42 protein-coding genes, 2 tRNA genes and 1 riboswitch (1 of these 45 running past the window's edge) are annotated in these 57338 nt (G+C 73.6%); of the genes, 30 read left to right on the top strand and 14 right to left on the bottom strand.

The features are described from left to right. From ACQ5SO_RS07820 to infC, 3 genes are all read right to left on the bottom strand, one after another. A protein-coding gene (locus ACQ5SO_RS07820; RefSeq protein WP_430941023.1) for a MarR family winged helix-turn-helix transcriptional regulator crosses the window boundary here: on the bottom strand, positions 1–63 show its beginning. The gene continues 450 nt to the left of window position 1, outside the view; the window shows 63 of its 513 coding nt (coding positions 1–63); it begins with the start codon at positions 61–63; its stop codon lies off the left edge, out of view. A gap of 22 nt (positions 64–85) precedes the next feature. Continuing rightward, on the bottom strand, positions 86–1339 hold the full coding sequence (locus ACQ5SO_RS07815; RefSeq protein WP_430941022.1) for a cytochrome P450: 1254 nt from the start codon (positions 1337–1339) through the stop codon (positions 86–88). A gap of 226 nt (positions 1340–1565) precedes the next feature. Then, positions 1566–2147, bottom strand: coding sequence for a translation initiation factor IF-3 (gene infC / locus ACQ5SO_RS07810; protein WP_430941021.1), 582 nt, complete (start codon positions 2145–2147; stop codon positions 1566–1568). A gap of 237 nt (positions 2148–2384) precedes the next feature. Here infC and recJ point away from each other — a divergent pair, with 237 nt between their 5' ends. The 3 genes from recJ to ACQ5SO_RS07795 all read left to right on the top strand — a co-directional run bounded on the left by recJ (position 2385) and on the right by ACQ5SO_RS07795 (position 5183). Next, on the top strand, positions 2385–4160 hold the full coding sequence (gene recJ, locus ACQ5SO_RS07805) for a single-stranded-DNA-specific exonuclease RecJ (RefSeq protein ID WP_430941020.1): 1776 nt from the start codon (positions 2385–2387) through the stop codon (positions 4158–4160). A gap of 158 nt (positions 4161–4318) precedes the next feature. Next, positions 4319–4394 (top strand) — tRNA-Glu (locus ACQ5SO_RS07800). 243 nt (positions 4395–4637) lie between these two features. Next, positions 4638–5183 (top strand): carboxymuconolactone decarboxylase family protein, encoded by a 546-nt coding sequence (locus ACQ5SO_RS07795; RefSeq protein WP_430941019.1) that lies wholly within the window; start codon positions 4638–4640, stop codon positions 5181–5183. Between the two features lie 80 nt (positions 5184–5263). On the opposite strand, the gene putA is transcribed toward ACQ5SO_RS07795, so the two are convergent. After that, a complete protein-coding gene (putA, locus tag ACQ5SO_RS07790) occupies positions 5264–8731 on the bottom strand; it encodes a bifunctional proline dehydrogenase/L-glutamate gamma-semialdehyde dehydrogenase PutA (RefSeq protein WP_430941018.1) in 3468 nt (1155 codons plus the stop codon). 112 nt (positions 8732–8843) lie between these two features. On the opposite strand from putA, the gene ACQ5SO_RS07785 reads away from it, so the two are divergent. Continuing rightward, on the top strand, positions 8844–9332 hold the full coding sequence (locus ACQ5SO_RS07785; protein WP_430941017.1) for an Lrp/AsnC family transcriptional regulator: 489 nt from the start codon (positions 8844–8846) through the stop codon (positions 9330–9332). Positions 9333–9364: 32 nt separating this feature from the next. Here ACQ5SO_RS07785 and ACQ5SO_RS07780 read toward each other — a convergent pair whose 3' ends face one another. Further along, positions 9365–10252, bottom strand: coding sequence for an alpha/beta fold hydrolase (locus ACQ5SO_RS07780; protein ID WP_430941056.1), 888 nt, complete (start codon positions 10250–10252; stop codon positions 9365–9367). A 678-nt stretch (positions 10253–10930) separates the two neighbouring features. Here ACQ5SO_RS07780 and ACQ5SO_RS07775 point away from each other — a divergent pair. Together ACQ5SO_RS07775 and ACQ5SO_RS07770 are read left to right on the top strand one after the other, a co-directional pair. After that, the gene (locus tag ACQ5SO_RS07775) at positions 10931–11806 is read left to right on the top strand and encodes a dioxygenase (protein WP_430941016.1); all 876 of its coding nucleotides are present in this window, start codon (positions 10931–10933) and stop codon (positions 11804–11806) included. Positions 11807–11999: 193 nt separating this feature from the next. After that, positions 12000–12899: a LysR family transcriptional regulator gene (locus ACQ5SO_RS07770; protein WP_430941015.1), complete on the top strand. Its 900-nt coding sequence runs from the start codon at positions 12000–12002 to the stop codon at positions 12897–12899. A gap of 231 nt (positions 12900–13130) precedes the next feature. Here the strand turns inward: ACQ5SO_RS07770 and ACQ5SO_RS07765 are convergent, their stop codons facing one another. Beyond that, positions 13131–14279 (bottom strand): muconate/chloromuconate family cycloisomerase, encoded by a 1149-nt coding sequence (locus ACQ5SO_RS07765; RefSeq protein ID WP_430941014.1) that lies wholly within the window; start codon positions 14277–14279, stop codon positions 13131–13133. A 791-nt stretch (positions 14280–15070) separates the two neighbouring features. Further along, positions 15071–15196: riboswitch (guanidine-I (ykkC/yxkD leader) on the top strand. 92 nt (positions 15197–15288) lie between these two features. Here ACQ5SO_RS07765 and ACQ5SO_RS07760 point away from each other — a divergent pair. From ACQ5SO_RS07760 to ACQ5SO_RS07750, 3 genes are all read left to right on the top strand, one after another. Beyond that, positions 15289–16350: a putative urea ABC transporter substrate-binding protein gene (locus ACQ5SO_RS07760; RefSeq protein ID WP_430941013.1), complete on the top strand. Its 1062-nt coding sequence runs from the start codon at positions 15289–15291 to the stop codon at positions 16348–16350. Between the two features lie 222 nt (positions 16351–16572). Then, on the top strand, positions 16573–17385 hold the full coding sequence (locus tag ACQ5SO_RS07755; RefSeq protein ID WP_430941012.1) for an ABC transporter permease: 813 nt from the start codon (positions 16573–16575) through the stop codon (positions 17383–17385). After that, positions 17382–18155: an ATP-binding cassette domain-containing protein gene (locus ACQ5SO_RS07750; RefSeq protein ID WP_430941011.1), complete on the top strand. Its 774-nt coding sequence runs from the start codon at positions 17382–17384 to the stop codon at positions 18153–18155. The genes ACQ5SO_RS07755 and ACQ5SO_RS07750 overlap by 4 nt, the downstream gene beginning before the upstream one ends. Before the next feature lie 4 nt (positions 18156–18159). Here the strand turns inward: ACQ5SO_RS07750 and ACQ5SO_RS07745 are convergent, their stop codons facing one another. Further along, positions 18160–18501, bottom strand: coding sequence for a DUF6678 family protein (locus ACQ5SO_RS07745; protein WP_430941010.1), 342 nt, complete (start codon positions 18499–18501; stop codon positions 18160–18162). 62 nt (positions 18502–18563) lie between these two features. Between ACQ5SO_RS07745 and ACQ5SO_RS07740 the strand changes: the two genes are divergently transcribed. The 3 genes from ACQ5SO_RS07740 to ACQ5SO_RS07730 all read left to right on the top strand — a co-directional run bounded on the left by ACQ5SO_RS07740 (position 18564) and on the right by ACQ5SO_RS07730 (position 20674). After that, the gene (locus ACQ5SO_RS07740) at positions 18564–19820 is read left to right on the top strand and encodes an agmatinase family protein (RefSeq protein ID WP_430941009.1); all 1257 of its coding nucleotides are present in this window, start codon (positions 18564–18566) and stop codon (positions 19818–19820) included. A gap of 195 nt (positions 19821–20015) precedes the next feature. Further along, positions 20016–20507: a hypothetical protein gene (locus ACQ5SO_RS07735; RefSeq protein WP_430941008.1), complete on the top strand. Its 492-nt coding sequence runs from the start codon at positions 20016–20018 to the stop codon at positions 20505–20507. Continuing rightward, positions 20504–20674, top strand: a complete 171-nt coding sequence (locus tag ACQ5SO_RS07730; RefSeq protein ID WP_430941007.1) for a peptidase M23 — start codon at positions 20504–20506, stop codon at positions 20672–20674. Before ACQ5SO_RS07735 ends, ACQ5SO_RS07730 begins: the two co-directional genes overlap by 4 nt. Positions 20675–20811: 137 nt before the next feature. Here the strand turns inward: ACQ5SO_RS07730 and katG are convergent, their stop codons facing one another. Further along, on the bottom strand, positions 20812–23016 hold the full coding sequence (katG, locus tag ACQ5SO_RS07725; protein ID WP_430941055.1) for a catalase/peroxidase HPI: 2205 nt from the start codon (positions 23014–23016) through the stop codon (positions 20812–20814). Between the two features lie 146 nt (positions 23017–23162). Between katG and ACQ5SO_RS07720 the strand changes: the two genes are divergently transcribed. The 6 genes from ACQ5SO_RS07720 to ACQ5SO_RS07695 all read left to right on the top strand — a co-directional run bounded on the left by ACQ5SO_RS07720 (position 23163) and on the right by ACQ5SO_RS07695 (position 34126). Continuing rightward, complete coding sequence (locus tag ACQ5SO_RS07720; RefSeq protein WP_430941054.1) at positions 23163–24101, top strand: LysR substrate-binding domain-containing protein; 939 nt, start codon at positions 23163–23165, stop codon at positions 24099–24101. Positions 24102–24183: 82 nt separating this feature from the next. Further along, positions 24184–26670 carry a hypothetical protein gene (locus ACQ5SO_RS07715; RefSeq protein WP_430941006.1) on the top strand — a complete coding sequence of 829 codons (2487 nt, stop codon included), beginning with the start codon at positions 24184–24186 and terminating at the stop codon, positions 26668–26670. After that, positions 26667–28148, top strand: a complete 1482-nt coding sequence (locus ACQ5SO_RS07710) for a hypothetical protein (protein ID WP_430941005.1) — start codon at positions 26667–26669, stop codon at positions 28146–28148. Before ACQ5SO_RS07715 ends, ACQ5SO_RS07710 begins: the two co-directional genes overlap by 4 nt. A gap of 1236 nt (positions 28149–29384) precedes the next feature. After that, complete coding sequence (locus ACQ5SO_RS07705) at positions 29385–31082, top strand: Hsp70 family protein (protein ID WP_430941004.1); 1698 nt, start codon at positions 29385–29387, stop codon at positions 31080–31082. Continuing rightward, positions 31069–32376, top strand: a complete 1308-nt coding sequence (locus tag ACQ5SO_RS07700) for a hypothetical protein (protein WP_430941003.1) — start codon at positions 31069–31071, stop codon at positions 32374–32376. Before ACQ5SO_RS07705 ends, ACQ5SO_RS07700 begins: the two co-directional genes overlap by 14 nt. Before the next feature lie 7 nt (positions 32377–32383). Next, complete coding sequence (locus ACQ5SO_RS07695) at positions 32384–34126, top strand: hypothetical protein (protein ID WP_430941002.1); 1743 nt, start codon at positions 32384–32386, stop codon at positions 34124–34126. Here ACQ5SO_RS07695 and ACQ5SO_RS07690 read toward each other — a convergent pair. Further along, the gene (locus ACQ5SO_RS07690) at positions 34045–35481 is read right to left on the bottom strand and encodes a PLP-dependent aminotransferase family protein (protein ID WP_430941001.1); all 1437 of its coding nucleotides are present in this window, start codon (positions 35479–35481) and stop codon (positions 34045–34047) included. The genes ACQ5SO_RS07695 and ACQ5SO_RS07690 overlap by 82 nt on opposite strands. 67 nt (positions 35482–35548) lie before the next feature. On the opposite strand from ACQ5SO_RS07690, the gene ACQ5SO_RS07685 reads away from it, so the two are divergent. Continuing rightward, positions 35549–36229, top strand: coding sequence for a pyridoxamine 5'-phosphate oxidase family protein (locus ACQ5SO_RS07685; protein ID WP_430941000.1), 681 nt, complete (start codon positions 35549–35551; stop codon positions 36227–36229). A 54-nt stretch (positions 36230–36283) separates the two neighbouring features. Here ACQ5SO_RS07685 and ACQ5SO_RS07680 read toward each other — a convergent pair whose 3' ends face one another. The 4 genes from ACQ5SO_RS07680 to ACQ5SO_RS07665 form a co-directional block, all read right to left on the bottom strand. Then, positions 36284–36976: an HTTM domain-containing protein gene (locus tag ACQ5SO_RS07680; protein WP_430940999.1), complete on the bottom strand. Its 693-nt coding sequence runs from the start codon at positions 36974–36976 to the stop codon at positions 36284–36286. Beyond that, the gene (locus ACQ5SO_RS07675) at positions 36973–37413 is read right to left on the bottom strand and encodes a hypothetical protein (RefSeq protein ID WP_430940998.1); all 441 of its coding nucleotides are present in this window, start codon (positions 37411–37413) and stop codon (positions 36973–36975) included. Before ACQ5SO_RS07675 ends, ACQ5SO_RS07680 begins: the two co-directional genes overlap by 4 nt. A gap of 96 nt (positions 37414–37509) precedes the next feature. Continuing rightward, complete coding sequence (locus ACQ5SO_RS07670; protein ID WP_430940997.1) at positions 37510–39702, bottom strand: hypothetical protein; 2193 nt, start codon at positions 39700–39702, stop codon at positions 37510–37512. A 159-nt stretch (positions 39703–39861) separates the two neighbouring features. Beyond that, the gene (locus ACQ5SO_RS07665) at positions 39862–43149 is read right to left on the bottom strand and encodes an integrin alpha (protein WP_430940996.1); all 3288 of its coding nucleotides are present in this window, start codon (positions 43147–43149) and stop codon (positions 39862–39864) included. 360 nt (positions 43150–43509) lie between these two features. Between ACQ5SO_RS07665 and ACQ5SO_RS07660 the strand changes: the two genes are divergently transcribed. The 11 genes from ACQ5SO_RS07660 to ACQ5SO_RS07610 all read left to right on the top strand — a co-directional run bounded on the left by ACQ5SO_RS07660 (position 43510) and on the right by ACQ5SO_RS07610 (position 57056). Further along, positions 43510–44430: a LysR family transcriptional regulator gene (locus tag ACQ5SO_RS07660; RefSeq protein WP_430940995.1), complete on the top strand. Its 921-nt coding sequence runs from the start codon at positions 43510–43512 to the stop codon at positions 44428–44430. A gap of 347 nt (positions 44431–44777) precedes the next feature. Continuing rightward, complete coding sequence (locus tag ACQ5SO_RS07655) at positions 44778–45800, top strand: isopenicillin N synthase family dioxygenase (protein ID WP_430940994.1); 1023 nt, start codon at positions 44778–44780, stop codon at positions 45798–45800. Next, positions 45793–46581, top strand: a complete 789-nt coding sequence (locus ACQ5SO_RS07650; protein WP_430940993.1) for an alpha/beta fold hydrolase — start codon at positions 45793–45795, stop codon at positions 46579–46581. The genes ACQ5SO_RS07655 and ACQ5SO_RS07650 overlap by 8 nt, the downstream gene beginning before the upstream one ends. Beyond that, positions 46578–47552, top strand: a complete 975-nt coding sequence (locus ACQ5SO_RS07645; RefSeq protein WP_430940992.1) for an ABC transporter substrate-binding protein — start codon at positions 46578–46580, stop codon at positions 47550–47552. The genes ACQ5SO_RS07650 and ACQ5SO_RS07645 overlap by 4 nt, the downstream gene beginning before the upstream one ends. Before the next feature lie 53 nt (positions 47553–47605). After that, a complete protein-coding gene (locus ACQ5SO_RS07640) occupies positions 47606–48391 on the top strand; it encodes an ABC transporter ATP-binding protein (protein ID WP_430940991.1) in 786 nt (261 codons plus the stop codon). 10 nt (positions 48392–48401) lie between these two features. Further along, positions 48402–49166, top strand: coding sequence for an ABC transporter permease (locus ACQ5SO_RS07635; RefSeq protein WP_430940990.1), 765 nt, complete (start codon positions 48402–48404; stop codon positions 49164–49166). A gap of 2 nt (positions 49167–49168) precedes the next feature. Then, complete coding sequence (locus ACQ5SO_RS07630; protein WP_430940989.1) at positions 49169–49675, top strand: nucleoside deaminase; 507 nt, start codon at positions 49169–49171, stop codon at positions 49673–49675. After that, positions 49672–50373 (top strand): FAD binding domain-containing protein, encoded by a 702-nt coding sequence (locus tag ACQ5SO_RS07625; protein ID WP_430940988.1) that lies wholly within the window; start codon positions 49672–49674, stop codon positions 50371–50373. Before ACQ5SO_RS07630 ends, ACQ5SO_RS07625 begins: the two co-directional genes overlap by 4 nt. Further along, positions 50370–52574 carry a xanthine dehydrogenase family protein molybdopterin-binding subunit gene (locus ACQ5SO_RS07620; RefSeq protein WP_430940987.1) on the top strand — a complete coding sequence of 735 codons (2205 nt, stop codon included), beginning with the start codon at positions 50370–50372 and terminating at the stop codon, positions 52572–52574. Before ACQ5SO_RS07625 ends, ACQ5SO_RS07620 begins: the two co-directional genes overlap by 4 nt. Continuing rightward, positions 52571–53032 (top strand): (2Fe-2S)-binding protein, encoded by a 462-nt coding sequence (locus ACQ5SO_RS07615; protein WP_430940986.1) that lies wholly within the window; start codon positions 52571–52573, stop codon positions 53030–53032. The genes ACQ5SO_RS07620 and ACQ5SO_RS07615 overlap by 4 nt, the downstream gene beginning before the upstream one ends. A gap of 244 nt (positions 53033–53276) precedes the next feature. Continuing rightward, on the top strand, positions 53277–57056 hold the full coding sequence (locus ACQ5SO_RS07610; RefSeq protein WP_430940985.1) for a choice-of-anchor Q domain-containing protein: 3780 nt from the start codon (positions 53277–53279) through the stop codon (positions 57054–57056). A gap of 205 nt (positions 57057–57261) precedes the next feature. Here ACQ5SO_RS07610 and ACQ5SO_RS07605 read toward each other — a convergent pair. Continuing rightward, positions 57262–57338: transfer RNA gene (locus tag ACQ5SO_RS07605), tRNA-Met, on the bottom strand.

Genomic DNA, 57338 nt, shown 5'->3' with positions numbered 1-57338 from the left:
CAGGGTCGGGCGGTCTTTCCTGGGCAGGACGGCGCGGGAGGGGCGCGGGATCGGTTCGGACATGGCGGCGACGGCGCCCCTTTCCTCAGCGCGGGACCAGGCGCAGCGGCAGGCGGTCGAGCGCGCGCATGGCGTTGTTGGGCCGCCAGACCGCTTCGCCATCCGGCTCGATCCGGTCCACGCGGGCGAGGAGCGCCGAGAGCACGGCCTCCAGCTCGGCCCGCGCCACGGTCTGCCCGACGCAGCCATGGATGCCGACGCCGAAGGCGAGATGCCCGACCGGGCGGCGATCCACGCGGAAGGCCATCGGGTCCTCCCATTTCTCCGGGTCGGTGTTGGCGGCGCCGAGGACGCAGAGGATCTTGGTCCCCTCGCGCACCGGGATGCCGGCGATCTCGGTGTCCTGCCCGGCGGTGCGGCAGAAGGTGTGGACGGGCGAGGTGAGGCGCAGCGCCTCCTCGATCGCCGGGCGGACCAGCGACGGGTCCGCCTTCAGCGCCGCCCACTGGTCGGGGTTCTGCGCGAAGCACCACAGCGCGTTGCCGATGCCGGTGACGGTGGTGTCGACCCCGGCCGAGAGGAAGGAGCGGACCAGCAGCCCGGCCTCTTCATGGGTGATCTCGCCCGCGTCGGCGGCGGAATAGACCGCGTCGCCCATGCCCCCCGGCGTCAGCCGCTCGCGCGAGCAGGAGGCGGCGATCCAGGGCGCGATCTCGGGCAGCAGCCCCCCCGCCCGGCGGCGCAGGGCGTTGTCGGGGCCGATGGAGTTGAACACCATGGCGCCGTAGTCGATCAGCTTGCGCCGGTCCGGGTCGGTCATGCCGACGGCGCGGGGGAAGACCTCGGTCGGGAAGGCCTCGGCGAATTCGGTCACCGCCTCGATCCGGCCCTGCCCCAGCGCCGCCTCGACCAGCGCGTCGGCGCTGGCGCGGAAATCGGCGGCGAGCGCCCTCGCCACCAGCGGCGACATCGCCTTCGCCATGACGCGGCGGGCGCGGGTGTGCTCGGGCGGGTCGACCTCGAGGATGATCGAGGGCGGACGCCAGGGTTTGCTGAGCTTGAAATCGTCGAGCCCGACGCCGCGGGAGCTGAGGAACCGGGCGTGGTCCGAGAACACCTCGCGGGTCTGCTCGAACCGCCCGACGGCGAGGGCGCCGTAGCGCGACAGGCGCACCACCGGGCCCTTGTCGCGCAGGGCGGCGTAATAGGCGAAGGGGTCGCGCAGCAGGTCCTCGTCATAGGGGTCCACGTCCCAGTCCGGCAGCTCCGGGTGGGCGGCGGCGGGGATGTGCCCGGCGATGAGCTCTTCGGCGGCGGCGGCGTCTGTGTCGACGGTCATGCGCTTCCTCCCTCGGCATGGACCGGGGCGGGCCGTCTTGCGCGGCGCGCGCCCCTGCGCGGGGGCCTCCCTGCCCGTCGCGCGCGGTTGAAGTTTCAACCGACGGACAGCCTGCGGGATTCGCGTTGAAACTTCAACTGAATTGCAGGGCGGGGGGGCGGGCACGCGAAAGGGCCGCTCCCCGGCGGGGGAGCGGCCCTTGGATCTGCGCGGCGGCGCCGATGGATCAGGACGCGCGGGGCGCGATCACCATGATCATCTGGCGGCCTTCCATCTTGGGCATGGATTCGACCTTGCCCAGCTCGGTCGTGTCGCCGGCGATGCGGTTGAGCAGGTCGCGCCCGAGCTCCTGGTGCGCCATCTCGCGCCCGCGGAACCGCAGGGTGACCTTGACCTTGTCGCCGTCCTCGAGGAACCGGGTCACGTTCTTCATCTTCACACCATAGTCGTGACTATCGATGTTCGGACGGAACTTGACCTCCTTGATCTCGATGACCTTCTGCTTCTTCTTCGCCTCGGCCGCCTTCTTTTGCTGTTCATACTTGAACTTGCCGAAGTCCATGATCTTGCACACGGGCGGCTTTGCGGTCGGCGAAATCTCCACCAGGTCGAGCCCGACGGATTCGGCCAGGCGCATGGCGTCGCCGGGGGTGACGACCCCACGGTTTTCGCCTTCGTGGTCGATCAGACGGATTTCGGTCGCGCGGATGCGGTCATTGACGCGCGGGCCGGTGTCTCGGACGGGCGGAGCGTGATGCGGGCGTCTGGCGATGGCTTTCTGGTCCTCTGCAACTGACGGGAAACTCACCGCATCGAAGAACAGGCGTGTGATGCGGGAAGGCGGGCCGCCGCGGACAGCCGGATGGCCGGGCGACGGACCCTCTGTAAGAATACTCCGCGGCGCGTCAAGTTCAAGCGTGATGCGCGTCGCTGAGTCGCGCCCCGTTCCCGCCCGGCGGCGGCGCGGCGACGGCGCGGGGCCGGACGCTTATGGGGACGACGCGGCCATTTCCAACCGCCCCCCGGCTGGGGTATCAGGTCGGCCATGCTCCAGACAGCCCAGAACGCCTTCCTGAACGTAGACCGCTCCGTCACCGGCCGCCGCTGGGTCGGCCCGGACCCGGAGATCGAACGCCGCGGCCTCGCCATCGCGCAGGCGACGGGGCTGCCCGAGATCCTGGGCCGCATCCTCGCCGCCCGCGGCGTGGCGGCGGAGGAGGCCGCGGCCTACCTGGAACCCACGCTGCGGGACCTGATGCCCGACCCCTCGGTGCTGCGCGACATGGACAAGGCGGCCGAGACGCTGGCCGCGGCGGTGACGGGGCGGCGGCGCGTGGCGCTGTTCTCGGATTACGACGTGGACGGGGCGGCCTCGGCCGCGATCATGATCCGCTGGCTGCGCGCGCAGGGGATCGACCCGGCGCTGCACATCCCCGACCGGATCGACGAGGGCTACGGCCCCAACATCCCGGCGATGGAGGCGCTGGCCAGGCGCGCCGACCTGATCATCTGCCTCGATTGCGGGACGCTCAGCCACGAGCCGATCGCGGCCGCCGTCGCCGCGGGGGCCGAGGTGATGGTGATCGATCACCATCTTGGCGGCGAGACCCTGCCCCCGGCGAGCGCGGTGGTGAACCCCAACCGGCAGGATGAAAGCGGGACGCTGAGCCAGCTCTGCGCCGCGGCGATGGCGTTCCTGCTGCTGGTGGCGGCGAACCGGGTTCTGCGGGCGAAGGGGGGCAAGGCGCCCGACCTGATGCCGCTGCTGGAATTCGCGGCGCTGGCCACGGTGGCGGACGTGGCGCCGCTGACCGGGCTCAACCGCGCCATCGTGCGCACCGGGCTGAAGGTGATGGCGCGGCGCGGCACGCCGGGGCTGGCGGCGCTGTCGGACGCGGCGCGGCTGACCTCGCCGCCCGCCGCCTTCCATCTCGGCTTCCTCCTCGGCCCGCGGATCAATGCCGGGGGGCGCGTGGGCCAGGCCGATCTCGGCGCGCGGCTCCTGTCCACCGACGACGCGCGCGAGGCGGCGGAGATCGCCGCCCTCCTCGACGGCTACAATGACGAGCGGCGGCGGATCGAGGCGGAGGTCCTCGCCGCCGCCACCGCGCAGGCCGAGGAACGGGGCGCCGACGGCCCGCTGGTCTGGGCCGCGGGGGAAGGCTGGCACCCGGGCGTGGTGGGCATCGTCGCCTCCCGCCTCAAGGAGGCGTTCCACCGCCCCGCCGTGGTCATCGGCATCGACGCGGCGGGCGAGGGCAAGGGCTCGGGCCGCTCGGTCGAAGGCGTGGACCTCGGCACCGACATCGCCGCGCTGGCGCGCGAGGGGCTGCTGCTCAAGGGCGGCGGGCACAAGATGGCCGCGGGGCTGACCGTGGCGGCCGAGAAGCTGGAGGAGGCGATGGCGGCCCTCTCCGAGCGGCTCGGCAAGCAGGGCGCCGGCAAGGGCGGCCCGCGGGACCTGCGGATCGACGGCGCCGTCGGCCCCGGCGGCGCGACGCTGGACCTGGTGGCGCAGGTCGACCAGGCCGGGCCCTGGGGCGCCGCGGCCCCGGCCCCGCGCTTCGCGATTCCCGCCGCCCACGTGGTCCACACGCGGCGGATGGGCGAGGCGCATATCGGCGTGACGCTCTCCGACGCCGCCCGCGGGGGCGCGCGGCTCGACGCCGCCTGCTTCCGCGCCTTCGAAGGCCCCTTGGGCGATTTCCTGCAGTCCCGCGCCGGCGCGCCGGTGCATGTCGCCGGGCGGCTCGAGATCGACGACTGGGGCGGGCGGCGGCGCGCGCGCCTGCGGATCGAGGACGCCGCCGCGCCCGCTTGAGGGGCCTTGAATTCGGGTCCCCGCGGGACGCGGAAGGCCTCCGCGCGGCGGGGTTCGGCGCCGCCCTGCGGGCCGCTGAAAAAAGTTGGAAAAAACTGCGCCGCCCCCTCTTGCGCCCCCGAGCGCGGGTCTGTAGAAGCCCTCTCACCGCACAGCGAGCGCCCATCGTCTAGCGGTCTAGGACGTCGCCCTTTCACGGCGAAAACACGGGTTCGAGTCCCGTTGGGCGTACCACTGTACGGCGGTTGAAAGACCGCAGAACGCCTCCCGCGCACCGCGCGGGAGGCGTTCTTCGTTTTGCGCCCCCCCCGCCGCAAGCGCCCGCAAGGGGAGCAGGGCGGGCCGGATGCGGGCGGCGGAGCGCAGCTCCGGGCCCGCGATGGGCCGGCCTGCGCCCCGCCGCCGCGGCGCCGCTTGCGCCGGGGCGCGGCGCTTGCTCTTCTGCGCGCTCCCGTCACGAGCCAGAGGCCCCAGCCCATGACCGACGCATCCCCCTGCCCGCCGATCCAGGACGCCGACTGGCCCGAAGCCGCCGCCGAGCTGCAGGGCGGCTTCGCCACGGCCCTCAACGTCTACCGCACCATGGCGCATCACCCGGACCTGCTGCGGGCCTGGGCGCCGCTGCGCGACCACGTGGTGAAGAAATCCGCCCTCGGGCCCGACCGGTCCGAGGTGGTGATCCTGCGCGCCGCCTACCGGATGGGCTCGCCCTATGAATGGGGGCACCATGTCCACCGCGCGCGGCTGCTCGGCTGGGACGACGCGCGCATCGCGGCGCTGAAGGGGATGCCCGAGGGCGAGGACGGGCTGATCGCCCGCGCGGTCGACGCGCTCTTCGACCACAAGCGCCTGTCGCTGGAACAGGAGGCCGAGCTGGCCGAGGCCATCGGGCGCGAAGCGGTGATCGACCTGATCGCCACGGTCGGCTTCTACTCGGTGCTCGGGTACCTGCTGATGACCTACGAGACGCCGATCGACGATGACGTGGCCGAGGGGCTGGCCAAGGCGCCGCTGCCGCTCTGAACCCGCCGCCCGCCGCCAAAAACGCAGAACGCCCCGCCGGGAGGACCGGCGGGGCGTTTCGCATGGCAAGGCGCCGGGGGTCAGGCCGCCTCGGCGCCCTCGGCCACGTCGGCGGCGCCCGCCGCGGCCAGCAGCTGCGCGTTGCCGCCCGAGGCGGTGGTGTCCACGCACAGGTGCCGCTCCTGCATCACGTGGCCCAGGTCCGGCGCCGCGCATATCAGCGGCAGGATCGGGCCGGAGCGCGCCGCGAGCGCCGCCGCGTAGCCCCGCGCCGCCTCCGCATCGCCCCACCACAGCACGCCCGAGAGGCCGGTCAGCGCCCGCAGGGCCGCCGCATCCACGCCCCCCGGCGCCACGGCCGCCGCGCCGCCGAGGGCGCGCACGGCCTGCGCCTGCGCCTCCGCCGCCGCGCGGCCGGGCCCGAGGCACAGGACCGGCGCCCGCGGGACCATCCGCAGCCGGTTCGATTCGCCCGTCGGCCCCGGCATCTCGCGCGCCGGAACCGGGCGGCCCTGCCCCGCCGCGGCGTCCAGCGCCGCCTGCACCGCAGCCGCGTCCGCCGGCGCCTCCCAGGACGCCGAGACCACGCGCGCCTCGGGGCGGCGGAAGCGCGCGAGGTAGTTCGGCCCGCCCGCCTTCGGCCCGGTGCCGGAGAGACCCTCGCCGCCGAAGGGCTGCGATTCGACGACCGCGCCGACCTGGTTGCGGTTGACGTAGACATTCCCGGCCTCGACCCGGTCCGCCACCTGCTGCACCCGCGCGTCGATGCGGCTGTGCAGCCCGAAGGTCAGCCCGTAGCCGGCGCCATTCACCGCGTCGATCACCGCGTCCACCTCGCCCGCCTTGAAGGCGGCGATGTGCAGGACCGGGCCGAACACCTCGCGCCCGATGTCTTCAATGCCGTTCACCCGGATCAGCGCCGGGCCGGTGAAGCTGCCCTGCGCGGGCGCCTCCAGCCGCCGGATCAGCCGCCCCTCGGCCTCGGCCGCGGCGACATGCGCCTCGATCCCCTCGCGCGCCGCCTGGTCGATCACCGGGCCCACATCCGTGGAGAGCTTCCATGGGTCCCCGACGCTGAGCGCATCCATGGCGCCGAGGATCATCTCGGTCAGCGGCTTCGCGACGTCCTCCTGCACGTAGAGGCAGCGCAGGGCCGAGCAGCGCTGGCCCGCCGACTGGAAGGCCGAGGCGATGATGTCCCGCACCGCCTGTTCGGGCAGCGCGGTGCTGTCGACGATCATGGCGTTGAGGCCCCCCGTCTCGGCGATCAGCGGCGCGCCGGGGGCGAGGTGTTCGGCCATCGCCGCCTGGATGCGCCTGGCGGTCTCGGTCGAGCCGGTGAAGGCCACGCCGTCCACGCGCGCGTCCGAGGTCAGCGCGGCGCCGACCGCGCCGCCGCCCGGCAGCAGCTGGAGGGCATGGCGCGGCACCCCGGCCTCGTGCAGCAGGCGCACGGCCATGGCGGCCACCAGCGGCGTCTGCGGGGCGGGTTTGGCCAGCACCGCGTTGCCGGTGGCGAGCGCCGCGGCCACCTGCCCGGTGAAGATCGCCAGCGGGAAGTTCCAGGGGCTGATGCAGGTGAAGACCCCGCGCGGCGGCGTCGCGTCGGCGCCGTTCGCATAGAAGCGCAGGAAGTCCACCGCCTCGCGCAGCTCGGCCACGGCGTCCATCAGCGTCTTCCCGGCCTCGTCCGCCAGCGCGGCGAAGAGGGGGCCGTACTGGGCCTCGTAGAGGTCGGCGGCGGCGCGCAGGACCGCGGCGCGCGCCTCGGGCGGGGCGGTCCAGGGGCGGGCGGCGGCGAGGGCCGCGGCGGCGGCCTCGGGGCCCGCCTCCTCGACCTCGGCCACCACGTGCCCGTCGATGGGGCTGAGGACCGGGCGCAGCGGGCCGGGCGCGGCCTCGGCGGCGAGGATCGGCCCGGCGGAGGGGATCTCGGCCGCCCGCGCCGCGTCGATGCGGGCCAGCGTGGGGGCGTCCGACAGGTCGAACCCGGCCGAGTTGCGCCGCGAAGGCCCGAACAGCTCCGGCCCCGTCGGGATCAGCGGATGCGCGTCGGCCATGCCTTCAAGGGCGGCGAAGGGACAGGCGGCGATGGTCTCGGGCGCGACGCCCTCGTCCACGATCTGGTTCACGAAGCTGGAATTGGCGCCGTTCTCCAGCAGGCGGCGGACGAGATAGGCCAGCAGCTCGCGATGCGCCCCCACCGGGGCGTAGATGCGGCAGGCGGCCTTGCGGCGCTGGACGATGATGTCATGCAGCCGCTCGCCCATCCCGTGCAGGCGCTGGAACTCGTAGCCCTCGACGCCCCCGGCCATGCGCAGCACGGCGGCGACGGTATGGGCGTTGTGGGTGGCGAACTGGGGGTAGATCCGGCCGCGCCGGTCCAGCAGGCGGCGGGCGCAGGCGATATAGCTGACATCCGTGGCCTGCTTGCGGGTGAAGACGGGGAAATCCTCCAGGCCCTCGACCTGGGCGCGCTTGATCTCGGTGTCCCAGTAGGCGCCCTTCACCAGCCGCACGGCGATGCGGCGGTCGAGCTTGTCCGCCAGCGCGTGCAGCCAGTCGATCACCGGCAGGGCGCGGCGCCCGTAGGCCTGCACGACGACGCCGAAACCGTCCCACCCCTCCAGCGCGGGATCGGACAGCACGCCCTCGATCACCTTGAGCGACAGGACCAGCCGGTCCGCCTCCTCGGCGTCCACCGACAGCCCCATGCCTGCCTCGGCCGCCTGGCGGGCGAGGGCGCCGAGCGCGGGGACGAGGGCCGCCAGCGCCGCCTCCTCCTGCGCCACCTCGTAGCGGGGAAACAGGGCCGAGAGCTTGACCGAGATGCCCGGGTTGCGGCGCGGGTCATCCCCCTTGCAGCGCTTGGCGATGGCGGCGATGGCGCGCTGGTAGGCGTCCATGTAGCGCGCGGCGTCGGCATGGGTCATCGCCGCCTCGCCCAGCATGTCGAAGGAGTGGGTGTAGCCCTGCCCCTCACGCGTGCGGCCGCGGTCCATGGCGGCCTCGATGCTCTCGCCGAGGACGAACTGGCGGCCCATCTCCTTCATCGCGCGCTGCACGGCGGCGCGGATGACAGGCTCCCCGAGGCGCTTCACGGCGCCGCGCAGACGCCCCGCGATCCCCTGCCCGCCCTCGTCCAGCACGCGCCCCGTCAGCATCAGCGCCCAGGTCGACCCGTTGACCAGCGGCGAGGCGGAATGCCCGAGATGGCGGCCCCAGTCCGAGGGGGCGATCTTGTCCTCGATCAGCTCATCCACCGTCTCGGCGTCCGGGACGCGCAGCAGCGCCTCCGCGAGGCACATCAGCGCGATCCCCTCATCGGTCGAGAGGCCGTATTCGGCGAGGAACACCTCCATCAGCCCCGGTTTCGCCGAAGAGCGAATGTCCCGCACCAGCCCGGCGCCGTCGGCCGAGATGGCGGCGCGCTCGGCCGCGGGCAAGGCGGCGACGCGGGCGAGATCGGCCAGCAGCGGCCCCTCGGGGGCGCGCTTGCCGGCCTCGATGGCGGCGAACAGGCGGGAGATATGGGCGGCGGTGCTCATGGCGGGGCGCTTTCGGGGCTGGTGAATTGCGGCTCGGCCCATGGTACAGCAGGCCGGGCGGACGATCAGACCATTCCCGCCCGATCCGCAGTCCGACCGGAGCGATTTGAGCATGGATGATGGACGATATGACGAGAACGGCCTCGACCGTGCGGACCGCGCGATCCTGCGGGAGCTGGCGGCGGACGGGCGGATCTCGATGACCGAGCTTGCCCGGCGCGCGGGGCTGAGCAAGACGCCGGTGCTGGCGCGGGTGAAGCGGCTGGAGAAGGCGGGCTTCATCCAGGGCTACGGCGCGCGGCTGAACTGGGCGAAGATGGGCCGCGGCCGGGTGACCTTCGTGGAGGTGCGCCTGTCGGACACGCGCGAGCCTGCGCTGAAGGCGTTCCGCGACGCGGCGATGGCGGCCCCGGCGATCGTGGAATGCCACATGATCGCCGGGGCCTTCGATTACCTGCTGAAGGTCCGCACCCGCGATATCGACGAATACCGGCGGGTCATGGGAGAGGTGGTCTCGGCCATGCCCCACGTGTCCAGCACCTCGACCCACGTGGTGATGGAGCAGGTGAAGGACGAGATCGGGCCCGGCGGGCCGGAGTGAGGCGGGCCTGAGCGAGGCCCGCCCGCCTCCCCTCAGCCCATGCGGGCGAGGGCGTCCAGGAAGAAAGGCCGGAACCCCTCGGGGTGCTCGGACATCGGGAAGTGGCCGACTTCGTCCATGACCGCGATGGTCGCGCCGTCGATGGCGTCCGCGGTGCGCTGCGCGTCCTCGGGCGTGCAGGTCAGGTCATAGGCGCCGACGATGATGTGGACGGGGGTTTTCGACGTGTCGATGGCCCCGAGGCGCCCGATCAGGCTGTCATCCCGCGTGTAAAAGCTCAGGTCGCCGCGGAACACGCCGGGGCCGGATTGCATGAACATCCACTGCGTCGCCCAGCGGTCGGCGCCCGGCGCGTGGGGGGTGATGTTGGCCGAGACGAGGGCGGCGCCCATCTCGCCCCCATGCGCATCGGGGCGGTGGAACCAGTCGATATCGTACCAGGCGGGCTGGAAATCCGACGCCTCGATGGCGATGAAGCCCGAGAATTTCTCCGGGTGCAGGGCGGCGAGCTGCAGCGCGATGCGCCCGCCCATGGACACCCCCGCGAGGATCGGCTTCTCGAGGCCCAGCGCGTCGACCATGGCGAGGACCGTCTCGATATAGGCCTCGGTGGTGAGAAGGTATTCTTCCGTCTCCCAGCCCTCGGGCGGCAGGGATTTGCCGTGCCAGGGCATGTCGAAGGCGATCAGGCGGTGGCTGTCGGTGATCTCCGCGTCGTTCATCTGCGCGCGCCACTGGCCGGTATGGGCGCCGGCGGTGTGCAGGCAGAGGACCGGGCGGCCCTGCCCGGCCTCCTCGAAATAGACCCGGTGCGGACGGCCCGAGAGGGTGAGGTGCACGTAGCGCCCCGTGATCGGCTCGATCCCCTGCGGCGCGGGCGCCGGGGCGGCGGCGGGGGCCGGTTCGCGGCCCAGCGCCATGAATTCCTTGAAGAAGCGCAGGTTCTTGACCAGCGCCAGGATGTCGCCGTCGATCGACCCGCGGCCGATCTTCACCAGCCCGAAGATGTCGTGGAAGCCCGGCGCGGGGGCGGCCTGCCAGAACGCTTCCAGCGCCGCGGCATCCGTTGAAAAGGCGAAGCGCCACGGCGTCTTGCGGCTCGGGCCCGGGGTCGCGTCGACGAGGCGGCCCTTCTCGAAGGTCAGGTAGAATTCGTCCCCGTCCACCCGCAGCAGCACGGTGTCCGAGAACAGGCGCCCGAGGCGCACGAGGTGGGGCGTTGCGTCGAGGCGCCACCGCATGGCGTCGAGCTTGGCGATCATCGGGTCTCCTTTCCCGCGTCCCGCGGGGCCGTTCCGGCGCGGTCCGCCGCGCGGAGGCGCAGGGTGCAGCGGCGGCGGCGCGGTTCCAATACCTTTCGCGGTATGGGCCGATACCGCCCGGCGGGCGGCGCCCGGCCCCGGCCCCAGTCCCGCCCGTCCGCCGCCCCGCCCTGCCGCCCGGAGTATGGAGCGATACCGCGCCGGGCATTGGCCCCGCCCCGCCGCGCCGATCAATATGCCGCCGAGGCCGCGCCGCCGACCACCGCCGCGCCGCCGACCACCGCCAGGGAAGCAACCGGGGCCGCCGCACGGACCCCGCGGGAGGAGGACCGCCCCATGCGCAACGTCACCATCGACAACGTCACCGACATCGTGCTCGCCTCGATGGGCAGGCACGGCGAACAGACCCCGCGCCAGCAGGAGGTGATGGCCAGCCTCGTCAAGCACCTGCACGCCTTCTGCAAGGACGTGAAGCTGCAGCATTCCGAGTTCCTCTACGCCTGCGACTATCTCGGCCGCGCGGGCGCGCTGTGCAGCGACAAGCGGCAGGAATTCATCCTGCTGGGCGACATCCTCGGGGTCGAGGTGCTGGTCGACATGCTCACCCGCCCCGTGCGCGACGGCGAATCCGAGAGCACCGTCCTCGGGCCGTTCTACCGCGAGAACCCGCCGGTCCTTCCCAACGGCGCCTCCTGCGTGCTGAAGGATTTCGAGGGGCAGGAGACGGTGCTGGTCGAGGGCGTGATCCGCGACACCGACGGGAACCCGATCGAGGGCGTCCTCGTGGACATCTGGGAGGACGCGCCGAACGGCCTCTATGAAAACCACGACCCCGAGCAGCCCGACTACAACCTGCGCGGCCGCTACATGACCGATGCCGAAGGGCGCTACGCCTTCCGCGCGCTGCGCCCCGCGCCCTACCCGATCCCCGAGGACGAGACCGCGGGCGAGCTGATCCACGCCATGGGCCACCACCCGATGCGCCCCGGGCACATCCATTTCCTGCTGGAGAAGGAGGGCTTCGGGACGCTGGTCAGCCAGGTCTTCGACTCGGAGTCGGATTACATCGACAACGACTCGGTCTTCGCGGTGAAGGAGAGCCTGATCGCCAGGTTCGAGAAAGCGGCCCCCGAGCACGGGACCGACCTGCACGTGACCTTCGACTTCGTGCTGGCCCCCGCGGCGGCGGCGGAGACGCTCGCCGCCGAGTGAGGCCTCGGGGCCGCGCGCGCCGCTCCCGTGCGTCGCGCGGCCTCCACGCGGCGCGGCCCGCCTGCACGGCCCCGCCCGCGCCCCCGTCGCCCCCGGCGCCGGGGGCTTTTTCGTCTTGCCCCGGTGGGCGGGCGGCGGTTCGATGACGCCCCGCCCGCCCCTTCAGCGCGCGCCCTTCGCAAGGACCCGGCCCATGAACGTCAAGCAGCTGCGCTATTTCGTGGCGGTGGCCGAGGAGCTGCATTTCGGCCGCGCCGCCGGGCGGCTCGGCATGGCGCAGCCGCCGCTCTCGCGCCAGATCAAGCAGTTCGAGGAGGAGCTCGGCGCGGTCCTGTTCAACCGCGGCCGCAACGCGGTGACCCTGACCCAGGCGGGCGAGCGGCTGCTGGTGCGCGCCCGGGCCATCCTGGCGCAGATCGAGGATGCGCGGCGCGAGATCCGGCGCATCGGCGAGGGGGCCGAGGGGCGGCTTCGGATCGGCTTCGTCGGCTCGGCCACCTACGGGATCCTGCCGACGATCATCAAGAGCTTCCGCGCCGGGCATCCGGACGTGGAGCTGAGCCTTTCGCCGATGAACAATGCGCGCCTGCAGCGGGCGCTGGTGGCGCGCGAGATCGACGTGGCCTTCGCGCGCCCGGCGCTGGAGGACGCCGAGTTCTCCACCCGGCGGCTGCAGGACGAGCCGCTGGTGCTGGCGGCGCCGGACACGCTCGATCTCGGGCCCTCGGCGGATCTCTCGGCGCTCGCGGACCAGACCTTCCTGCTCTACCCCGAATATCCGCGGCCGTCCTACGCCGATTTCGTGATCGACGCCTGCGCCGAGCACGGGGTGGAGATCGCGAAGCGGGCCTTCACCATGGACCTGCAGACGGCGCTGAGCCTGGTGGCGATCGGCGAGGGGGTGTGCATCGTGCCGCGCTCGGTCGGCTCGGCGCAGCGGCACGGGATCCGGTTCCACCCCATCGCCCAGAAGCTGCGCCAGACGGCGCTGTCGGTGAACAGCCGCCTCGATGAGCAGGGCGTCCACGTGAAGGCGTTCCTGACCATCGCCCAGCAGGTGGCGCGGCGGGTGCTGAAGACGGCGCACGGCTGAGCGGAACGGCGCCTGAGCGGGTCGGCGGAGCGCAGCAAAGGAAGGCGCGCGCCCGGCGGCGGCGCAGCCGTCGCCTCCGCCCGCGCGTGCGGGGGGCTTGTCCCCTCGCCGAGCGGGCGGATCGCCGGTTGAGGGCGGGGGCGGACGGCCGTCCTCGGGGGGCGTGACGCCCCCGCTCGTCCGCCCGGCCGCGCGGGGCGCGGCGGCGCTTGCGGCGGGCCTGGGCGCCCCTCAGGCCCCCGCGGCGCGGGTCATGCCCCCGGTCCGGTCGCGGCGGAAACGGTTCACCGCCTCCATGTCGAGGGCCACGCCGATCCCGTCCCCCTCGGGCAGGTGCACGGCGAAATCGCGGTAGACCAGCGGCGTTTGCAGGATCTCCTCGCGCATCAAGAGCGGGCCGAACAGCTCGCAGCCCCAGGCCAGCCCGGGCTGCGCGGAGAACAGGTGCAGCGCAGCCGCCGTGCCCACCCCGGCCTCGAGCATCGTGCCGCCGTAAAGGCCCAGCCCCGCGGCCCGGCCCATGGCGCAGACCGCGGCCGCGGGGGCGAGGCCGCCCGACTGCGCGATCTTCACCGCCAGCACATCCGCCGCCCCCGCGGCGCAGACGGCCATCGCGTCGGCAGGCCCCTGCAGCGCCTCGTCCGCCATCACCGCGATCTCGTAGCCCGCGGTCAGCGCGGCCATGCCGTCGCGGTCCCCGGCGGCGATGGGCTGCTCCACGAGGTCGCAGCCGATCTCCTGCAGCCCGCGCAGGCCCCAGCGGGCGTCGTGGCGCGACCAGGCCTGGTTGACGTCGACGCGGATCGAGGCCCGCCCCTCCACCGCCCGGGCGATGGCCGCGACATGGGCCACGTCCTCGCGCACCGGGCGCTTGCCGATCTTGAGCTTGAAGATGTCGTGGCGCCGGGTCTCCAGCATCTCCAGCGCCTCTTCCGCATCCGTCTCGGAGCGGCCCGAGGCGAGGGTCCAGGCGCAGGGGATGGCGCGGCGCATCGCGCCCCCGAACAGGCGGTGCAGCGGGGTTCCGAGCCGCCGCGCCAGCCCGTCCCAGAGCGCGGTCTCCACCGCGCAGCGGGCGATGGGATTGCCGCGCACCACCTTGCCCATCAGCGCCGCGGCGCCCGCGACCTCGTCCGCCGGGCGCCCGACAAGCGCCGGCGCGATATAGGCGTCGACGGCGGTCTTGATGCTCTCGGGGCTTTCGGCCCCGTAGGACATGCCGCCGATCGATGTCCCCTCGCCCAGCCCCTCCGAGCCGTCCGAGAACAGGACCCGCACCAGCACGATGGACTGCACGGTCATCGTGGTCATCGACAGCACGTGGCCGCGGATCGTGGGGAGGTCGACGAGGATGGTCTCGATGCGGTCGATGCTGGTCACGTGGGGCGCGCCTTCAGGCAGGGGATAGGGATCGGGCGCCAGAATGCCCGGGCGGGCGCGGGCGGGGCAAATACCCGGGCGATCTCATCCGATACCCGCGGGCGACGCCGGGGGCGCGACGCGGGCGAGGCGGCGCAAGCGGTCTGCAGCGGATCTGAAGAATTCAAGAATACCGGAAGACCTGCACAGCGTATTCACCAAACTCCTCTTGAGAATCCGCAGAGCTTCTCGCAGAATTCAGCGGCGAGCACGCCGAGGGACTTGGACGTCACTCCCCCCTGCATCGGCGGCCAGCCCCCCTGCTCGCGCGCCGTCGCCCGACCGCCCCGTCGGGCGCGGCGCCCGGCGACGGAGCGGTCGGCACGCCACGGCCCGCCGCCCCGACCGCCCGCGGCCAGGTCCCGCCCGCCCCCCGGGACCGGACCTGGCCGCGGGCCCTTGCCGCGACGGGCGGCCCAGCGCGCCGCCCGAACCGACCGCGCCCCGCGCGCCCCGCCTTCTGCGCCCCCGTGCGCGCCACCTCCTGCGCCCACCGTGCGCGCCACCTTCCGCCCCCCGTGCGCGCCACCTTCCGCCCCCCGCACGCGCCGCCTTCTGCGCCCCCGTGCGCGCCGTCATGTGCGCCGCGGCGCCGCCCCTCGCCCCGACCGGCCCTTCGCATCTGCACACAAAGGGCGCACATGCGGCGAAAAAGCGGCGCGCAATTGGGCGCCCGGGGCGAAACGCCTGTTTTTCCGCCCGGCGGTTTCGCGAAACCCTTGTTTCCAGCGGCCCGAATCGCTTCCCTGAACGGGCAGGACGCTTAGGGTTCCGCTCACCCCGCCAACCGTGCCGCCGGGGTGAGGCCTGGTCCGAGAAGCGTCACCCGCCCGGCAAATTCCGGCGCGGGCACACGGCGGGCCAAAATCCCGGGAGAGCACTGCGACGGTCGACCCGCGCTCTTTCTCCATGTTCCGCAAGCGGGCTGTTCGGCATCCTCAGACCGCGGCGGAACGCAACGGGGAACACGATGTCCAAACCGATCCTGTCCGCGGCGCTCGGCGCGCTACTGCTCTCCACCGCCCTCGGGGGCGCCCCGGCGATGGCCGAGGAGAAGACCGAGTTCCGCATCGCCTGGTCGATCTATGTCGGCTGGATGCCCTGGGGCTACCTGGAAGACAGCGGGATCATGGACAAGTGGGCCGACAAGTACGGCATCGACGTCGAGATCGTGCAGATCAACGACTACGTGGAGTCCATCAACCAGTACGCCGCGGGCGCCTTCGACGGCGTGACCGCGACCAACATGGACACGCTCTCGATCCCCGCGGGCGGCGGCGTGGACACCACCGCGCTGATCATCGGCGACTATTCCAACGGCAATGACGCGGTGATCGTGAAGGAGGGCGGCCTCGCCGACCTCAAGGGCAAGCCGGTCAACCTGGTGGAGCTTTCGGTCTCCCACTACCTGCTGGCGCGCGGGCTCGACACCGTGGGGCTGGAGGAGAGCGACCTCGGCGGCGTCATCAATACCTCGGACGCCGACATGATCGCCGCCTTCCAGACCGCGGACGTGGAAGCCGTCGTCACCTGGAACCCGCTGGTGGCCGAGATCCTCGAGGATCCGAAGGCGACCAAGGTGTTCGACAGCTCGCAGATCCCCGGGGAGATCCTGGACCTGCTGGTGGTGAACACCGGGACGCTGGCCGACAACCCCGCCTTCGGCAAGGCGCTGGCCGGCGCCTGGTACGAGGTGATGGGGCTGATGCAGGCCGGGGACGAGGCCGCGCTGACCGCGATGGCCGAGGCCTCGGGCACGGACCTTGCCGGCTACAAGGCGCAGATGGCGGCGACCGAGCTCTTCTTCGACCCCGCCGCCGCGGTGGCGCAGGCCGAGAGCGCGGATCTGCCCAGGACCATGGTCACGGTGGCCGAGTTCCTGTTCGACAAGGGCATCCTCGGCGTCGGCGCGCCCTCGGCCGATTTCATCGGCGTTGCCTACCCCGACGGGACCGTCACCGGCGACGCGAACAACGTGAAGTTCCGCTTCGACGCCACCTACATGCAGATGGCCGCCGACGGCGCCCTCTGATCCCGCGACCCCGCTGGGGGGAGAGGGCCGCGCCCGGGGGGACCTTCCCTCCGCCCCGCGCGCGGCCCGGGCCGCCGGGCCGCGCCGCTTCCCATGGGCGGCCCGGCGGCCGCGACACGCGCCCCCGGCCCCGGCGCGCCCCGCCGCGCGCCCCCTGCCCGCGCCGCCCCGGCCCGGCGCCCCCCGTGTCCGCCCGTTCCGCAGCCCGCCCCCGGAGGCCCCATGCGCCTGATCAACCGCAGACCATCCCGCCGCGCGGCCGTGCTGCTGGGGGCGCTCCCGTTCCTGGCGGTGCTGATCGCCTACCAGGTCGGCTCGGACATCCGGCTGGCCGAGAACCCGGCGGACAAGCTGCTGCCCGCGCCCTCGACCATCCTCGAGACCGCCGAGCGCATCTTCACCGAGCCCGACCGGCGCTCGAAGACCGTGCTTCTCTGGGCCGACACCGCGGCGAGCCTCGAGCGGCTGGCCTTCGGCGTGGGCGCGGCGGCGCTGATCTCGCTGCTCTTCGGGCTGGCCATCGGGCTGGTTCCCTATGCGCGGGCCAAGTGGAACGCCTTCGTCAACGTCCTCTCGATGGTGCCGCCGCTGGCGCTGCTGCCGATCCTCTTCATCGTGTTCGGGCTGGGCGAGGCCTCCAAGATCGTCCTCATCGCCGTGGGCGTGACCCCGTTCATGATCCGGGACCTCTCGCAGCGCGTCCTCGACATCCCGCATGAGCAGATCGTCAAGGCGCAGACGCTGGGGGCCACGTCGCTGGTCATCGCCATCCGCGTCGCCCTGCCCCAGCTTCTGCCGCGCCTCATCTCCGCCGTGCGGCTCTCGCTCGGCTCGGCCTGGCTGTTCCTGATCGCGGCGGAGGCGGTCGCGTCCGACGTGGGCCTCGGCTACCGCATCTTCCTCGTGCGCCGCTACCTCGCCATGGACGTGATCCTGACCTACGTCATCTGGATCACCTTGCTGGCCTTCCTGGTCGACCTCGCGCTCAAGACCCTGTCGCGCAAGGCGTTTCCGTGGATGGAGGCCGGGCTATGAGCTTCGTGAGCGTGCGCGACATCTGGCAGTCCTATGACGGGCGGCCCATCCTGGAACGGGTGAACCTGGACGTCGACGAAGGCGAGTTCGTCTCCATCGTCGGGGCTTCGGGCTGCGGCAAGTCCACCTTCCTGCGGCTGCTGCTGGCCGAGGAACGGCCCACGAAGGGCGAGATCCGCATCGACGGCGGCGAACCGGCGCAGGAACCGAACCCCGAGCGGGGCGTGGTGTTCCAGCGCTACTCCGTCTTCCCGCACATGACGGTGCGCGAGAACATCGTGGCCGCCGAGGCGTTCAAGACCCGGCTCGGCTTCCTTGGCCGCGCCGCCCGCCGCGCCGCGCTGGCGCGGGCGGACGAGACCCTCGAGCGCATCGGCCTGTCCCATGTCGCGGGCGCCTACCCCGCGACGCTCTCGGGCGGGATGCAGCAGCGCCTCGCCATCGGCCAGGCGCTGACCGCCCGCCCGCGGATCCTCTTGCTGGACGAGCCCTTCGGCGCGCTCGACCCGGGCACGCGCCTCGCGATGCATGACTTCCTGGTCGAGCTGCGCGGCGAGACCGCGATGACCGTGTTCATGGTCACCCATGACCTGGAAGAGGGGTTCAAGCTCGGCGACCGGGTGCTGGTCTTCGACAAGCCCCGCTGGGACCCTCACGACCCCAACGCCTGGGGCGCCACCATCACCTACGACTTCAACGCGCGCGACGGGGGCATCCCGTTCCAGCCGCGCGATGCGTTCGACAATATCGGAGAGCGGGATGTCGCCTGAGCCGTCACGCGATCCAGTCCACGTCCTGTCCCGGACCGGTCCAGCCGTAAACGCGCCAGCCGTTCTCGATCCGCGCGCCGGGGACATGGATCGCGGCGAGGGCGGCGCGGATCTCTTCCACGCCCGCCACCTCGCTGGCGAAGATGTCGACATGGCGGCAGTAGCCGTACCAGCCGCCTTTCGCGCCGGGACAGCGGAAGTGATGGACCCACTCGCGATCAATGGGGGCGTAATGCCCGTTCGTGGCCATGGTTCTGTAGGGCGGACCGCCGAGCGCACACATCGCAAGCCGCAGCTCATCCCACTTCGTGCGGTTCATGACCGGCCGCAAATCCTGATCATCCATCCCGCGCCTCCGACGTCGCCCACCGGCGGTGCAGGCTATCACAACTGACCAAGGGGTCTCCGATGTTTCCGTTCTCTCAGGAGCGCACCCGCTCGCACCATCCCTCGGACCAGGCGAAGGCGCTGGAGGACCGCCGCCTGCGCCGCCACCACCCGGACCTGACCAAGCTCGCCGGCTGGAAGGCGATGCAGAAGGAGGGCGAGCTGCCCGAGGGCCGCTGGGACGAGGAGCGCCGCTGGGCGCTGCGCATGGGCCTGACCGGGGCGGCCAGCATCGAGGACAAGTCGATCCCCACCTTCGCCCGCGGCGAGCTTCCCCATTTCGCGGGCATCAACACGTTCCTGAAGGCGCCCTATGCCGAGGACGTGCTGGAGGTCGGCCACTACGACGCCACCGTCCTCGGCATCCCCTTCGACGGCGGCACCACCTACCGGCCCGGCACCCGCTTCGGCCCGCAGGGGGTGCGCAAGATCAGCGCCCTCTACACCCCCTACAACTACGAGCTCGGCGTCGATCTGCGCGAGCAGATGACGCTCTGCGATGCTGGCGACGTGTTCACCATCCCGGCGAATATCGAGAAGTCGTTCGACCAGATCAGCCGGGCGGTGAGCCACGTGGCCTCCTCGGGCTCCTTCCCGATCATGATCGGCGGCGACCACTCCATCGGCTACCCGTGCGTGAAGGGCATCGCCGACGTCACCTCGAAGAAGATCGGCATCGTCCATTTCGACCGCCACGCCGACATCCAGGAGAAGGATCTCGACGAGCGGATGCACACCACGCCCTGGTTCCACGCCACCAACATGCCCAATGTTCCGGCCAAGAACCTCGTGCAGATCGGCATCGGCGGCTGGCAGGTCCCGCGCGAGGCGGTGAAGGTGGCGCGCGAGCGCGAGACCAACATCATCACCATGGGCGACATGGAGCGGATGGGCGTCGACAAGACCGCCGAGATGGCGCTGGAGATGGCCTGGGACGGGGTGGACATGGTCTACATGTCCTTCGACATCGACAGCATCGACTGCGGCTTCGTCCCCGGCACCGGCTGGCCCGAGCCGGGCGGGTTCCTGCCGCGCGAGGCGCTGGCGCTGGCCTCGAAGGTCGCCGCGGAAGGCCTGTGCGGGATGGAGCTGGTCGAGGTCTCGCCCCCCTACGACACCTCGGACATCACCGCGCTGATGGGCACGCGGGTGATCGTGGACGTGCTCGGGGCCATGGTGTCGAACGGCAAGATGGGCGCGCACAAGAAGCACATCGACAAGCCGGTGCAGTTCCCCCACGGGGAATTCGAGGGCCATCGCTGGTCGAACAAGCGATGAGGCGGGCGAATTCCAGCGGGATCGCCCGGCCGCAGGCCGGGCTGCGCCCGACCCTCCCCCCGGGAGGGCGCAATGGCGACGTCGCGCGCCATGCCGCCCTCGGCGCGGGCCTTGACGCGCGCCCCCTGCCTTCCACGTTCCGCTGCGCCCACCCAGGGTCGGGCGCAGCCCTTCTTTCGCTGATCGGAGCGTCTCATGCCGCATGAACACGGGCCGGACGGCCATCATCACCATGGCCATGACCACGGCCATCACCATCACCACGGCCACGACCATCCCCATGGCGGCCATGGCCACAACCACGCCCACCCGGACCACCTGCATTCGCACATGCACCACGCGGACGAGGCGGCGGACCTGCAGGTCCTCGCCACCCAGTTCATCGAGGGGTTCCTGTCCGCCAAGGACAAGACCAGCTACCTCAAGCTCGCCGGCGTTCCGTTCGAGCGTCCCGGCAAGGGCGGCGCGAAGGCGCTGAAGCTGGTGGACGTGGAGCTGAAGACCGACTGGCAGGTCGGCACGGCCTCCCCCTCCTTCGGCTCGCGCGAGCTCAGCTACCTTCCGTTCCCGGGCGAGATGGTGCAGGAGCGGACCAACATAGGCCTCGTCTACGTGTCGATGGACGAGAAATCCGTCCTCGACATCCGGGACTTTCTTTACGCACGCAAACAGGAGATCGAAGCATGAAGACCCTCGCCGCAACCGCCGCCGCCATCCTTTCCGCCGCCCCCGCGCTGGCCCATGACGGCGCCCACATGCACCCGCACGGGGCCGAGGCCGGGCCGGGCGCGATCCTCGCCTCGCTGGCGCTGCTGGCCATGGTCATGGGCGCGGTCGCCTACTGGCGGCGCTGAAGGACGGACCGAGAGGGACAGGCGGGGACAGGCGAAAACGCCGCCCCGCGGCAAAGGAAAGGGCGCGGCCGGTTTCCCGGCCGCGCCCTTCCGCGTTTCAGCGGGGACAAGGCCCCTGCCTGGATCAGGTCACGGGGTCACTTCACGTCGAAGCGGTCGGCGTCCATCACCTTGGTCCAGGCCTTGACGAAGGCCGACACGAACTTCGCGCCGTCGTCATCGCAGGCATAGACCTCGGCCAGCGCGCGCAGCTGGCTGTTCGAGCCGTAGATCAGGTCCACGCGGGTCCCGGTCCACTTGGCGGCGCCGGTCTTCAGGTCCTTGCCCTCGAACACGCCCGGCTGCCCGTCGACCTGCTTCCACACCGTCGAGGTGTCGAGGATGTTGGTGAAGAAGTCGTTGGACAGCACCCCCACGCGGTCGGTCAGCACGCCATGCGCGGTCCCGCCATGGTTGGCCCCCAGCACCCGCAGACCGCCCAGCAGCGCCGTCATCTCGGGCGCGGTCAGGGTCAGCAGCTGGGCGCGGTCCACCATCATCTCCTCGGCCGGGATCGCGTAATCGGCCTTGAGGTAGTTGCGGAACGCATCCGCCTCCGGCTCCAGCACGCTGAAGCTGTCGGCGTCGGTCTGCGCCTCGGTCGCGTCGGTGCGGCCGGGGGTGAAGGGCACGGTCACGTCGTGGCCGCCCGCCTTCGCCGCCGCCTCGATCCCCGCGCAGCCGCCCAGCACGATCAGGTCGGCGAGCGAAACCTTCTTGTCGCCCCTGGCGTCGAACGCCGCCTTCACGCCTTCATAGGCCTTGAGGGTGGCGGCCAGGGTCTCGGGCTCGTTCACCTCCCACCCCGACTGCGGGGCGAGGCGGATGCGCGCGCCATTGGCGCCGCCGCGCTTGTCCGAGCCGCGGAAGGTCGAGGCCGAGGCCCAGGCGGTGTAGATCAGGTCGCGCTGCGAGACGCCGCAGGACAGCAGCTCGGCCTTCAGCGCCGCCGCGTCCGCGTCGTCGATCAGCGGGTGATCCACGGCCGGAACCGGGTCCATCCAGATCAGCTCCTCGTCCGGCACGTCCGGGCCGAGGAACAGCGCCCGCGGGCCCATGTCGCGATGGGTCAGCTTGTACCAGGCGCGGGCGAAGGCGTCGGCGAACTCCTCCGGGTTGGCATGGAACCGGCGCGAGATCTTCTCATAGGCCGGGTCCATGCGCATCGCCATGTCGGCGGTGGTCATCATCGGCATGGCCTTGCCCTTGCCGTCGGCCGAGGGGGGCATGTCCTCTTCCTTGATGTCCTTGGGCTGCCACTGCCAGGCGCCCGCGGGGGACTTCACCAGCTCCCACTCATAGCCGAACAGCAGGTCGAAATAGCCCATGTCCCACTGGGTCGGGTTGGTGGTCCAGGCGCCCTCGATGCCGGAGGTGATGGTGTCGATCCCCTTGCCGGACTTGTGGGAGGAGAGCCAGCCGAAGCCCATCGCCTCGAGCGGCGCGGCCTCGGGGTCCGGGCCGACATGGGCCGCATCCCCGGCGCCGTGGGCCTTGCCGAAGGTGTGGCCGCCCGCGGTCAGGGCCACCGTCTCCTCGTCGTTCATCGCCATGCGCGCGAAGGTCTCGCGCACGTCGCGGGCCGAGGCGAGCGGATCGGGGTTCCCGTCCGGGCCTTCCGGGTTCACGTAGATCAGGCCCATCTGAACGGCGGCCAGCGGGTTCTCGAGCTCCCGGTCGCCGGAATAGCGCGAATTGGGCTTGTCCGAGGTCGCCAGCCACTCGGTCTCGGCGCCCCAGTAGATGTCCTCCTCCGGCTCCCAGATGTCTTCGCGGCCGCCCGCGAAGCCGAAGGGCTTGAGGCCCATGGACTCGATCGCGCAGTTGCCGGCGAGGATGTAGAGGTCGGCCCAGGAGATCTTGTTGCCGTATTTCTTCTTGATCGGCCACAGCAGGCGGCGGGCCTTGTCGAGGTTGCCGTTGTCGGGCCAGGAGTTCAGGGGGGCGAAGCGCTGCGCGCCCGCGCCCGCGCCGCCGCGGCCGTCGCCCATGCGGTAGGTGCCGGCGGAATGCCAGGCCATGCGGATGAAGAAGCCGCCGTAATGGCCGTAATCGGCGGGCCACCAGTCCTGGCTGTCGGTCATCAGCGCGAACAGGTCCTGCTTCACCGCCTCGAGGTCGAGCGACTTGAACGCCTCGGCATAGTTGAAGTCAGGGTCCATCGGGTCGGTCTTGGCCGACTGCTGGCTCAGGACCTTCAGGTTCAGCTGGTTCGGCCACCAGTCGCTGTTCGAGCGCGCGCCGACATTCATCGGCTGGTGCATCACCGGGCACTTGCCCTGCGGGCTGTCGCTGCCGTCCATCATGTCGTCTCTCCCTTTTGGTCTCGTTGCTTGCGTGACGCGCAGGGGCGGCCGAGGGGGGCCGCGTCCTGCTTCGACTCGGACCATAACGCCGCAGTTCGATCAGGCAAATTTGCATCTTCTGATCGGGATGATAATTTCACCTGATAATGCATCTCACGCTCCGCCAGCTTCGCTATTTCAAGGCCCTCGCGCGCGAGGGGCATTTCGGCCGCGCGGCCGAGGCCAGCGCCGTGTCGCAGCCCGCCTTGTCCATGCAGATCAAGGAGCTGGAGGAGCATCTGGGCGCCGCCCTGTTCGAGCGCGGCGCGCGCCGGGTGCGCCTGACGGGGCTGGGGCGGGAGTTCGAGCTGCGGGTGGACGAGATCCTGCGCCAAGTGGACGAGCTGGGGGAGCTCGCGCGCATCTCCCGCGACCGGCTCGCCGGGCCGCTGCGGATCGGCGTGATCCCCACCATCGCGCCCTATCTTCTGCCGCGGCTGATCTCGGACCTCTCTCGCGCCCATGACGGCATCGACATCCGCCTGCGCGAGACGGTCACCCCCCGGCTGCTGGAGGAGCTCGGCGACGGGCGCATCGACCTCGCCATCCTCGCGCTGCCGGTCTCGGAGCCGTCGCTGACCGAGGTGCCGCTGTTTGAGGAGGAGTTCGTGCTAGTCCGCCCCGAGGGCGAGGCGGGCCGCCCGGTCCCGGACGGCGAGGCGCTGCGCGAGATGCGCCTGCTGCTGCTCGAGGAAGGCCACTGCTTCCGCGACCAGGCGCTGACCTTCTGCAACATGCACAACGCCCCCCCGCGCGAGATCATGAACGGCTCGTCGCTGGCCACCCTGGTGCAGATGGTCGGGGCCGGGATCGGCGTGACGCTGATCCCGCAGATGGCGGTGGCGGTGGAGACCCGCTCGGCCGCCGTGTCGGTGGACCGGCTGGCGGCGCCGCGGCCGAGCCGCACCATCGGGCTGGTCTGGCGCCGCTCCACCCCCATGGCCGACCAGCTGCGCGGGCTGGCCGAGGAGATCCGCGCCTCGGCCGCCGCCCTGCGGGCCGAGACCGGGGCGCCCGGCGGCGGCGCGGGAACCCCGGGTTAACCGTTCGTCTGCATGCTGCGCCCGCCGGGGGTCCGCACGGGGCCCCCGCGCCCCCGCGACGGCAGGACGAGCGAGACCCAGCATGAACACCCCCGCCCCCACCGGGCCCAAGGGCGCCGACGCGGACGCGCCCCTTTCCGAAGCGCTTGAGGACGCGGCGGAGGTCGAGGACGCGGCCCTGTCCGAGGCGGACGCGGACGCCGCGCTCGCGGCCGAAGCCCTCGAGGACGCGCTGGACGAGGACCTTCTCGGCGCCGCCGGGGAGGAGGAGGAGAACGACGACGAAGCCTTCGCCGACGCGGCGGAGGAAGACGGCGCGCTTGAAGGCGAAAACCTCGATGCCGGGGACGAGGGTGGCGAGGCGGACGCCGAGGAGACGCCCGAGGACGCGCTTTCGGAGGACGACGCGCCCGACGACGCGCTGTCCGATGACGAGATGATCGACGACGAGATGATCGCCGACGAAACCGAGGCGGACGACGCCCTCGCCGGGGCGGAGACGGCGGACGACGCCCTCGCCGGGGCGGAGACGGCGGAAGACGACCTCGCGGAAGACGACCTCTCGGACGAAGACCTGGCCGAGGGAGACCTGGCCGAGGAAGAGGGCGACCTCCCCGAGGAAGACGCGGCCGCGGAGGCGGTCGAGGAGGACGCGCCCGCGGACGCGACTTTCGATGAAGACGAGGAAGACCTCGAAGACGCCCTTCTCGACGGCGACGAAAGCGCCGAGGCCGAGGCGCCTGCCGCGGAGGACCTCGAGGAGGACGCCCTTCTCGACGAGGCGGCGCCCGAACCCGAACCGGAAGACGAAGCGGACGCCGAAGCGGAGATCGAGGCGCAGACCGCGGCGAAACCCGAACCGGATGCTGAACCGGAGATCGAGGCGGAAGCGGACCCCGCGCCGGAACCGGCCCTCGAAGCCGACCCCGAACCGGCCGCCGCCGAAGCCGCGGCCGAGGCCGCCCCCTCGCCCGGGGCCCGCGCCCGCGCGCTCCTCCAGGCCGGGCTCGCCACCCACCTTCTGTCCATCGACCCGGGGGCGGAGGACCACGCCGCCCTCCTGGCCCCGCTGCTGCCGCGCATCGACGGCCCGCTGTTCCGCGTCGCCCCCACCCTCTACGCCCTGCGTGCGCAGGCGGGCGACGCGCTCGACGCGGACATCCCCGCGGGCTGCACCGCCGCGCCCATCGACGCGCCGGAAGACGCCCCCGACACGCCCGCCGGGGACGAGGGCGCCCCCTCGCTCGCGCTCCTCGCCCCGCTCGCCGACGCCGCCCTGCGCGCCGCCGGTCCGCACCTTGTCATCGACGCGGGCTACGCCGCCGATCTCGCCGCCGACGCCGCGCGGCGCACGGCCGAGGGCGTCGCCGCCGCCGTCGCCGCCGCCGACGCCCCCCGCCTGCGCGCGCAGGTGGTCGAACAGGCGGCCGAGGCGCAGGCCCCGCTGCTGGCGCGGATCGACGCCGTCGCCGCGGGCTTCGACGCGCTGCGGGCCGAGACCGGCGCCGCCCTCGTCGCCCGGCTCGACGCCCTCCAGTCCGCCCTCGACGCCCTGCGCGAGGAAGCCGCCCCCGGCGACGCGCTCGGACCCGTCCTGGCCGAGGCGCTCGCCGCCTCCGAGGCGCGGCTGGTCGACCGCCTCGCCCCCGCGGAGTCCGACGGGGAGGCCGCCGACGCCGCGCTGGAGACCCTGCGCGCCGAGCTCTCGCGCGACCGCGAGACCCGGCGCAGGCGCCACGACGCGCTCTCGCGCCGCCTCGACGGGCTGCGCGGCGCCATCGAAAGCGTCGACCCGACCCCCCGCCTCGACGCCCTGTCCGAGGAGATGTCGGCCTGGCGCGACGCCGCGCTCGGCGCCCTCGCCCGCCCGCTGACCGACCGGATCGACGCCGCGGCGGACGACCTCGCCGCCCGGATCGAGGCGGGCGCCCGCGCCGGGGCCGCGGCCTCGGACGGGCTGCGCGTGGCGCTCTCGACCGCCGAGGGCGCGCAGACCGTGCTCGCCGCCCAGGTCGCCCGGATGGAGGAGGCCGCGGCCGCGCTGACCGCCCGGCTCGGGGCGCTCGAGGCGCGGATCGAGGGCGGGGCGGAGGCGATGCACCAGGCCATCGCGGGGCTCGAAGACCGGCTCGCCGCGCGCGACCCGGGGCCGGGCATCCTCGACGCCATCGCCGCGCTGCAGGCCGGGCTGGCCGATGCGCCCGGCCCGGACATGGGCCCGGTCGAGGCGCTCGCGGACCGGATCGCGGCGCTGGAGAAACGCGCCGAGGCCGACGGCGCCGCCACCCGCGCGGCGCTGGGCGGGATCGCCGCGCGCTCGGAAGGCGCGGCGACGGCGGCCGATCTCGACGCCCGCTTCGCGGCGCTCGAGGCGCGGCTGTCGGAGGAAGCCGAGGCGCGCGACGCGCGCCTGACGGCGCTGGTCGAAACCGCCGCCGAGGGGGCCGAGACCCGGGCCGAGGAGGCGCTGGCCGACGCGCTCGGCGCGCTCGAGGCGCGCGACGCCCAGCTGCGCGCGGCGCTGGAAATGGCCCGCGCCCGGCGGCGCAAGCCGGGGGATGGGTCATGATCGAGATGATCCTGCACTGGGCGCCCGTCGCGGCGGCGCCGGTCGCGCTGATCGCGGCGCTGGTCGCCGTGATGGTGCTGCGCCGCGGGGCGAAGGCGGGCCAGGCGAAGGTGGAGGCGCGGCTGGAGCTGCTCGACCGCCGGTTCAAGGGCCTCGCCGAGGCGCTGGCCGCCTTCGTGGAGGCCCCGGCCCAGGAGTCGCGGCGGCTCGACGCGATCGCGAAGCGGCTCGGCGATGATCTCGACGTGCTGTTCCGCCATGCCGCGCAGCTCGAGGGCGTGGTGCAGGCCGAAACCGGAAAGGTGCTCGAGGCGCTGGGATCGGGCGGGGACGAGCGCCTCGCCGGGATCGAGGCGATGCTGGACCGGATGGAGAGCGACGCGGCCGAGCGGGCCGACGCCGCCGAACGGGACATGGCGGCGCTGGCCGAGGCGCTTTCGGCGCTGCCCGCGGGCGACGCGCGGCCCGGCGCCGATGCGGGGTCGGGGGGGGCGGCCGGTCCCGGCGACGACGCGCCGCCCGTCGCAGTGGACGGCGCGGAGGACGATGCGGACGCCTTCTCCGACCCCGGGGACGAAGTGGAGCCGGAGGATGAGGAAGAGCCCTTCGCCGGACCGGAGGACGGGGAGGAGACCTTCGCCGAAACGCAGGACGAGGAAGAGGACGAGGACGAGGACGACGACGCGCTCTCCGCCGCCGAAGCGCCGGGCGACGCCCCCGTCGCGCAGTTCCCGGATAGGCAGGTCCCCGGCACGCAGGCCCCCGCAGCCCCGGTCGCGGCCGCCGATCTCGCCGCCGTCCACGACGCGCTGGCCCGGATCGAGGCGTCGCTGGCCGCCGAGACCGCCGCGCCCGACGCCGACATCCTGCGCGCCGCCGTCGCCGACGCGCTGCAGGAGGCGCGGCAGGAGCCGGGCGTGGACTCGCTGCTGCCGGTCCTCCACACCTTGCAGGAGAAGCTGTCGAAGATGGACTCCGCCTCGGCCGCCCGCGCCGCCGCCCTGCGCGCGGCGCTGGACGAGGCCGCGGCGAAGATCGGCGCCGAGGCGCTGCACCCGATCGAGGCGAAGCTGGACGAGGCCGCCGCCGCCGCCGACATCCGCGGCAAGGCCGCCGCGCAGGGCTTCGCCGAGCTCGCCGCCGCGCTGCGCGCCGCCGGGGATGCGGATGGCGACGAGGCGCTGCACGCCGCGCTCGAGGAACAGGCCCAGGCCATCGAGGCGCTGGGCGCCCGGCAGGAAGCGCGGCTCGAGGCCATCGAGGCGGCGCTGGGCGGGGCCGGGATCGACGCCGGGCCGCTGGAGGAGAAGCTCGACGCCCTCGCCGAGGCGGGGCGCGCGGATGCCGAGGCGCTGGCCGCGCGGCTGTCGGCGCTGGACGCCCAGGTCGACGCGCTGTCGGAGCGGATCGAGGCGCTGCACGCGGTGCGCGCCGACCCGGCCGAGCGCGCCCGGGCGCGGATCGTGCCGCTGGACTGAGGCGCGGCGGGGGCGGTGCTCGAGGCGCTCGAAGGCAAGCGCGAAGGCGACCAGCGCGCGCCGACCGTTTCCGGGCCTCGATCCCGAGACCCGGCGTGGCGACGGGCGGGTTTCAAGCCGCCGCCCCGGGCGGAACGCCGCGGGCGCCGTCGAGACCCGGAGCCGAGACCCGCGGCGCCGACCGCGGCCCGGACGCGCCAGGCGGTCCCGGCGTCGCGGCCTTTCCAGCCCTGCGGGCTTCGGAGGCGGGACGGACGTCCGGCCCCGGCCCGAATGGCTGACGGGGACCGCCGCTGCGCGGGGAGGGGGCCGCCCCCTGATCCGGCGGTCGACCTGGCCACGCCCGGGCCGGGCGGCCCTCCGCGAAGCCGCCCCGACCGGGGCGCCCATGCGCAAGGCGCCGCGGCGCCGGGGAGATGCCCGTCACGTCGGCGGCTGTCCTCGCTCCCACCCTTCGGCTCCTTGCCGCCTCCGGCAAACCTCGCCGCTGCGCCCCCGTCCCTGGTCAAGCCGCGGTTGACGTCGCCCGGGGCGCGGACCGCCTCCGCCGAAGCCGCCCCCGGACCCGAACGGTCCTGCGCCCTGCGCCTTGGCGCCTGGAACCGCCCGGCAGGGCGGTGCAGGTGCACCCCCAGCCGCCCTGCCCCATCCGCCGCCGGGAGGAGGCCGCACCGGCGCCGGAAGCCCGCCATGGCGGCATGTCCCGCCCGGGCTGCGGTTCATCCCGCGCCGCGGCGCCTCGCTCCGCCGCAGCACGGCGCCGGGCGCATGGTCGCCGGCGCCGCCCCCTCACCGCCCCTCGCGGCCGCGGGGCCGCGCCGGCGCCGCGCAAGCCAGGCGGCTGCATGCCCTCGACGCGCGCGACCGGCGCCGCCCGCGCGTCGCGCCAAAGGCGTCGGCAACCGGGTTTCGCCCGGGGCGGCGCCCGGGGGGCCGCCCACCGACGCCATCGGCTCGCCCTGCCCCGGAAGGCTGCCCCGGAAGGCTGCACCGCCGACCCAACGCGGATCTCGCTGCGCCGCCGTGGACCCGCCAGCCCACGCGCGCCTCCGACGCCCACGGGCGCCGCGCCCCCGTGCCGAGCATCCCCGGCGCCGCCCTCCACGCGCCGCAAGCGGCCTGCCCGCTCCGCCCGCCCCCGCACCCGCCCCCCGCGGTTTTCCCTTGAGCGTCGGACCCGTTGCCGCGAAATACAGGGCTCCGGCGCGCGGGCGCAGACCATCCAGGGCGGACGACATGATCATCGGCATCGACCTCGGCACCACCAACTCCGTCTGCGCCGTGTTCAAGGACGGCGAACCGGCGCTGGTCCCCAACGCGCTGGGCGAAACCGTCACCCCCTCGGCCGTCCATCTCGGCAAGGACGGCGCCATGACCGTCGGCCGCGCCGCGCGCGACCGCCTCGCCACCGAACCCGACCGCACCGCCGCCCGCTTCAAGCGCTGGATGGGCACCCAGCACGACGTGCGCCTCGGGCGCAGGACCCTGCGCCCCGAGGACCTCTCGGCCGCCGTGCTCGGCGCCCTCAAGGCCGATGCCGAGGCGTTCCTGGGCGCGCCGGTGACCGAGGCGGTCATCTCGGTCCCCGCCTATTTCAACGACGTGCAGCGCAAGGCGACCATCGCCGCCGCGGGCATCGCCGGGCTGACCGTGCGCCGCCTCGTGAACGAGCCCACCGCCGCCGCCCTCGCCTACGGGGTGCGCGACAAGGAGGGCGAGAGCACCTTCATCGTCATCGATCTCGGGGGCGGCACCTTCGACGTCACCGTGCTGGAGATGTTCGAGGGGGTGATGGAGGTCCGCGCCTCGGCCGGGGACGCGTTCCTGGGGGGCGAGGATTTCACCGACGCGCTGGCCCGCGCCTTCGCCGAGCGGATCGGCGCCGATCCCGGCAAGACCCCGCCCGAGGACCGCGCCCGCCTGCGCGCCGCGGCCGAGACGGTCAAGCGCCGCCTCGCCGCGGCGCCCGAGGCCGAGGCGACCGTGGTGCTGAACGGGGCCGAGCATAGCCTGACCATGGACCGCGAGGGTTTCGCGGGCCTGTGCGAGCCGCTGCTCGCGCGCCTCTCGCTGCCGATCCGCCGGGCGCTGACCGACGCGCAGCTGCGCGCCGACGACATCGACCGCATCTTCCTCGTGGGCGGCGCCACGCGCCTCGACGCCGTGCGCCGCATGGTCTCGCGCCTGTTCGGGCGCTTCCCCGAGCACGAGATCGACCCCGACCTGGCCGTCGGCCTCGGGGCCGCGGTGCAGGCCGGGCTGCTGGCGCGGGACGAGAGCCTGGAGGAGGTGGTGATGACCGATGTCTGCCCCTTCACCCTCGGCATCGCCTCGGTCCAGCAGATCGGCGAGGAACGCTATCGCGACGGCGTCTTCGCCCCGATCATCGAGCGCAACACCCCGATCCCCGCCAGCCGCGCGCAGACTTTCCAGGCGCTGCGGCCGGGGATGAAGGAGGTGACGATCTCGGTCTACCAGGGCGAGGCGCCGGACGTGAAGGACAACGTCGCCATCGGCGCCTACCAGGCGAAGATCCCCAGCGGCTCGGGCGTGAAGGAGGAGATCGAGGTCCGCTTCACCTATGACGTCTCGGGGGTGCTGGAGGTGCTGACCACCGCCTCGGACGGGCGCGAGACGCAGCTGGTGATCCAGAACTCCGCCGCGGCGCTGAGCGAGGCGGACATCGCGCAGCGCCTGAAGGAGCTGGAGCGGATCAAGCGCCACCCGCGCGACGACGCGCCGAACCAGGCGATGTCGGCCCGGCTGCGCGCGGCCTATGAGAACGCGCTGGGGGACCGGCGGCAGGCGATCTCGGGGCTGATCGGCCGGTTCGAGGCGGCGCTGGAGCGGCAGGACCCGAAGCTGGCGGCGGCGGAGCGCGAGGAGATCGCGGCGCTGCTGGACCGGCTGGGGGACGGGTATGACCCCTTCTGAGGCCTTCGCCGAGCTGGGGCTGGCGCGGGCGGGGGCGGACAGGCGCGCCGTCCGCTCGGCCTATGCGAAGCGGCTGAAGGTGGTGCGCCCCGAGGAGGACCCCGAGGGGTTCATGCGCCTGCGCGCGGCCTATGAGCTGGCCCGGCGGATCGCGCCCGACGGCAAGCGCGCCGCGGCGGAGGATCCGGCGAAGGCGGCGCCCGCGCCGGAGCCTTCGCCGGCGCCTTCGCCGGAGCCCGCGCCCGATGCGCCCCCGCCCCCGCCGCGGGACGAGGCCCCGCCCCCGCCGCCTGCGACCCCGGCCACCGCCCATCCCGCCGGGCTCGACGCCCCCTGGGACGAACCCTCGCCCGCGGATGCCGACGCCCAGCCGATGCCCGCGCGCCGCCGCCTGCAGCGCGCCGCCGACGCGGTCCTGGGCGGCGCCGACGACGCCCCGGACAAGGCGCGCGACGCCGAAGAGCGCGCGCCCGCCCTGCGCCGCGCCGCCGGGCGCGACCTGCTCTCGCGCCTCTACCAGGAGGATGACTGGAACGCCTTCGCCTCGCCCTGGACCGGCGGGTCCGCCGCCCCGCCGCGCAGCCTGACGCTGGCGCAGGCCGAGGCGCTCAACCGCATGTTCCGCTTCGACCGGGACAGGTCCGAGACCCTGAACGACGCCATGCTGTCGGCCTATTGGCGCGCCATCGCCGCGGCGCTGGAAGAAGCGCATGGCCCGGACGCCCTGCCCCCGGCCCTGGACCTGCGGGCGCTGAACGCCCGCGCCCGGGCGGACGCCGAGGCGCGCAAGGTGGATTACTTCGACCAGGCCGAGCGGAAGATGATCGCCTTCGCCCCGGCCAGCCGCGCGATGGAGGCGATCCGCGGCATGGACGACGCCGCCCGCGCCGATCCGGCCGAATGGGTGAAGATCCTCGACGCGCCGTATATCGAGACGCTGGACGACGTGGAGCGGCTCGGCCCGCCGCTGCGGCTTTGGCTGGCGCAGCAGACGGGCTACGAGCCTTACGCCAAGGAGGTTCCCTCGCCCATCCCCGTGCCCGCCTGGCTGACCCCCGAGGTGCTGACGGTGATCGACCGGCGCTATGGCGTCGGCCGCGCCCGGAGCGTGCATGACCGCGGGCCGCTGACCCGACACCTCGCCGCCCTCTGCGCCGCGCTTCTGGAACCCGCGCAGGCCGAGGTGCAATGGCGCGCCGCCGCGACCCGCACCCGCTGGAAGCCGCCCTTCTACGCCACCTGGTCGGGGCTGCTGATCGCCTACGCCGCCTTCCGCCTCTACCAGTTGATCTAGGGCCGCCATGACCTTCCTCGCCATCTTCGCGGTGATCCTGCTGATCTTCTCCGGGCGCTCGATGCTGCGCTGGATCGCCGGGCAGGTGCGGCTCTGGCGCCGGTTCGACGGGCGCGACCTGCCGACGGAGCACTGGCGGCGGCTCGCCCTCGCCGCCGCGCTGATCGCGGCGGTGGAGCTGGTGCTGCCCTCGACCGCGCTGACCGGGCGGGCGGAGATCCCCGACGCCCCGCGCATCGACCTGTGGTCCGGGCCGGCGCAGGACGCGGCCGCGGCGCCGACCCTGGCCGAGGCCGCGGCGCAGACGCCCTGGCTGGCGCGGCTGACCTGGTACACGCCGGAGCGGGAGGCGAAGCTGCGCGAGGTGGTGACCTGGGCCGCCGCCGCGTCGCGGGTGCAGGCCGGCGGCGCGGCGCTGGTCAGCGGGCTTGCAGGCGTCGACCCGGCGGCGCTGGCGCAGGCGGCGCGGGGGCCCTTCGCGGACCCGAACGCGGACCCGGTGACGACGAGCATCTATGTCCGCCAGATCGCCTGGTCCGTGCCCGAGGGGATCGCGGGGCTGGTCCAGTCGGACCCGCTGCCCGACCCCGGGGCGCGCTGGACCGCCGCGCCGCCGCTGCTGGCCGCGAAGATCGACAAGCGCTACGGGCCGCCCGCGGTGATGGGCCCGGCGGAAGGGGGCCTGCGCGCGCGGCTCGAGGGCGCGGCGCTGCGGCTGACCGGCGACCGGCGCGACATGGGGCCGGTGCGCGACGCGATGATCTGCCGGGCCGAGACGACCGCCGCGGGGGCGGTGGAGCCCGTCTGCCGGGTCTCGATCCACCTGCCGATGGTCTATGACACCTATGCGCCCGATTGCGCGGGGCCCGATTGCGTGCGCCGCTGGACGCGGCCGCTGCTGGTGCTGCGCCTGTCGCCCGGGCGGGTGGAGATCGCCCGGCCCGAGAGCGTGACGGGCGTCGACCCCTCCACAAGCTGGGCCCTGACCTGGGACGGCGAGACGCGGGAGATCGGCCCGGTCTTCGTTCTGACTGGAGCCGAGGCGCGCGCCTTCGCGGCGGCCGAAGACCTTCGCGCGACCCACCGCAAGGCCGCTGACGCGCAGGGGCTGCTCTGGGCCCGGCGCAAGCCCTTCGCCTGGCCGCCCGGCCCGCGCCTTGTAGCGCAGAGCGCGCCTTTCGCGGGGGCCGAGGCCAGGGTCCCGACGCCGCTGCTGCACGAGGCCGCCGCCATCGCGGGCCTCGGGACCCAGGGGCTCGCCGCCGCCGTCGCCTCCATCGGCAAGACCGGGCGGCTGCTGACCCAGTCGGCGGACCTGGTGCACGAGGACGCGCCGATCATCCGCAGCAACCCGCGGGCGCGCTGCGGCCTCACCTGGCGCCCGCGCCTCTCCGTCGCGCCCGAACTGCGCCGCGAAGGGACGACGCGGACCCTGGGGAACAAGGTGCTCGACCCGATCGTCGCCTCGCGGTCCTGGGACTGGGAGGCGCTGGTCGACCCGGTGCAGAACCCCGAGGCCTGCGCCTGGGCGCAGCTGAGCCTCTGGAGCATGAGCGGCGCGATCGACGCGCTGTCGGGCCGCGGGCCGCGGATCGCGCCGGATGCGCCCGACCCGGCGCCGCGCCCGCCGACGGCGGCGGACCTCAAGGCGGAGCGGGCGGCGGCGGCTCAGGCCCGGCCCAGCGCCCGCAGCGCCGAGACCAGCGACGCGGCGGCGCCGGACAGCGCCTCCTCGTCCGCGGCCGAGTAGCCCAGCAGCAGCCCCTGCGGCGGGTCGGGCAGCGTCGCGGCGGCCGAGAGCGGGCGCACCAGCAGCCCCGCGCGCCCCGCCGCCGCCGCGGCCTCCACGTCCGTGCGCCCCGCCAGCGCGGGACCCAGCCCGGCCACCAGGTGCATCCCCGACGGGTCGGGCGCGACGGACAGCACGTCCCCGGCCCCCGCCAGCGCGGCCAGCAGATGCGCCTGGCGGCGGGCGTAGACGCGGCGCATCCGGCGCAGGTGGGTGGCGAATTCGCCGCTCTGCATGAAGGCCGCCAGCGCCGGCTGCGGCGCCAGCGAGGCCCGCGCCCCGGTGACCGCGAGATGCGCCCGCGCCGGGTCCAGCAGCGCCTCGGGCAGCACCAGGTATCCAAGCCGCAGCGCCGGGCTGAGCAGCTTGGAGAAGCTGCCCATGTAGATCACCCGCCGCAGGCCATCGAGCCCGGCGAGCGTCGGGAAGGGGCGGCCCTGGTAGCGGAACTCGCTGTCGTAATCATCCTCGATCACCAGCGCGCCCCGCGCCTCGGCCCAGCCCAGCACGCCCATGCGCCGCGGCACCGGCATCGCCGCCCCGGTCGGATAGTGGCGCGAGGGGGTCAGCACCGCCGCCGCCGCGCCCGCGGGCAGCGCCTCGGGGTCCAGCCCCTGCCCGTCCACCCGCACCGGCGCGATGGAGAGGCCCGCGCGGCGGAACAGCTCTCGCTGCGTCGGCCAGCCGGGGTCCTCGACGGCGACGAGATCCCCGGCGGCGAGGGCGGCGTGGCGGATGATGTCGAACCCGTCCCAGGCCCCGGCGGTGATGACCACCTGCCCCGGGCGGCAGTCGAGCCCGCGCCAGGCCGAGAGATGCGCGGCGATGGCGGCGCGCAGCGGCGGCCAGCCGAACGGGTCGGCGCGGCCCAGCAGGCCCGGGTCGGGCTTGCGCCAGGCCTGCTCCAGCCGCCGCGCCCAGGCCCGGTGCGGGAACAGCGCCTGGTCGGGCGCGCCGGGGTGGAAGGGCGACCAGTCGGCGGGCGGCGGCGGCGCCTCGACCCGCCGCGGGGCGGGAGGCGCGAGGTGGGGCGGATGTTCGGCCACATAGGTGCCGTCGCCGCGGCGGGCATGCAGGTAGCCCTCGGCGGTCAGCTGGTCATAGGCGGTGGTCACGGTCATGCGCGAGACGGACAGCTCCGCCGCCAGCGCCCGGCTGGCGGGCATCCGCGCGCCCGGGTGGCGGCCGGTCAGGATCAGCGCCCGCAGCGCCTCGGCCAGCTGCGCGTGCATCGGCGCGCCCCCGCCCCGCTCGAGGCCGAGGGCGAAGAGCGCGGCCTCGAGATTGGACCGATGTTTTTCCGCGTGATTGGACATGCCCATCGGGCCAATAGCCGGGTAGGCACGCCCCCAGTCAAGACATTCCCGCCCGAGGAGCCTTCCCATGGACGACCAGCTCTCCGCCCCGCGTCCCGATCCGCTTCCCGTCACCGAGCGCAGCCGGCTGCGGCGGTCCCACCAGCGCGGCCATTTCGACCGCGAGACGATCTATTCCATCCTCGACGCCCAGCCGATGTGCAGCGTCGGCTACGTGATGGACGGCAAGCCCTATGTCACCCCGACCCTGCAATGGCGCGAGGGGGATCACGTGTACTGGCACGGCTCCTCGGCCAGCCGGGCGCTGAAGGCGGGGCGCGGGGTCGAGGTCTGCCTGACCGTCTCGATCCTCGACGGGTTCGTGCTGGCGCGCTCGGGGATGCATCACTCGGTCAACTCCCGCTCGGTGATGCTGTTCGGCGAGGCGCAGGTGGTGGAGGACCCGGCGGAGAAGCACGCGAAGCTCGGCCGCTTCGTGAACGCGCTGTTCCCGGGCCGCTACGAGATGCTGCGCGAGGAGCATGCCCAGGACCTGAAGGCGACGATGGTGCTGGGGATGAAGATCGAGGAAGGCGCCGCCAAGGTGCGGACCGGCGGGCCGATCGACGAGGACGAGGATTACGACCTGCCGATCTGGGCCGGGGTGATCCCGGTGAAGATGGTGGCGGGCGAGGCGATCCCCGACCCGCGCAACCTGCCCGGGGTGGAGATGCCCGAGCATGTGAAGGGCTACCGCTTCCCCGAGTGACGGGGCGCGCGCGGCCGGGGCCCCCGGCCGCGCGCCTGCAACAGCGCGGCGCCGCTAAAGCAGCGCCTGCACGATCCGCCCCTGCGCCCACCAGATCGACGGATAGGCGCTGATCCAGATCCAGAAGAACCGGTTCAGCCCGAAGAAACAGGCGTTGGAGAAGTGGAAGCTGCCGGTGACCAGCAGCGCCGGGGCCAGCGCCAGCGGGTGGAGGAGGGCGAAGGGAAAGGCCAGCTCGAACCCGATCACCCCCCAGCCCGCCAGCCGCAGCGCCCCGGGCCGGTCGGCCCAGCCCCTGAGCGCGGTGGAGACCGGGTAGGCCGAGAAGCGGAACACGTCCACCAGCGCCCGCCCCGAGCGCCATTCGCGGTTCCAGACCTTCACCCAGCCCGAGATGAAATAGCTCAGCGTCAATTGGACGGCGAGATAGGCCAGCGCCGTCTGCGCCAGCACCGGGTCGGGCGCCCAGCGCGCCGCGCAAAGGCAGGACAGGATCAGCAGGCTCATCTTGTCCGAGCCGCCATTATAGGGCCCGTCGAAGCGGCGCAGCAGCGCGAGGCCGCAGGCCAGCAGGCCGAGCAGCGCGTAAGCGGGCGCGATCCCGGCCAGCAGCAGCGCGGCGAGGCCCATGCGCGGGAGGTGCAGGAGGCGCTCATCCCGGAAGCCGCGCATGTGCTCGGCCCCCTGCTGCAGGAAGCACAGCGCCATCATCGCCTCGGTCAGCCGCTGGGCGAGCTCGAAGGTCACCGCCCTTCCCCCGGGGCCGCCCTCGGGTAAGCGCCCGAGACATGCTCCACCTCGCGCAGGATCGCGTCGCCTTCGCGGCGCACGAAGACGAGGCGGAAGCGCAGCTCTCCCGGCCCGGGGCCGAGGTCGCGCAGGATGCGGCGGGCGATCTCCCGCTCCGCCAGCGCGGCGTCGTGGAGGGGGCCGCCCTCGACGATCCGCTCGGCGCAGCTGGTCATGAACAGCGTCTCGTTCCAGCGCGGGTTCCACAGCATCCGGCGCAGCATCCGCGCGGGGGACACGCGCTCCGGGCGCGGCCGCGCCTCCTGCCACGCGGTCGGCATCGCGCCGGGGCGGCCTGACAGCCCGTATTCGATCCGCGGCGAGGGCGCGACCTCCTTGAAAAAGCGCCAGGAGGGGATCAGCGCGGGCAGGTACAGGGACAGGATGCGCAGCATGGCGGGGCCTTCGGTCCGGTGGGGCGGACCGAGGATGGCGCGGAAGGGTGGTGAATTGGCTAACGCCCGCTGAAGGCGCGCCGTCAGAAACGCGCGTCAGTACCCCATGTCGCGCACATAGGCATCAAAGCGGCGCTGCATCTCGGGGTCGCGCGGGGCGCCCTCCCCGCCCCAGATCTCGTTGAACGCGGTGGTGAGGCGGGCGATCAGGTCCGGGTCCCAGCCCTGCTCGGCGCTCGGATAGGCGCCGAAACCGCCGAACTTGGCGGCGTCGTAGAGCGCCCGGTCCCCGACCCGCGCCGCGGCCATCTCGAGCGTGATGCACAGCATGGCGGCGCCCGCTTCGCTGTTGCTCTCGCCCGGATAGGTCCCGGCATGGCAATGGGCGGTGAAGCCGCGCCAGTCCGCGCCCAGGCTCTCGTCCCGCGGCGGGGCGGGCGGCAGGGCGACCCCCGCGGCCTTCGCGATCCCCTCCTCGAGCCAGCGCAGGCGCGGGCCGTCGCAGCCGTCGAGCGAGACCAGGTCGATCGCCGCGCGGAACCGCCCGTCCCAGGTCATGTCCGAGAACCACGGCGCGGTCGCGCGCCCCGCGCCCTCGAATTCCGGGCGCACGCGCAGGGTCTTGAGGAAGGTCTCGCTCTCCTCGCCCAGCCAGGCGCCGAGGCCGTTGCGGCGGGTCTCGGTGAAGGTCATGGCGATGGGGATCTCGACCGGGTTCGGCCCGTAACAGGCCGCGCGGTGGACCGAGAGGGCGTAGAGGATCCGGGCCACGGCGCCGGCGGTCTCGGGCGTGTCGATGGCCGTGGTTTCGTGGCGCCAGAGGGCGAGGAACGCGGCGTCGCCCGACAGGCCCGCAAGCTGCGGCGGCAGGGGCGGGGCGCCCCGGTCGGCGGCGCGGAGCAGGTGGACCTGTCTGTCCCAGCCTCGCTCCTGCGGGCGGTAGACCAGGGCCAGGATCTGCAGCGGCGCGCCATCGGGGCCGAGCAGCGTCGCCCCCACCAGCGACCGGGCGCCGAAGGCGCCGTCGCCCCAGCCGCGGATCACCGCGCCGGGCCGGATCCCGGCCAGCGCGGCGGGGCCGCCGGGGGCGACGCCGGTGACGAAGGTGGTGTTCGAGGCGGTCTCGACCCTGAGGCCGAACCCGGTCCAGAGCGGCGCGGCGGCGGGATCGGCGGAAAGGTCGGGCGCCTCGCCGAAACTCCCGGCCTCGGCCAGCCGGGCGCGCATGGCGCGCAGCGGGGCCTCCTGCGCCTCGGCCTGGGCGGCCGCGCGGGCGTCGCGTTCGGCACGCAGGCGGGCGCCGACGGCTTCGCGGACCTCGGCCATGCGGGCGTTGGTCATGTGGCGCAGAAGGGCGGCGTCGGCGGTTCCGTCCTCGGGCAGGCCGACCTCCCGCTGGTAGCAGCGGACGCCCTCGGCGATCTTTTCCTCGAAGCTTGCGCGCGGGCTGAAGGGCCAGCAGCCCATCATGTTGAGGCTCCCGCGCAGGCGCTGAAGCTGGTCGTCCGAGAGCGGCCCGTCCGCGTCAGCGTCCGGGGCGGGCGCGGGCGCGGGCGCGGGATCCGCCTGCGCCGCGGCGTCGGGCGCGGCGGGGCGCGGCACGGGCGCCCCCGCGGCGGGGCCCGCCGGGTCCTGCGCCGGGACGGCGGCGGGCTCGGCCTCGGCCGCGATGCGCAGGGCGGCGACGTCCTCGGCCAGCAGCACGCCGTCCACGGCGCGGCCGGTGCGCCGCTCGAAACACTTCACCGAGCGATTGACGGCGGCCGAGGGCGCGCCGTCCTCGGGGCCGTAATAGCAGCCGAGGCGGGTCAGCGCCGCCTGCACCGAGGCGAGATCGCCGATGGCGGCGGCGGTGCGGTCCAGCTCGGCCAGCTCGGCCGCCGCCGGCGCCGCGTCCGGCTCGCCGCCCAGCGCGGCTCCGAAACAGCGCAGGCCCCGGCGCAGCTTGCCCGACCAGCGCCCGTCGACCGGGCCGTCATAGCAGCCGACGAGGCCGAGCTTGCGCTGCAGCTCCGCCGGGTCCGGCGCGGCGGCGGCGGCGGCGCGCAGGGCCTGCATCTCGGCGTCCGAGAGCGCGCCGTCCGGGCGTCCGTCGCCGTGGCGCCGCTCGAAACAGCGGATCGCGCGGGACATGGCGCGCGACTCCTTGCCGTCGATGGGGCCGTCATAGCAGTCGAGCCGAGCCAGCGCCGCCTGCGCCTCGGTGGTGTCGGCGGCGGCGGGCGCGGCGGCCAGCAGGGCCAGGCCAAGCCCGGCCAGGGCGGCGGCGGAAAGGCGTCGGACCATCATCGCGGAACTCCCCGTCCGACCTTCGCCCAGTCGGCGCCCGGTCGGCGCTTCCATCGGTTGCGGACGCACCAGCGTGGATCGGGCGGCGGCGGCGATCAAGCCCCGCCGCCGCCCGCATGGCGAAACGCCGCCCCGGGGCGCAGGGGTGGGGCGCAGGGGTCAGGCGAAGAGGGACGCGTCGTAGCCGAGCATCAGCCCCGGGGCGCTGAAGGCGAAGAAATCGGCGGTCTCGGCGGCGTGGAGCACCTCCGCGTCGGCGCTGCGGTCTTCTTCCGCCCGCACGCCCATGCCGCCGGTCCCGACCCATTCGCCCCGCGCCCAGGCCGGGTCGGCGCCGACATAGGAGGACAGCCCCACGACCGCGCCCGAGGGGGCGAAGTCGAAGGGCGTGCAGCCCCCGGCATCCGAGACGCCGCCGAAGCTGCCCGCCTGCCAGGAGACGCCGCCGACGGTGGCGGTCCCGCGCTCGATCGCCATCCAGCCGATGGTCTCGGACGCGTGGCCGCCGCCGTTCAGCGCCTCTTCCTCCTGCATCGCCAGCTCCACCCCCGCGGCGTCGCGCCCGCGCATCCGCGTGGTGACGAAATCGGCCCCGTTCATGGTCTGCACCTGCGCCAGCACGGCGGGGGTGTCGTCAAAGGCGCCGCCGAAAGACACGCTCTCGAACCCGGAGGAGGTCAGCAACCCGCTCTCCAGCGTCCCGACTTCCAGCCGCGAGCCGTCGGCGAGGATCCAGGACCCGGCCTCGGCCACCACGAAATGCACGTCCTCGGGGCCATGGCCGCCGTCAAGGTGGTTCGGCTCCTGCAAGCGCAGGGTGAGGGTCGCGCCGCTGACTTCGGTGATGCGCACGTTCACCGCCTGCGCGCCGTTGTCCGAGGCGACGAAGGCGAAGGCGACGGGGTTGTCGAAGGCCCGGCCGAGGGCGACGGTCTGCGCCGCGTTGGTGAGCGACAGGCTCCCCGTCTCGAGGATCGCGCGCAGGGGGGCGCCGGCGAGGCCGAGGGAGGCGCCGTCGAAGGCGATGTAGTCGACATCCTCGCCGCCATGGCCGGTCTCGGCGTCGAAGCTGCGGTCCTCCTCGGCCGAGACGGTGAAATCGGCGGAGGTGAGGCCCGCGCCGCGGCTCCAGGCCGTGTCGGGGCCGTTGAAGGAGGAGATCCCGGCCAGCACCCCCGCGGCGGGGAAGGACACCGCGCCCGTCCCGCCGTCATGGCCGACGCCCGCCACGGTCCCCGCGTGCCAGGAGAAGCCGCCGAGCGACCCGGCGCCCGCGTCGATGGCGAGCCAGCCGACCGTCTCCGGCGCGTGGCCGCCTGGGTTCTGGGCCTCTTCCTCCTGCATCGCGATCTCGATGCCGGTCGCGGTCTTGTTCTGCATCCGGGTGGTGATGAAGCTCGCGCCGTTCACACTCTGCACCTGCGACAGCACCACGGGGGCGGCGTCGAAGCCTGCGTCGAAGCTCACGCTCTCGAACCCGGCGGAGGACAGGCGCGCGGTGTCGAGCGTCCCGGCCTCGAGCATCGTGCCGTCGGGGAGGAGCCAGGACCCCGCCTCGACCACCAGGTAATGCACCGTCTCGGCCCCGTGGCCGCCATCCATGTGGTCGGGTTCCTGCAGGCGCAGGGTCAGGGTCGCGCCGTCCACGTCGATGATGCGGGCGTTGACCGGGTCGGCGCCGTTCTCGGTGGCGACGAAGGCGAAGGCGACGGGGTTGTCGAAGGCCCGGTTCAGGGTGATGGTCTGCGGCGCGGTGGTGAGCTGCAGCGTCCCGGCCTCGAGGATCTCGGGCGGGGGCGGGGCGGCGACGCTCTTGCCGTAGACGACATAGGTCCGCCCGGCATGGGCGAGGAAGGAGTCGCCGGGCGCCGGGGTCGCCTGCGGCGCGCCGATGATGATGTCGTCCACCCCGTCGCCGTTGACGTCCCCCGCGCCGGACGCCGACCAGCCCAGCGCATCGGCGTTGGAGGGCGAGAACGGGCTGGTCCCCGACACCATGAAGCCATTGACCCCGTTGATGTCGTTGACCGAGAAGTCGCCATTGCTGTGCGCCGTGCCGCCGATGGTCCCGGTCGGCCCGCCGAACAGCACGAAGGCGGCGTTGAAGATGTCGGGGTTGCCCGCGCCCCCCGGGGTCAGCCCGGCCGAGCCGATGATGATGTCGGCATAGCCGTCATCATTGACGTCCCCCGCCCCGTCCACGGCGATGCCGAAATTGCCGGGGCCGAGGATCTCGATCCCGTCGGTTCCGTCGAGACCGTAGATGTCGATGGGCTGGGAGCCGAGATCGGCCGAGCCGTAGACCAGCGCCACCGAGCCCACGCCCTCGGGGGTGTTGGGGCTGGAGTACATGCCGACCAGGAAGTCGTCGAACCCGTCGCCGTTCACGTCCCCGACCGAGCCGACGATCATGTCCGGGTGGCCGATATTGATCGCCATCCCGGGGGAGGAGGTGATGGGGCTCGCCACCGCGCGGGTCGGCGCGGGGAAGGTCCCGCCGAAGGTGATGTAGACGTTGTACTGGGACGGCGTGCGGAAGGGCGCGCCGGGGGCGGTCATGATCATGTCGTCCGCGCCGTCGCCGTTGAAATCGCCGCCCGCGACGCGGGTCGCCATGCCGCCATGCTCGATCGGGCCGAACCAGCTGAGCGAGCTGGAGGAGGACGGCCCCGGCACGCCGGTATGGCTGTAGGGATAGACGACAGGGGTGGCGCCGGGCGTCGGAGCGGTCATCGGCACGTTGCCCGCGCCGCCGAACAGGATGTGGACCGCGCCTTCCTCGCCGCTGCTGCCCGTCCCGACATTCCACGGGTTGTAGGCCTTGTGCTCGGTGATGGCGACGTCCGGGACGCCGTCATTGTTGAAATCGCCGATCCCCGCGACCTCGACCCCCAGCTGGCCGGGAATGCCGGGATTGGAATCGAGCGCCCGGAACCCCTGCCCCGGGGCCAGCGCGTTGATGTCGACCTCGGGGGCGAAGCCGCCATCGGGGCGGCCGAACAGCACGAAGGCCTCGCCCGGCACGGCGTAGCCCGCCGAGAAGGCGACGGTGCCGACGACGATGTCGTCATAGCCGTCCTCGTTGAAATCGCCGATGGCGTCGACCGAGGTCCCGAGGCCGAGATTGTTCCGCACGCCCGAGACGACGAAGCCGTTGGAGCCGTCGAAGCTGAACGGGTTGAAATTGGACGGGACCCCCGCCTGGGACCCGAACACGACATAGAGGGCGCCGGCGCCGTAATTGACCGAGCTCCCCGCCGGGCCCCAGGCCTGGTCGCGGACGCCGACGACGAAATCGTCGATCCCGTCGCCGTTCATGTCCCCGGCCGAAGACACGGACCAGCCCGAATTCACGCCCGAGGCGTAGTTCGGGTCGATCCCCTCCAGGGTGAAGCCGTTGAGGCCGTTCAGGGTGTTGATGTCGAAAACCTGTGGGAAGAAGGTCATGGGCCGCTCCTCGGTCCTGGAATGCAGGGCGCTCCATGGCCCCCGCGCCCCGGCCGCCGATGGGGCGGCGGGCGAGACGGGACTCGGGGGCCGCGAAACGCTGGATGAATAAGTGAAGAACACTTTACAGGCGGGCCCGGCGAAAGTGGGGCGAATACGCCGATAAATAGAAAACTCTTGGGTGATTTCATCCCGAAACACACGCGATGGATGAACAGGGTAAGAAACCCTGCCCACCCGCCCCCGCGGCGCGCGCGCCCCTCGCCGCGCCCCGCGGGCGGCGCTAGGCTGGCCCCCTCTCCGCCCCGCCCCCTCTCCGCCCCGCCCCCTCCCCCACCCCGCTCCGCCGCAGGCCCGCCGATGCGCATCCACTCCGCCGCCATCCACTACTTCGAGGCCGTGCGCCGCGCGGGCTCGATCCGCGAGGCGGCGCGGCGGCTGAACGTGGCCTCCTCGGCGGTGAACCGGCAGATCCTGAAGCTCGAGGACGAGGTCGGCGTGCCCCTGTTCGAGCGGCGCGCCCATGGCGTGACGCTGACCGCGGCGGGGGAGCTTCTGGCCCGCCATGTCATCACCGTGCTGCAGGATCTCGAGCGCGCGCGCTCGGACATCCTGGCGCTGCAGGGCGCGCGGGTCGGGCACGTGGAGATCGCGGCGGTGGAGGGCGTCTGCGCGGGGCTGCTGCCCGGGGCGCTGGAGCGGCTGCGCGCGGCGGCGCCGGCGATCACGGTGGGGGTGCAGGTGATGGGCTCGGCCGCCATTCCCAAGGCGCTGGCCGAGGGGACGGCGAATCTCGGCGTGGCCTTCAACCTCGTGCCCCCGCCCGAGCTGCGCGAGGTGCAGCGGGTGAGCTTCAAGCTCGGCGCCGTGATGCGCCCCGACCACGCGCTCGCGGCGCGCGAGGTCGTGACGCTGGCGCAATGCGCGGCCTATCCGCTGATCTTCGCCGGCGAGGACCTGTCCATCGCCGGGCTGATGCGGGCGCCGCTGGGGGCGCTGGGGCGGCGGCTGACGCCGGCGATCACGGCGAGCTCGGTGGACCTGATCGGGCGGCTGGCGATGGCGGGGCTGGGGATCGGGTTCCAGACCGCGCTGGGGCTGGAGCAGGCGATCGCCGAGGGCCGGGCGGCGTTCCGGCCGCTGGACGCCAAGGGGCCGATCTGGAGCGACCTGTCGGTGACGGTGCGCGCCGGGCAGGCCCAGCCCGCGCCGGTGGAGCTGTTCCTGCGGCTGCTGGCCGAGGAGATGGAGCAGCGCTCCGGGGCCGCGCCCGGGGGCTGAGGGCGGCGCTGAGGGGGCGGAACGGGCGCCCTCGGGGAGGCGCAGGGCCTCCCGCTCGGCCGCCCGTGCGCGGGCTGCGCCCCCGCGGCGCCCGGCCCCCACGCCGCGCGCGGGCCGCCCCCGCGCCTTGCATGACATCCGCCAACAGCGAAACGCCGCCCGGGCGCGGTCGGGCGAGGGGGCCGGGCGCGCCCCGGCGGCCCGAAGCGACGCGCCTGCCGCACCCCCGCGGCGCCCGATGCCTTTTCGGCATCGCCCCACGCGAAACTCTGCGCTTTTTCGATCACCTGCGCCGCGGCTAGCGTCTCATTGCGCCGCAGCATTCAACGAAGAGCCAGCCGCCGCCGATGCCCGACCCCGCCGCAACCCCCGTCGCAGCCCCCGCCCCCGGCGCCCGCTCCGCAGACCTTTCCGCCCGCGCGGTGGACGCGGCGGCGCTGCCGGTGATCGACGTCTCGGCCCTCTCCTCCTCGGACCCCGCCGCGCGGGCCGCCACCGGCGCCGCGCTGCGCGCCGCCTGCCTCGACAAGGGGTTCTTCTACTGCGCCGGGCACGGCATCCCGCAGGGCCTGGTCGACGCCGCCTTCGCCGAGACCCGCGCCTTCTTCGACCGCCCCGAGGCGGAGAAGCTGGCCGTGGACAAGGCCCTCTCGCCCTGCAACCGGGGCTATGAGCGCCTCGGGGGCCAGACCCTCGAGGCCGGGGCCGGGCCGGACCGCAAGGAGGGGTTCTATATCGGCCTCGAGCTTCCCGAGGACGACCCGCGCGTCGCCGCGGGGCGCTTCAACCGCGGGCCGAACCTCTGGCCCCGGGACCAGCCCGGGTTCCGCCCGGTGATGCGCGCCTATTTCGCCGCGATGCAGGACCTCGGGGAGCGGCTGATGCGCGGCATCGCCCTGTCGCTGGACCTGCCGGAGGATCATTTCGACGCGTTCTGCCGAGACCCGCTCGCCACCCTGCGGCTGCTGCATTACCCGCCCGCGACCGGCGCCGCGGGAGAGCGCGGGGCGGGCGCCCATACCGATTTCGGCGGCCTCACGCTGCTGCTGCAGGACGACAATGGCGGGCTGCAGGTCTTCGACAACAAGACCGACAGCTGGATCGCCGCCGCGCCGATCCCGGGGACCTTCGTCATCAACCTCGGCGACATGATCGCCCGCTGGACCAATGACCGCTACCGCTCGACCCTGCACCGGGTGGTCAACAGCTCCGGCAAGGAACGCTACTCGATCCCCTTCTTCTATGTCGGGAACCCGGACGTCGAGGTGACGGCCCTGCCCGGCTGCCTCGCCCCCGGGGAGGCCCCGAAATACCCCCCGACCACCGTCGAGGGCCATATCCAGGAGATGTACCGGAGGACCTATGCCTGAGGCCGCGATCCTGGTGCATGGCGCCTGGGCGGGGCCCTGGGTCTGGGACCGGTTCGCGCCGCTGCTCGAGGCGGCGGGGATCCGCACCGTCGCCGTCGACCTGCGCCCCGATCCCGACATGGGCCCCGGCGAAGACCCGGGCCTGCCGCAACAGCTTGCGCGGATCGAGGCGGCGCTGGACGCGCTCGGCGGCCAAGCGGCGCTGATCGGCCATTCGGGCGGCGGCGTCGCCATTTCCGCGGCGGCCGAGGCGTTCCCCGAGCGCATCTCCCGCCTCGTCTATGTCGCGGGGATGATGCTGCCCTCGGGCATGGGCTTCGCGGACCTGCTCGCCGCCGAGGACGCCGCCGCGCGCGGCATGGCCGGGATCGGCCCGCACCTGAACTGGACCGCGGACGGCGCCGCCTCCGTCGCCCCGCCCGAGGCGGCGATGGCGATCTTCTTCAACGACTGCCCGGCCGAGGTGGCCGAGACCGCCGCCCACCGCCTGACGCCCCAGCCCGAAGCCGGCCGCGCCCTGGCCGCGACCCTGACGCCCGCCCGCTTCGGCCGCGTGCCGCGCCTTTACGTCATCGCCGACGAGGACCGCGCCGTGCGCCCCGAGATGCAGCGCCGGATGATCGAGCTGTCCCCCGGCGCCGAGGTCCTGCGCCTTCCGACCGGCCATGCGCCGCAACTCTCCGCCCCGGACCTTCTGGCCGAGGCGATCCTGCCCTTCCTCGCCGATCCCGGCGCGGAGCCCACACCCGTGACCCAGACCACGATGGAGACCCTGAAATGAGCCTTCTTCGCAGCCGCGCCCTCGGCGCGCTCCTCGCCTCCTGCGCCGCGTTCCCGGCCCTCGCCGCCGACGAGGTGTCCTTCATGATCGACTGGCTGCCCGCGGGCGACAAGGCGGCGGTCTATTACGGGGTCCAGTCGGGGATCTTCGCCAAGCACGACCTCGACGTCACCGTCATGGTCGGCCGCGGGTCCTCGGACGTTGTGACCAAGCTGGCCACCGGCACCGCCGACGTCGGGACCGGGGGCCTGTCGGCGCTGCTCCAGGCCAAGGCGGGGGGCGAGGTGCCGGTGAAGGCGCTCGCCTCGATCTATACCAAGCAGCCCGACGCGATCTTCACCTATGAAGGCTCGGGGATCGAGAAGCTGGCCGATGTCGCGGGCAAGAAGATCGCCACCGCCACCTTCTCCTCCTCCAACGTCTCCTGGCCGCTGGTGCTGGAGAGCATCGGCGTCGACCCGGCCTCGGTCGAGGTGCTGAAGGTCGATCCGGGCGCGCTCGGGCCGATGCTGGCCGCGGGGCGGGTGGATGCGACGATCAACTGGCTGACGGTGGCGCCGGCGATCTCGGCGACGCTCGACCAGGCCGGCAAGACCTTCAAGTCCCACGCCTGGTCCGATTACGGCTACGAGGGCTACGGGCTGTCGCTGTTCGTGTCCGAGACATACCTGGCCGAGAACCCCGAGGTCGTCGACCGCCTGCTCGCCGCCTACCAGGAGGCGACCGCCGCCGCCATCGCCGACCCCAAGGCCGCGGCCGAGGCGCTGAAGGCGATGGTGCCCGAGGTGGACGTGGACATCGCCATCGACCAGTGGACCGCCTCGATCCCGCTGATGGTCAACGAGATCACCGAGGCCGACGGCATGGGCGCGATCACCGATGCGCGGCTCGCGACCTCCTGGGCCTGGGTGTCGAAGGCGCAGGGCCTGCCGGAAGATGCGCTCGACCTCTCGACCGTCGTCGCCAAGTGACCCGCGCCGCGGGGGGCCGCCGCGCCCCCCGCGCGCCAGCCGGAAAGACCGCCATGCCGCCTGCTCCCGTTCCCTCCATCGCCTTCAAGGGCGTCGGCCAGGTCTTCACGACCGGGGACGGCCGCCCGGTGCGCGCGCTCGAGGACCTGTCCTTCTCCACCGCGCAGCATGAATTCGTCTCGGTGCTCGGGCCGTCGGGCTGCGGGAAATCCACCCTGCTGCGGCTGCTCTCGGGCCTCATCGCGCCCACGGAAGGGGTCATCGAGATCAACGGCGACCCGGTGCACGGTCCGCGGGACGAGATCGGCATCGTGTTCCAGAAGCCGACACTGCTGCCGTGGCTGACCATCGCGCAGAACGTGACCTTCCCGAAGAAGCACAAGTTCGGCGTGGTGACGCGGGAGGACCGGACCCGCGCCGAGGCGCTGCTGGAGCTGGTGGGCCTGAAGGATTTCGCAGACCGGCGCCCGGACGAGCTGTCGGGCGGCATGCAGCAGCGCGCCGCCATCGCCCGCGCGCTGCTCCTCGACCCCGAGATCCTGCTGATGGACGAGCCGTTCAGCGCCCTCGACGCCCTGACGCGCGACGAGATGAGCTTCGAGCTGCTGCGCATCTGGGCCGAGCGGCCCAAGACCGTCCTCTTCATCACCCACTCGATCCCCGAGGCGCTGCTGCTTTCGGACCGGCTGATCGTCATGACCGGCCGCCCCGGCTCGGTGCGCGAGGAGATCCCCCTGCCCTTCCCCCGCCCCCGCTCCATGGCCACGCTGTCGGACCCGCGTTTCAACGAGCTCGCCGCCCATATCCGCCACGCCCTCTTCTCGCAGCCGGTGGCCTGAGATGGGCGCGATGTTCCGCTTCCTCGACCGCTTCGCGACGCCGCTGACCTTCCTCGGGATCTTCGCGGTGTGGGAGGCGTGCTGCCGCGCCTTCGCCATCCCCAGCTTCCTGCTGCCGAAACCGACCGAGATTATGACGGCGGCGATCGGCGTGGACCTGTCGATCTGGGCCAAGCACATCTGGTCCACCGTGCGGGTGGCGGGCATGGGCTATGCCGCCGCGATCCTGGTCGGCGTGCCGCTGGCGGTGGCGCTGGCCACGTCGCGAGTCATGGCCAAGACCCTCTACCCCGTGCTGATCGTGGTGCAATCCACCCCCGTGGTCGCCGTCGCGCCGATCATCGTGGTGACGCTGGGCGCGGGGGACATGCCGCGCGTGGTCATCACCTTCCTGATCGCCTTCTTCCCCATCGTCGTCTCCACCACCACCGGCCTGCTGGCGACGCCGGAGGAGCTGATCGAGCTCTCCCGCTCGCTCCGCGCCGGGTTCCGGCGCGAGGTGCTGGACATCCGCCTGCCCTATGCGCTGCCCTACCTGTTCTCCGCCGCCAGGATCTCCGTCACCCTGTCGGTGATCGGCGCGGTGGTGGCGGAGTTCGTGGCGGCGGAGGCGGGGCTGGGCTTTTACATCGCCTTCTCCACCTCCTTCTTCAAAATCCCCCAGGCCTTCGCCGCGCTCGTGGTCCTCGTGCTGCTGTCGCTGGCCCTGTTCCGCCTGACCGCCTGGGTGCAGCGCCGCTTCGCGCCCTGGTCGCTGCCCAAATCCGAGAGATGAGCATGACCGACACCTATCCCGCTGGAACCCTTCGCGACTATGACGCGCGCCTGCTGCGCCGCGCCTTCGCCATCGCCGCCGCGGCGCGCGAGGGGGGCGACCACCCGTTCGGCTGCCTGCTGGCGGGCCCGGAGGGGGACATCCTGCTCGAACAGGGCAACGGCTATTCCGCCGAGGGGGGCGACCTGACCGCCCATGCCGAGAAGCTTCTGGCGAGCCGCGCCGCGAAACAGTGGGACCCGGAATTCCTCGCGGGCTGCACCATGTACACCTCGGCCGAGCCCTGCGCGATGTGCTCGGGCGCGGTCTACTGGTCCGGCATCGGTCGGGTGGTCTATGGCCAGTCCGAACGCTCCTTGCTGGACCAGACCGGGAACCACGCGGAGAACCCGACCATGGACCTGCCCTGCCGCGTGGTCTTCGCCGCCGGGCAGCGGCTGGTCGACGTCGTCGGCCCGATGCTCGAGGACGAGGCCGCCGCCCTCCATGACGGGTTCTGGGACAGGTGAGGCACGCGCGCGCCAAGGACGCCGCCCACGCGCTGGCGCTGCTGGGGGCGATGGGCCCGGGCGCGCGGGTCTTCGCCGGGGCGACCACCTTCGCGCCGGTCACCCCCGACCCGCTGCCCGCGCTGGGGGTGGACGTGTCGGGCGCCGATTTCGGGTCGATGCTGGAGATCGCGGGCGGCGCCGCCGACATCGCCGCCAATGCGCCGCTAGAAGCCCTGCGCCGAGATCCCGCCCTGCGCGCCGCGCTGCCGCCGCTGGCGGACCTGCTCGCGCGCGTCGGGGCGATGGCGGTGCGCAACCTCGCCACCCTCGGCGGCGGGGTGATCTGGCCGGGCGGGGACCTGCGCGCCGCGCTCGCCCCCCTCGGGGCCGAGGCGGTGTTCGCGAAGGCGGGCGCGGTCCCGGTCGAGGACGCCGCGCAGGAGACCGGCGACGTGCTGACCCGCATCCGCATCCCCCTGCCCGCCCCCGGGGCCTGGACGGTCGAAAAGCTCGGCCATCGCGAACGGTTCAGCCCCGCGAAGCTGATCCTCTCGGTCCATCGAGGGGACGGGCCGCCGCGCCTCGCCCTCGGCGCCGCCGGGCGGGGGCTGACCACCGGCACGGACCCCGGGGCGCTGCTCTCCGGCCTCGGCCGCACCGAGGCGCGGATCGCCCGGGCCATGCTCTCCGACGCGCTGGAAAGGACCTGTGCATGAGCGCGCTGACCGAGGACCTCTCCGCCAAGCTCTCCGGCGCCTTCCGCTACCTGGCCGATGACGCGCCCGAGGGCTGCCTGCACGCCGCCGTGCTGCGCTCGCCCCTGCCGCATGCGCGGATCGAGGCGCTGGACCTTGCCCCCGCGCTGGCCATGCCGGGCGTGGTCGCCGCGATCAGCGCCGCAGACATGCCGCCGGGCCTGCGGCTCGGGCTGCGGCTGCGCGACCAGCCGCCGCTGGCCGACGGCGTGGTGCGGATGGTGGGCGAGCCGATCGCCGCCATCGCCGCCCGCACCGCGGCCGAGGCGAGCGCCGCCGTCGACGCCATCGCCCTGGCGCTGACGCCCCTGCCGCCGGTCACCGACCCCGGGGCGGCGCTGGCGCCGGGCGCGACGCCGCTGCACCCGGGCGGCAACCTCTGTTCGCGCTTCGATTACGCGGTGGGCGACGCCGACGCCGCCCTGCCCCGCGCCGCGCACCGGGTGGAGCTGTCCCTGCGCACCCCCCGCCAGATGCACGCGGCGATGGAGACCGAGGGCGGCATCGCCTTCCCCACGGCGAACGGCCTCCATATCCGCGCCCCGGGCCATGACCCGCTCGGCGCCGCGCGGGCGGCGGCGGAGATCACGGGCCTGGCGGCGGAGGACATCACCGTCCAGGCCTCGCCCATCGGCGGCAGTTTCGGCGGCAAGGAGGATCTGCACGTCCAGCCGATGCTGGCCCTGCTGGCCCATCGCGCGGGGGCGCCGGTGCGCCTTGTCCTCAGCCGTCCCGAGAGCGTGGCGGCGGGGATCAAGCGGCACCCGTTCGACATCCGCCTCTCGGTCGGCTGCGACGCGGAGGGGCGGCTCACGGCGCTGAGCGTGGATGCCCTGGCCGATACCGGCGCCTATGCCAGCCACGGGCCGGAGGTCCTCGACACGGCGATGGAGAACGCCCCCGGCCCCTACGCCATCCCCGACCTGCGGCTGACCGGGCGGCTGGCCTATACCAACACCGGCGTCTCGGGCGCCTTCCGCGGCTTCGGCGCGGTGCAGACCGAATGCGCCATCGAGGCGGCGATGGAGGCGCTGGCGAAGCGCGCGGGCCTGCACCCGCTGGAACTCCGGCGCCGCAACCTCGCCCCCGATGCCGGGCCGCTGGGGCAACGCATCGTGCCGCGGCCGGAGTTCCACGCCGTGCTGGACGCGATGGAGGCGCTGCCGCCCGCGCCCGAAGCCCGGCCCGAAACGGCGCCCCGCCGCCACGTCCTCGGGACCGGCTGGGCGCTGGTCAGCAAGGGCGAGGGCTTCGCGCAGGGAGGCCCCAACGGCGCGGCCGGCGCGCTGGCGCTCGAGGCGGATGGGCGGCTGACGCTGCGGGCGGGGCTGGTGGACATGGGGCAGAACCTCGCCCCCTCCGCCGCCGCGCTGCTGGCGGGGGCGCTCGGCGTGGCCGAGGGCGACTGCGCCGCGGTGTTCGGCGGGACGGGGGATGGCGATGCGGGGCCGACCTCGGCCTCGCGCGGGGCGCAGATCGCCGCGCGGCTGGTGACGGCGGGGGCCGAGGGCTTCCGCGCCGCGCTGCTGGCGCGGGCCGGGGCGCAGGCTCCCGGGCCGTGGACGCTGGTCCCGGGCGGCCTCGCCCATCCCGGGGACAACGCCCCGCGGATCAGCTTCGCCGCATTGGCCGCCGCGTGCGCAAAGGACGGCCCGCTGGTCCATCCCGTGACCGTCCCGGCGATCGAGACCGATCCCGGCCCGGTCCCCGGCCACGCCCTTTTCGCCACCTGCGGCGCGCGGGCGGTGGTGGCGGTGGACACGGCCACCGGCGCGGCCCGGTGCCTTGCGCTCGACATCCTGCCCGCCTGCGGCAAGCCGATCCTGCCGAAGGTCTACGAGGGCCAGGTCGCGGGCGGCGCGGTGCAGGCGCTGGGCTTCTGCCTGACCGAGGACCTGCCCGCCGCGGAGGGCGCCTTCGCGGCCTCGAACCTCGACGGGTATTTCATCCCCACCCTGGCCGATGCGCCCGAGATCCGGGTGCACCCCGTGGACGCGCTGGCGCCGGACGACCCCGTGGGGCGGCGCGGGGTGGGCGAGATCGCGCTCAACGCCGCCGCGCCCGCGATCCTGAACGCGCTGGCCGACGCCCTCGGGGGCGCGCCCGCCGCCCTGCCCCTGCGCGCCGCAGAGGCGCTGGACCTGCTGGAGGCGCGCCGATGATCCGCTTCACCCTCGACGGCGCCGTGGTGGAGGCGCCGGACCCCGCGGCGCGGCTGTCGTCGCTGATCGCCGACCGGCCCGGCGGGTCGGTGCGCACGCCCTGCGGGATCGGGCGCTGCGGCGCCTGCACGGTGCTGGTGGACGGCGCCGCGACGCCCGCCTGCCTGGCGCTGGTCGGGCGGCTTGAGGGCGCGCGGGTCGAGACGGCGGCGGGCGTGGCCCGGCGGCGCCCCGACCTCGTGCGCCTGCTGGCAGAAGAAGCGGGGGTGCAGTGCGGCTACTGCGCGCCCGGCCTGCTGGCCGCCGCGGCCGCCGCCACCGCCACGGACGGGGCCACGGACGGGGCCGGCGTGGATGTCGAAGAGCTGGTGGAGCGGCTGTCGGGCAATCTCTGCCGCTGCTCGGGCTACCAGGGCCTGCGCCGGGCGCTGGCGAGGCTGGCGGCGGACGCGAGCTGATCGCGCCCCCTGGCGGGCTAAGGCCATGCGCCGGGGGCGGCGCGCGGCGCCGGCCCGTCATGCCCTGGGCGTAATTTCCTTTGATTGGCGCGAATATTTACGTAGCGTGAATGGAATTCATCACCTGCGCGCCTCGAAACTGAACAGCGATGCAACGCCCCTTCCGGCCAGCGGCTTTTATTTGCGGTGCAGCACGGGTCGTCCAAACCGCCGCGCGACGCGGCGCGAGACCGGAGCCGCCTGCATGCCCCTGGACCGTTTCGCCGCCAGTCTCCCCCGGCCCGCTTTCCGCGCCGCCGCCGCGCTGTGCCTCCTGCTCGGCGCCCAGCCGCTTGCGGCCGCCCCGGCGGAGAGCTGCTCGGTCGCCGCGGGGTCCTTCTGCGCGGCGGGCGCCGACCCGGATGCGTCCCTGCCCGGCAACGCGTGCGCGGAACAGGACTTGCTGCAGAAGATCAGCGCCCCGGACGCCGACGGGGTGGTCGAGCTGGATGGAACCTGCCTCTACGCCCTCTCGGCCGACCCGGCGGAGCCCGGCGCGCGCTCCGGGGACGACGCGCCCTCGGGCATCTCGCTGCGGGGGATCAGGAGGCTCGAGGGCAACGGCGCGATCATCCTGCGCCGGGGCGAGGCGGCGTTCAGGCTGCTCGACGCCGCCGGGCCGATCACCATCCGCAACCTGACCCTGAGCAACGGGCGCCACCGGCGCGGCGCGGGCCTGCTGGCCACCGGCGACGTGACGCTGGAGAACATGACCTTCCTCGGGAACGTCGCCGACTCCCGGGGCGGCGCCATTTTCCTCAGCGGCGGGGGCAGGCTGACCATCCGCAACAGCCGGTTCATCGCCAACCAGGCCGACACCGGCGCCGTCTTCCAGTGCGGCGACGGCGACCGCGCCCGCAGGGCGCAGACCGGGGTGACGTGGGAGATCGCCAACTCGATCTTCGTCGACAACATCGCCACGTCGCGGGCGCCCGGAAACGCGGCGCTGGAGGATTGCGACGACGCGACGGGGCGCGTCGACGGCAACGTGTTCCACGGCGCCGTCCTGCGCGACACCCTGGTGGCGCAGGTGGTCGGCGCGCTCTCGTTCCGCAACAACATCGTCTCCAACCACCGCTGGGGGCTGCGCTGGTCCCCGCCCGGGGAGCGCGGGACGCAGCCCGGCCCGGCGGTGAGCGAGGATCACAACCTGTTCGCGGCCCCGGGCGCAACGGCGGCGGCCGAGGCGGCGCGGGCCGCGCGCGCCGCCCCCGCGGGTCGGGACGACGGCCTGTCGGAATTCGAGCGGCGCCTCCGGGACGGCGCGCCGCCGCCGCCGCCCGCCATGGGCCTGCTGAAACCCGGGGGCCTGTCGCCGCGCGCGTTCGATGCGGCGCAGATCGCCCCCGGCGGCCATGACCTCGTGGCCGAGGACGCGCATTTCATGGATGCCGGCGCGCTCGACTTCAGGCTGACCGGGCGCTCCGCGGCCATCGACGCCGGGGCGCGCGGGGGCGCGGAGACCGACGCCGCGGGCGCCGCCCGGCCCCATGGCGGCTCCGCGCCCGATATCGGCGCCTTCGAGTTCACGCCCGGCCCGATCCTGCGGGTGGAGAGCCACGGCTCGCCGTGGGTGCGGCACGGCCTGGGCCTGCATTTCGCCGTGGCGGTGCGCAACCTGGGCGACCGGGCGGCCGCCGGTGTGACGGTGCGGCAAGAGCTGCCGCCGGGCGTCCGGGCCGCGCAGATCAGCGACGGCGGCAGGTTCGACGCGGACGCCGTGACCTGGACGCTCCCCCGGCTCGGGGCGGGAGCCGGCAAGCTGCTGACCTACACGGCCGCGCTCGAAGACCCGGGGACCGACGGGGCGGCGCTGGACGCGGAGGGCGCGACCGCGGCCGCCGCGGACGGGACCGTGACCGCCGCCGCGGCGCGGCGCTGGTCGGCGGTCGTGAACCCGCGCATCACCGCGCAGATGGACCTGCTGCCCGGCCTCGACGCGTTCGCGTTCAAGAACATCTCCGGCAGCCTCGACACCGACCTGACGACGGCGGACGTGGTCGGGCTGTTCGGCCGGTCGGCCTGCGTCGACCCGGGCGCCGCGACCTGCACCCTGCGCCCCGAGAGGGAGATGTGGCGCAGGGAAAGGCTGGACTTCCTGTCCGGCGGCCATTGCGTCGGGATGGCCGAGGGCGCCCTCAGCCTGCGCTACGGACGCCTGGACGACCCGGGGCTGGACCGGAACGCCGCGCGGCTGGACGCGGGCGCCGTCGGCGCCGCCGACCTCTCGAAGCCTGCGGCGCGGCGCATGATCACCCGCTTCGCGGCCGCGCAGCTGCTGATCCCGGTGAAGACGCGGGCGCTGATCGCGGCCGGCCTCCTGCCCTTCAATCACCGCGGGACGGCGGGGGACGCCGCCCGCTCGCCCTTCGCGAAGGCGCCCATCGCCAGCCTGCCGGCCCTCTTCAAGGCGAATTTCACGGCGCCCTCCCCCGCGGATCGCTACACGCTGGGCGTCGCCAACCGGGACCTCGGCGGGGGGCATCGCCTCCTGCCCTGGGCGCTGGAGGAAGACGGCGCCGGGATCGCGAAGATCCATGTCCATGACAGCAACGCGCCGGACGAGACCGACCTTTTCATCGAGATCGACACCCGGGCCGGGACCTGGCGCTACGCGCCCGCCTACGCCGCCCATGCCGTGCCGCCCGTGGACTGGCAGGGGGACGCGGGCACGGGCTCGCTCACGCTCTCGAGCTTCGCGCATGCCGTCAGCCTGCCGAAATGCGACTACAACACCACCGGCTACTGCCCGTCGGACGTGGCCGGGGCCCCCGCCGCGCCCGCGACGGTCGAGGTGATGCTGAGCGGCCCGGGCTATGTCACCGTCACCCGCAGCGACGGCAAGACCGCGGGGCTGGACGCACAGGGGACCTGGTCCTCGGAGATCGAGGGCGCGGCGGCCCTGCCCGTGGCCGTGGGCGCGCGCGGCTTCCGCGGGCCGCTGATCAGCATTCCGCACGAACCGGGCATGACCTACAGCATGGCCCTGTTCCCGCGCGCCGAATTGCCGGACGCCGCGCCGCGCGCGGGACGGCTTCACGTCTCCGGCCCGCGTTTCGCCGCGACGATCGACGGGGTGATCCTGGCCTACCAGCGGGGGTGGGACCAGGCGCTCACCACCGTCTCCGCCGCGCCGGACGCGGGGCGGATCGGGCTGCGCAGCGACGTGGCCCAGCAGGTCGACATGGAGCTGGGGGCCAGCCGCGCCGACGGCTCCGGCGTGCTCGTGAGCCTGGCCGCGCACGGGATCGCGCCGAAGGGCGGTCTCGACATGGCCTGGGACGCGGCTTCGGACGCCCTGGCGCTGCGCGATGGCGACCATGCGCCCACGCAGTTCGCGCTGACCGTCGCCAGCATCGGCGCCGATGGCGGCGTCGACACGCGGTCCATGGTGGCAAGCGACGACGGCGCGGAGCTGGAGCTGGAGCTGGAGCTGGAGGTGGATGTCGGCGCCCGTGTCGTGGCGACGCCTGTCACCGGCCCGCGAGAGGAGATCGACCGCCATTTCGCGGCGACGCCCGACGCGCCCTTCCGCTTCATGCTGGAGAGCCGGGAGACGCCGGCGCGGGTCCTGGCCGTCTCCGCCGAGGGCGCGGCGGTGCTGGCGCCCCTTCCCTACGGGCGAGCTCGCGCGGCGTTCGTGTTCGAGCTGGAACCGGCGGGCGCGGAAGGCCTCGACCGGACTTATGCAATCCGGGAGAGCCGCGGCGCGCGACGGGTCCTGCAGCTGGCCGAGACGCCGGGCGGCGGCGTCGGCCTTGTCGCCGCCGCCGTGGAGGAGGGCCCGCTGCCGGAGGGCGCGGCGATCCGGGTCGAAGAGGTCTCGGCGCGCACGGAGGAGATGTGGATCCTCTCCACCGCGACCCCGCCGGCGTACCGGATGCTCGCCTATGACGCGGCGGGGCGGATGCGGCTGGTGGACCTGGAGGATGAGAGGGCCCTGGACGGCGCGACCTTCCAGTTCCGGATGCTGCGGGTGGAGTGACCGCCTTGTCGCCAGCCCCCATCGGCGCCCGCCCAGGTGTCGGAAGAGGGCGGCGCGGTCTTTCTGTTCGTGGATGCAGGTGTTTTCGAGCGGTATCTCGGGGCTCCGGCGAGGGTTTCGCCCGGGGCATGCGGCGTGGGGCCTGGTTGGTGAGGCGTGGAACGCAAAAACGCCGCCAAGCTGGTGCTTGGCGGCGTTTTTAGTTTGGTTGCGGGGGCAGGATTTGAACCTGCGACCTTCAGGTTATGAGCCTGACGAGCTACCGGGCTGCTCCACCCCGCG

The sequence above is a fragment of the Rhodovulum sp. DZ06 genome, from assembly GCF_050586345.1.
GTDB lineage: Bacteria > Pseudomonadota > Alphaproteobacteria > Rhodobacterales > Rhodobacteraceae > JBOCEF01.
This window is presented reverse-complemented; position numbering and strand designations above follow the sequence as displayed.

Excerpts from the sequence above, each read along its gene's own strand:
- ACQ5SO_RS07775 (WP_430941016.1), top strand. The coding sequence starts at position 10,931 with ATGCGCAACGTCACCATCGACAACGTCACCGACATCGTGCTCGCCTCG.
- ACQ5SO_RS07770 (WP_430941015.1), top strand. The coding sequence starts at position 12,000 with ATGAACGTCAAGCAGCTGCGCTATTTCGTGGCGGTGGCCGAGGAGCTG.
- ACQ5SO_RS07620 (WP_430940987.1), top strand. The coding sequence starts at position 50,370 with ATGAGCGCGCTGACCGAGGACCTCTCCGCCAAGCTCTCCGGCGCCTTC.
- ACQ5SO_RS07750 (WP_430941011.1), top strand. The coding sequence starts at position 17,382 with ATGAGCTTCGTGAGCGTGCGCGACATCTGGCAGTCCTATGACGGGCGG.
- ACQ5SO_RS07685 (WP_430941000.1), top strand. The coding sequence starts at position 35,549 with ATGGACGACCAGCTCTCCGCCCCGCGTCCCGATCCGCTTCCCGTCACC.
- ACQ5SO_RS07760 (WP_430941013.1), top strand. The coding sequence starts at position 15,289 with ATGTCCAAACCGATCCTGTCCGCGGCGCTCGGCGCGCTACTGCTCTCC.
- ACQ5SO_RS07640 (WP_430940991.1), top strand. The coding sequence starts at position 47,606 with ATGCCGCCTGCTCCCGTTCCCTCCATCGCCTTCAAGGGCGTCGGCCAG.
- ACQ5SO_RS07635 (WP_430940990.1), top strand. The coding sequence starts at position 48,402 with ATGTTCCGCTTCCTCGACCGCTTCGCGACGCCGCTGACCTTCCTCGGG.
- ACQ5SO_RS07785 (WP_430941017.1), top strand. The coding sequence starts at position 8,844 with ATGGATGATGGACGATATGACGAGAACGGCCTCGACCGTGCGGACCGC.
- ACQ5SO_RS07795 (WP_430941019.1), top strand. The coding sequence starts at position 4,638 with ATGACCGACGCATCCCCCTGCCCGCCGATCCAGGACGCCGACTGGCCC.
- ACQ5SO_RS07705 (WP_430941004.1), top strand. The coding sequence starts at position 29,385 with ATGATCATCGGCATCGACCTCGGCACCACCAACTCCGTCTGCGCCGTG.
- ACQ5SO_RS07730 (WP_430941007.1), top strand. The coding sequence starts at position 20,504 with ATGAAGACCCTCGCCGCAACCGCCGCCGCCATCCTTTCCGCCGCCCCC.
- ACQ5SO_RS07665 (WP_430940996.1), bottom strand. The coding sequence starts at position 43,149 with ATGACCTTCTTCCCACAGGTTTTCGACATCAACACCCTGAACGGCCTC.
- ACQ5SO_RS07670 (WP_430940997.1), bottom strand. The coding sequence starts at position 39,702 with ATGATGGTCCGACGCCTTTCCGCCGCCGCCCTGGCCGGGCTTGGCCTG.
- ACQ5SO_RS07615 (WP_430940986.1), top strand. The coding sequence starts at position 52,571 with ATGATCCGCTTCACCCTCGACGGCGCCGTGGTGGAGGCGCCGGACCCC.
- ACQ5SO_RS07645 (WP_430940992.1), top strand. The coding sequence starts at position 46,578 with ATGAGCCTTCTTCGCAGCCGCGCCCTCGGCGCGCTCCTCGCCTCCTGC.
- katG (WP_430941055.1), bottom strand. The coding sequence starts at position 23,016 with ATGGACGGCAGCGACAGCCCGCAGGGCAAGTGCCCGGTGATGCACCAG.
- ACQ5SO_RS07740 (WP_430941009.1), top strand. The coding sequence starts at position 18,564 with ATGTTTCCGTTCTCTCAGGAGCGCACCCGCTCGCACCATCCCTCGGAC.
- ACQ5SO_RS07735 (WP_430941008.1), top strand. The coding sequence starts at position 20,016 with ATGCCGCATGAACACGGGCCGGACGGCCATCATCACCATGGCCATGAC.
- ACQ5SO_RS07655 (WP_430940994.1), top strand. The coding sequence starts at position 44,778 with ATGCCCGACCCCGCCGCAACCCCCGTCGCAGCCCCCGCCCCCGGCGCC.
- ACQ5SO_RS07700 (WP_430941003.1), top strand. The coding sequence starts at position 31,069 with ATGACCCCTTCTGAGGCCTTCGCCGAGCTGGGGCTGGCGCGGGCGGGG.
- ACQ5SO_RS07630 (WP_430940989.1), top strand. The coding sequence starts at position 49,169 with ATGACCGACACCTATCCCGCTGGAACCCTTCGCGACTATGACGCGCGC.
- ACQ5SO_RS07675 (WP_430940998.1), bottom strand. The coding sequence starts at position 37,413 with ATGCTGCGCATCCTGTCCCTGTACCTGCCCGCGCTGATCCCCTCCTGG.
- ACQ5SO_RS07690 (WP_430941001.1), bottom strand. The coding sequence starts at position 35,481 with ATGTCCAATCACGCGGAAAAACATCGGTCCAATCTCGAGGCCGCGCTC.
- ACQ5SO_RS07755 (WP_430941012.1), top strand. The coding sequence starts at position 16,573 with ATGCGCCTGATCAACCGCAGACCATCCCGCCGCGCGGCCGTGCTGCTG.
- ACQ5SO_RS07695 (WP_430941002.1), top strand. The coding sequence starts at position 32,384 with ATGACCTTCCTCGCCATCTTCGCGGTGATCCTGCTGATCTTCTCCGGG.
- putA (WP_430941018.1), bottom strand. The coding sequence starts at position 8,731 with ATGAGCACCGCCGCCCATATCTCCCGCCTGTTCGCCGCCATCGAGGCC.
- ACQ5SO_RS07745 (WP_430941010.1), bottom strand. The coding sequence starts at position 18,501 with ATGGATGATCAGGATTTGCGGCCGGTCATGAACCGCACGAAGTGGGAT.
- ACQ5SO_RS07610 (WP_430940985.1), top strand. The coding sequence starts at position 53,277 with ATGCCCCTGGACCGTTTCGCCGCCAGTCTCCCCCGGCCCGCTTTCCGC.
- recJ (WP_430941020.1), top strand. The coding sequence starts at position 2,385 with ATGCTCCAGACAGCCCAGAACGCCTTCCTGAACGTAGACCGCTCCGTC.
- ACQ5SO_RS07650 (WP_430940993.1), top strand. The coding sequence starts at position 45,793 with ATGCCTGAGGCCGCGATCCTGGTGCATGGCGCCTGGGCGGGGCCCTGG.
- ACQ5SO_RS07660 (WP_430940995.1), top strand. The coding sequence starts at position 43,510 with ATGCGCATCCACTCCGCCGCCATCCACTACTTCGAGGCCGTGCGCCGC.
- ACQ5SO_RS07715 (WP_430941006.1), top strand. The coding sequence starts at position 24,184 with ATGAACACCCCCGCCCCCACCGGGCCCAAGGGCGCCGACGCGGACGCG.
- ACQ5SO_RS07710 (WP_430941005.1), top strand. The coding sequence starts at position 26,667 with ATGATCGAGATGATCCTGCACTGGGCGCCCGTCGCGGCGGCGCCGGTC.
- ACQ5SO_RS07780 (WP_430941056.1), bottom strand. The coding sequence starts at position 10,252 with ATGGCGCTGGGCCGCGAACCGGCCCCCGCCGCCGCCCCGGCGCCCGCG.
- ACQ5SO_RS07815 (WP_430941022.1), bottom strand. The coding sequence starts at position 1,339 with ATGACCGTCGACACAGACGCCGCCGCCGCCGAAGAGCTCATCGCCGGG.